The sequence below is a fragment of the Lamprobacter sp. genome, from assembly GCF_034860625.1.
In the GTDB taxonomy this organism is placed as follows: domain Bacteria; phylum Pseudomonadota; class Gammaproteobacteria; order Chromatiales; family Chromatiaceae; genus Lamprobacter.
This window is the reverse complement of record NZ_JAYESN010000017.1, coordinates 1-56757: the sequence shown is the minus strand read 5'-3', so window position 1 is coordinate 56757 and position 56757 is coordinate 1. Positions and strand designations below refer to the sequence as shown.

Annotated in this window: 54 protein-coding genes (1 of these 54 only partly in view); 28 read left to right on the top strand and 26 right to left on the bottom strand. The window is 61.6% G+C overall.

Features of this window, described 5'->3' with window-relative positions:
* Positions 1-305 carry the end of a cupin domain-containing protein gene (locus VBE63_RS06690; protein ID WP_323682231.1) on the top strand. The gene continues 898 nt to the left of window position 1, outside the view, so the window shows 305 of its 1203 coding nt (coding positions 899-1203); the start codon falls outside the window, past its left edge; it ends in the stop codon at positions 303-305.
* 136 nt (positions 306-441) lie between these two features.
* On the opposite strand, the gene VBE63_RS06685 is transcribed toward VBE63_RS06690, so the two are convergent.
* Together VBE63_RS06685 and VBE63_RS06680 are read right to left on the bottom strand one after the other, a co-directional pair.
* Entirely contained in the window at positions 442-789 is a 348-nt protein-coding gene (locus VBE63_RS06685) for an OmpA family protein (protein WP_323682230.1), read from the bottom strand.
* Positions 790-1161: 372 nt separating this feature from the next.
* Positions 1162-1749: an OmpA family protein gene (locus VBE63_RS06680; RefSeq protein WP_323682229.1), complete on the bottom strand. Its 588-nt coding sequence runs from the start codon at positions 1747-1749 to the stop codon at positions 1162-1164.
* 499 nt (positions 1750-2248) lie between these two features.
* Between VBE63_RS06680 and VBE63_RS06675 the strand changes: the two genes are divergently transcribed.
* Complete coding sequence (locus VBE63_RS06675) at positions 2249-2986, top strand: uracil-DNA glycosylase family protein (RefSeq protein WP_323682228.1); 738 nt, start codon at positions 2249-2251, stop codon at positions 2984-2986.
* A gap of 261 nt (positions 2987-3247) precedes the next feature.
* The gene (locus VBE63_RS06670; RefSeq protein WP_323682227.1) at positions 3248-3901 is read left to right on the top strand and encodes a hypothetical protein; all 654 of its coding nucleotides are present in this window, start codon (positions 3248-3250) and stop codon (positions 3899-3901) included.
* A 129-nt stretch (positions 3902-4030) separates the two neighbouring features.
* On the opposite strand, the gene VBE63_RS06665 is transcribed toward VBE63_RS06670, so the two are convergent.
* A complete protein-coding gene (locus VBE63_RS06665; protein WP_323682226.1) occupies positions 4031-4351 on the bottom strand; it encodes a (2Fe-2S) ferredoxin domain-containing protein in 321 nt (106 codons plus the stop codon).
* A 119-nt stretch (positions 4352-4470) separates the two neighbouring features.
* On the opposite strand from VBE63_RS06665, the gene VBE63_RS06660 reads away from it, so the two are divergent.
* Together VBE63_RS06660 and coq7 are read left to right on the top strand one after the other, a co-directional pair.
* On the top strand, positions 4471-5757 hold the full coding sequence (locus VBE63_RS06660; RefSeq protein WP_323682225.1) for a (Fe-S)-binding protein: 1287 nt from the start codon (positions 4471-4473) through the stop codon (positions 5755-5757).
* Positions 5738-6382 (top strand): 2-polyprenyl-3-methyl-6-methoxy-1,4-benzoquinone monooxygenase, encoded by a 645-nt coding sequence (gene coq7, locus VBE63_RS06655; RefSeq protein WP_323682224.1) that lies wholly within the window; start codon positions 5738-5740, stop codon positions 6380-6382. The genes VBE63_RS06660 and coq7 overlap by 20 nt, the downstream gene beginning before the upstream one ends.
* 50 nt (positions 6383-6432) lie before the next feature.
* Here the strand turns inward: coq7 and VBE63_RS06650 are convergent, their stop codons facing one another.
* The 4 genes from VBE63_RS06650 to VBE63_RS06635 form a co-directional block, all read right to left on the bottom strand.
* Positions 6433-7776, bottom strand: a complete 1344-nt coding sequence (locus tag VBE63_RS06650; RefSeq protein ID WP_323682223.1) for an HlyD family type I secretion periplasmic adaptor subunit — start codon at positions 7774-7776, stop codon at positions 6433-6435.
* 80 nt (positions 7777-7856) lie between these two features.
* Entirely contained in the window at positions 7857-9632 is a 1776-nt protein-coding gene (locus tag VBE63_RS06645) for a type I secretion system permease/ATPase (RefSeq protein ID WP_323682222.1), read from the bottom strand.
* A gap of 371 nt (positions 9633-10003) precedes the next feature.
* On the bottom strand, positions 10004-10354 hold the full coding sequence (locus VBE63_RS06640; protein ID WP_323682221.1) for a hypothetical protein: 351 nt from the start codon (positions 10352-10354) through the stop codon (positions 10004-10006).
* A 246-nt stretch (positions 10355-10600) separates the two neighbouring features.
* Positions 10601-11374, bottom strand: a complete 774-nt coding sequence (locus VBE63_RS06635; protein ID WP_323682220.1) for a SapC family protein — start codon at positions 11372-11374, stop codon at positions 10601-10603.
* Positions 11375-12363: 989 nt separating this feature from the next.
* Between VBE63_RS06635 and gatB the strand changes: the two genes are divergently transcribed.
* Positions 12364-13806 (top strand): Asp-tRNA(Asn)/Glu-tRNA(Gln) amidotransferase subunit GatB, encoded by a 1443-nt coding sequence (gene gatB, locus VBE63_RS06630; protein ID WP_323682219.1) that lies wholly within the window; start codon positions 12364-12366, stop codon positions 13804-13806.
* Positions 13807-13924: 118 nt separating this feature from the next.
* Here gatB and VBE63_RS06625 read toward each other — a convergent pair whose 3' ends face one another.
* The 4 genes from VBE63_RS06625 to VBE63_RS06610 form a co-directional block, all read right to left on the bottom strand.
* Entirely contained in the window at positions 13925-15331 is a 1407-nt protein-coding gene (locus VBE63_RS06625) for an NAD(P)(+) transhydrogenase (Re/Si-specific) subunit beta (protein WP_323682218.1), read from the bottom strand.
* A 6-nt stretch (positions 15332-15337) separates the two neighbouring features.
* Complete coding sequence (locus tag VBE63_RS06620; RefSeq protein ID WP_201224218.1) at positions 15338-15628, bottom strand: proton-translocating transhydrogenase family protein; 291 nt, start codon at positions 15626-15628, stop codon at positions 15338-15340.
* A gap of 156 nt (positions 15629-15784) precedes the next feature.
* Positions 15785-16876, bottom strand: coding sequence for a Re/Si-specific NAD(P)(+) transhydrogenase subunit alpha (locus VBE63_RS06615; protein ID WP_323682217.1), 1092 nt, complete (start codon positions 16874-16876; stop codon positions 15785-15787).
* A 99-nt stretch (positions 16877-16975) separates the two neighbouring features.
* The gene (locus VBE63_RS06610; protein WP_323682216.1) at positions 16976-17791 is read right to left on the bottom strand and encodes a pyruvate, water dikinase regulatory protein; all 816 of its coding nucleotides are present in this window, start codon (positions 17789-17791) and stop codon (positions 16976-16978) included.
* 84 nt (positions 17792-17875) lie between these two features.
* Between VBE63_RS06610 and VBE63_RS06605 the strand changes: the two genes are divergently transcribed.
* Entirely contained in the window at positions 17876-18340 is a 465-nt protein-coding gene (locus VBE63_RS06605) for a hypothetical protein (RefSeq protein ID WP_323682215.1), read from the top strand.
* Positions 18341-18364: 24 nt separating this feature from the next.
* On the opposite strand, the gene VBE63_RS06600 is transcribed toward VBE63_RS06605, so the two are convergent.
* Positions 18365-18616 (bottom strand): HypC/HybG/HupF family hydrogenase formation chaperone, encoded by a 252-nt coding sequence (locus VBE63_RS06600; RefSeq protein WP_323682214.1) that lies wholly within the window; start codon positions 18614-18616, stop codon positions 18365-18367.
* A 203-nt stretch (positions 18617-18819) separates the two neighbouring features.
* Here VBE63_RS06600 and VBE63_RS06595 point away from each other — a divergent pair, with 203 nt between their 5' ends.
* The 8 genes from VBE63_RS06595 (at position 18820) to VBE63_RS06560 (ending at position 27115) form a co-directional block, all read left to right on the top strand.
* Complete coding sequence (locus VBE63_RS06595; protein ID WP_323682213.1) at positions 18820-19347, top strand: hydrogenase maturation protease; 528 nt, start codon at positions 18820-18822, stop codon at positions 19345-19347.
* Positions 19348-19504: 157 nt separating this feature from the next.
* Positions 19505-19954, top strand: a complete 450-nt coding sequence (locus VBE63_RS06590) for a hydrogenase expression/formation C-terminal domain-containing protein (RefSeq protein ID WP_323682212.1) — start codon at positions 19505-19507, stop codon at positions 19952-19954.
* A gap of 31 nt (positions 19955-19985) precedes the next feature.
* A complete protein-coding gene (locus tag VBE63_RS06585) occupies positions 19986-21083 on the top strand; it encodes a hydrogenase small subunit (protein ID WP_323682211.1) in 1098 nt (365 codons plus the stop codon).
* A complete protein-coding gene (locus tag VBE63_RS06580; protein WP_323682210.1) occupies positions 21080-21742 on the top strand; it encodes a hypothetical protein in 663 nt (220 codons plus the stop codon). Before VBE63_RS06585 ends, VBE63_RS06580 begins: the two co-directional genes overlap by 4 nt.
* A complete protein-coding gene (locus tag VBE63_RS06575) occupies positions 21739-23085 on the top strand; it encodes a (Fe-S)-binding protein (protein ID WP_323682209.1) in 1347 nt (448 codons plus the stop codon). Before VBE63_RS06580 ends, VBE63_RS06575 begins: the two co-directional genes overlap by 4 nt.
* Positions 23082-24866: a nickel-dependent hydrogenase large subunit gene (locus VBE63_RS06570; protein ID WP_323682208.1), complete on the top strand. Its 1785-nt coding sequence runs from the start codon at positions 23082-23084 to the stop codon at positions 24864-24866. The genes VBE63_RS06575 and VBE63_RS06570 overlap by 4 nt, the downstream gene beginning before the upstream one ends.
* A 371-nt stretch (positions 24867-25237) precedes the next feature.
* Positions 25238-26038 carry a MotA/TolQ/ExbB proton channel family protein gene (locus VBE63_RS06565; RefSeq protein ID WP_323682207.1) on the top strand — a complete coding sequence of 267 codons (801 nt, stop codon included), beginning with the start codon at positions 25238-25240 and terminating at the stop codon, positions 26036-26038.
* 12 nt (positions 26039-26050) lie between these two features.
* Entirely contained in the window at positions 26051-27115 is a 1065-nt protein-coding gene (locus VBE63_RS06560; protein WP_323682206.1) for a flagellar motor protein MotB, read from the top strand.
* Here VBE63_RS06560 and VBE63_RS06555 read toward each other — a convergent pair.
* The 4 genes from VBE63_RS06555 to VBE63_RS06540 all read right to left on the bottom strand — a co-directional run bounded on the left by VBE63_RS06555 (position 27097) and on the right by VBE63_RS06540 (position 30027).
* On the bottom strand, positions 27097-27840 hold the full coding sequence (locus VBE63_RS06555) for a tRNA threonylcarbamoyladenosine dehydratase (RefSeq protein ID WP_323682205.1): 744 nt from the start codon (positions 27838-27840) through the stop codon (positions 27097-27099). The genes VBE63_RS06560 and VBE63_RS06555 overlap by 19 nt on opposite strands.
* Before the next feature lie 10 nt (positions 27841-27850).
* On the bottom strand, positions 27851-28621 hold the full coding sequence (locus VBE63_RS06550) for a TatD family hydrolase (protein WP_323682204.1): 771 nt from the start codon (positions 28619-28621) through the stop codon (positions 27851-27853).
* Positions 28622-28638: 17 nt separating this feature from the next.
* Positions 28639-29388, bottom strand: coding sequence for an NYN domain-containing protein (locus VBE63_RS06545; RefSeq protein ID WP_323682203.1), 750 nt, complete (start codon positions 29386-29388; stop codon positions 28639-28641).
* 111 nt (positions 29389-29499) lie between these two features.
* Entirely contained in the window at positions 29500-30027 is a 528-nt protein-coding gene (locus VBE63_RS06540; RefSeq protein WP_323682202.1) for a DUF2058 domain-containing protein, read from the bottom strand.
* 331 nt (positions 30028-30358) lie between these two features.
* Here VBE63_RS06540 and VBE63_RS06535 point away from each other — a divergent pair, with 331 nt between their 5' ends.
* From VBE63_RS06535 to VBE63_RS06525, 3 genes are all read left to right on the top strand, one after another.
* Positions 30359-30877 carry an OmpH family outer membrane protein gene (locus VBE63_RS06535; protein ID WP_323682201.1) on the top strand — a complete coding sequence of 173 codons (519 nt, stop codon included), beginning with the start codon at positions 30359-30361 and terminating at the stop codon, positions 30875-30877.
* 237 nt (positions 30878-31114) lie between these two features.
* Positions 31115-31351 (top strand): YdcH family protein, encoded by a 237-nt coding sequence (locus VBE63_RS06530; RefSeq protein WP_323682200.1) that lies wholly within the window; start codon positions 31115-31117, stop codon positions 31349-31351.
* A 184-nt stretch (positions 31352-31535) separates the two neighbouring features.
* Positions 31536-33368 carry an ABC transporter transmembrane domain-containing protein gene (locus VBE63_RS06525; protein WP_323682199.1) on the top strand — a complete coding sequence of 611 codons (1833 nt, stop codon included), beginning with the start codon at positions 31536-31538 and terminating at the stop codon, positions 33366-33368.
* Here the strand turns inward: VBE63_RS06525 and VBE63_RS06520 are convergent.
* The 4 genes from VBE63_RS06520 to ppc all read right to left on the bottom strand — a co-directional run bounded on the left by VBE63_RS06520 (position 33350) and on the right by ppc (position 38501).
* Positions 33350-34342, bottom strand: a complete 993-nt coding sequence (locus VBE63_RS06520; protein WP_323682198.1) for an amino acid ABC transporter substrate-binding protein — start codon at positions 34340-34342, stop codon at positions 33350-33352. The genes VBE63_RS06525 and VBE63_RS06520 overlap by 19 nt on opposite strands.
* A complete protein-coding gene (locus tag VBE63_RS06515) occupies positions 34335-34826 on the bottom strand; it encodes a PH domain-containing protein (protein ID WP_323682197.1) in 492 nt (163 codons plus the stop codon). The genes VBE63_RS06520 and VBE63_RS06515 overlap by 8 nt, the downstream gene beginning before the upstream one ends.
* A gap of 262 nt (positions 34827-35088) precedes the next feature.
* Positions 35089-35670, bottom strand: a complete 582-nt coding sequence (locus VBE63_RS06510) for a hypothetical protein (protein ID WP_323682196.1) — start codon at positions 35668-35670, stop codon at positions 35089-35091.
* 35 nt (positions 35671-35705) lie between these two features.
* Positions 35706-38501, bottom strand: a complete 2796-nt coding sequence (gene ppc, locus VBE63_RS06505) for a phosphoenolpyruvate carboxylase (protein WP_323682195.1) — start codon at positions 38499-38501, stop codon at positions 35706-35708.
* Positions 38502-38914: 413 nt separating this feature from the next.
* Between ppc and VBE63_RS06500 the strand changes: the two genes are divergently transcribed.
* Positions 38915-39757: a dienelactone hydrolase family protein gene (locus tag VBE63_RS06500; RefSeq protein WP_323682194.1), complete on the top strand. Its 843-nt coding sequence runs from the start codon at positions 38915-38917 to the stop codon at positions 39755-39757.
* A 122-nt stretch (positions 39758-39879) separates the two neighbouring features.
* Here the strand turns inward: VBE63_RS06500 and pstS (VBE63_RS06495) are convergent, their stop codons facing one another.
* Positions 39880-40998, bottom strand: coding sequence for a phosphate ABC transporter substrate-binding protein PstS (gene pstS, locus VBE63_RS06495; protein ID WP_323682193.1), 1119 nt, complete (start codon positions 40996-40998; stop codon positions 39880-39882).
* 329 nt (positions 40999-41327) lie between these two features.
* On the opposite strand from pstS (VBE63_RS06495), the gene pstS (VBE63_RS06490) reads away from it, so the two are divergent.
* From pstS (VBE63_RS06490) to VBE63_RS06455, 8 genes are all read left to right on the top strand, one after another.
* Complete coding sequence (gene pstS, locus VBE63_RS06490) at positions 41328-42398, top strand: phosphate ABC transporter substrate-binding protein PstS (protein WP_323682192.1); 1071 nt, start codon at positions 41328-41330, stop codon at positions 42396-42398.
* Between the two features lie 191 nt (positions 42399-42589).
* Complete coding sequence (pstC, locus tag VBE63_RS06485; RefSeq protein WP_323682191.1) at positions 42590-43558, top strand: phosphate ABC transporter permease subunit PstC; 969 nt, start codon at positions 42590-42592, stop codon at positions 43556-43558.
* 3 nt (positions 43559-43561) lie between these two features.
* Positions 43562-44470 carry a phosphate ABC transporter permease PstA gene (gene pstA / locus VBE63_RS06480; protein ID WP_323682190.1) on the top strand — a complete coding sequence of 303 codons (909 nt, stop codon included), beginning with the start codon at positions 43562-43564 and terminating at the stop codon, positions 44468-44470.
* Between the two features lie 25 nt (positions 44471-44495).
* Complete coding sequence (gene pstB, locus VBE63_RS06475; protein ID WP_323682189.1) at positions 44496-45326, top strand: phosphate ABC transporter ATP-binding protein PstB; 831 nt, start codon at positions 44496-44498, stop codon at positions 45324-45326.
* A gap of 69 nt (positions 45327-45395) precedes the next feature.
* A complete protein-coding gene (locus tag VBE63_RS06470) occupies positions 45396-46049 on the top strand; it encodes a hypothetical protein (protein WP_323682188.1) in 654 nt (217 codons plus the stop codon).
* A gap of 406 nt (positions 46050-46455) precedes the next feature.
* Positions 46456-46941, top strand: a complete 486-nt coding sequence (gene lspA, locus VBE63_RS06465; protein WP_323682187.1) for a signal peptidase II — start codon at positions 46456-46458, stop codon at positions 46939-46941.
* Positions 46942-47124: 183 nt separating this feature from the next.
* Positions 47125-48030 (top strand): 30S ribosomal protein S6--L-glutamate ligase, encoded by a 906-nt coding sequence (gene rimK / locus VBE63_RS06460; RefSeq protein ID WP_323682186.1) that lies wholly within the window; start codon positions 47125-47127, stop codon positions 48028-48030.
* Positions 48017-49069 (top strand): succinylglutamate desuccinylase/aspartoacylase family protein, encoded by a 1053-nt coding sequence (locus VBE63_RS06455; RefSeq protein WP_323682185.1) that lies wholly within the window; start codon positions 48017-48019, stop codon positions 49067-49069. The genes rimK and VBE63_RS06455 overlap by 14 nt, the downstream gene beginning before the upstream one ends.
* A gap of 12 nt (positions 49070-49081) precedes the next feature.
* Here the strand turns inward: VBE63_RS06455 and VBE63_RS06450 are convergent, their stop codons facing one another.
* Genes VBE63_RS06450 through VBE63_RS06440 form a run of 3 tightly spaced genes read right to left on the bottom strand, consistent with a single transcriptional unit; the run spans position 49082 to position 52665 of the window.
* A complete protein-coding gene (locus VBE63_RS06450; protein ID WP_323682184.1) occupies positions 49082-50008 on the bottom strand; it encodes a hypothetical protein in 927 nt (308 codons plus the stop codon).
* Positions 50009-50012: 4 nt separating this feature from the next.
* On the bottom strand, positions 50013-51623 hold the full coding sequence (gene hisF, locus VBE63_RS06445) for an imidazole glycerol phosphate synthase subunit HisF (RefSeq protein ID WP_323682183.1): 1611 nt from the start codon (positions 51621-51623) through the stop codon (positions 50013-50015).
* 58 nt (positions 51624-51681) lie between these two features.
* On the bottom strand, positions 51682-52665 hold the full coding sequence (locus VBE63_RS06440) for a MerR family transcriptional regulator (RefSeq protein ID WP_323682182.1): 984 nt from the start codon (positions 52663-52665) through the stop codon (positions 51682-51684).
* A gap of 279 nt (positions 52666-52944) precedes the next feature.
* Between VBE63_RS06440 and VBE63_RS06435 the strand changes: the two genes are divergently transcribed.
* Positions 52945-53373 (top strand): hypothetical protein, encoded by a 429-nt coding sequence (locus VBE63_RS06435; protein WP_323682181.1) that lies wholly within the window; start codon positions 52945-52947, stop codon positions 53371-53373.
* Here the strand turns inward: VBE63_RS06435 and lptF are convergent.
* A complete protein-coding gene (lptF, locus tag VBE63_RS06430; RefSeq protein WP_323682180.1) occupies positions 53370-54533 on the bottom strand; it encodes an LPS export ABC transporter permease LptF in 1164 nt (387 codons plus the stop codon). The genes VBE63_RS06435 and lptF overlap by 4 nt on opposite strands.
* 13 nt (positions 54534-54546) lie before the next feature.
* Positions 54547-56757 (bottom strand): alpha-2-macroglobulin family protein (locus VBE63_RS06425; protein ID WP_323682179.1); only part of this gene is annotated, 2211 nt, incomplete at its 5' end.

Sequence of the window (56757 nt, the reverse complement as noted above, 5' to 3'; positions counted from 1 at the left end):
GTGAGCCGCCATGGCCGGAGGCGGAGGTGATCTCTGCCCTAGAGACTGCCCGGTATTTCGAGCGCGATGGTCGCTCGCGCTTGCTCTTCACCGCACCAACGGCTGAGATTGATCAAGCCTCGCTATTCGCCAATGGTCAGCAACACCCCGTGGCCGCAGAGCTGTTGCCGTTGCTAGCGCAGTTGTCGAGCCATCGCAAGCTGGAGTTCGCAGAGGCCGGCGAGTGGCTACTTCATCCCGCTGCCAGGACCTTAGTTACGTCCCTGTTCAACGCAGGCCACTACTTCATGCCAAATGAGCGCTAGCTTCGAGCGGAGATGAGGTGATCCGCATTGGCGAGTACAGCCAAGGAAAGCCGCCCGCTAGAGTCTTTGATGACCCACTCCTGTCGCTGTCTGTCAGGAGCAACTGCTTGCGGCTTGGCTGTAACCCGTCAGCGCTCTAGCGATCGACCTTCGTGATCACAACGCGGCGCTGCTCGACCGAAAATGGACTGTATTGAGGCAGCAGGTCCCGCTTCCCGCGACTCTGGGCAGGAGCGAGCAGTGACGCTGGGTAGCCTTGCGCGATGAAGTAGTCGCGCACGGCATCGGCGCGTCGCATGCCAAGGGCCATGTTGTAAGCGTCTGAGCCTTTAGCATCGGTATGGCCAACGATGGTCACGTACTCTTGAGCGGGCGAGCGCATCACCTTGTCGATGTAGCTGTCGATCGTAGGCAGTACCCACCGGTTCACCACGGTATCTGGAACCACGTATTCATCAAACTCGAACAGGAGTTTGACCGTCAACTGCTCGGGTACCCGCGCAGCACCACACTCAGGGAGACGCGTGCTAGTTGGATCTTCCCAGCAATCCCCAAACTGGGGCTCAGGCCCCCAAAAACTAGAGGATTGAGAGGTTTGAGCAGGTAGCGACTCCCCGGCTGTCCCGCTTGAGAACCCTGCGTAGGTTGAGCTCGCAAAGATCAGCGCGATGCAGAGGGCAAAGGGGGCGATGATTGCAGTGGCAAAGTCCTTCACGGGGGCTCAATCGGTATTGCTAACAATAAACCGGCTAGCGAGGTGCTAGCCGGTTGATCTCGTCTCCACCTAGGGCGGAGTCAGCAGGGACGCTCCGGCGACCGTTTGAGTGAGAGAACGTCTCCTGCTCTGTGCAATCGCTTACTGGTCGATCTTGTTGATCACGACACGGCGCTGCTCGAGTGCGAACGGGCTGTACTGAGGCAGCAGATCGCGCTTGCCGAGGCTTTCTGCGGGGGCCAGCAGTCGCGCGGGATAACCTTCAGCGATGAAGTAGTTACGCACGGCATCGGCGCGGCGCATACCAAGCGCCATGTTGTAGGCGTCGGAGCCCTTGGCATCGGTGTGACCGACGATGGTCACGTACTCTTCGACCGGAGTGCCCTGAATTTTGGTGATGTAGTCGTCGATCTCGGCCAGTACCTGGCGATTCACAACGGTCTCAGGAACCTCGTAACGATCGAACTCGAACAACAGCTGAACGGTGATACTCTCGGGAACGACGATTTCGCGCTCGCAAGGTGGCAGATTGGTCGGACCGTCTGGATAAGCACTCTGCCAGCACTCGCCATAGCTGGTGGCCCAGAGCTGGCCCTCGGGGGCGTTGCGGTCGCCGGCAGCATACCAGTACGACTCTTCGAGACCCTGCGCAACAACGCCGCTGCTCATCAAGAGTGCGGCAGCTGCAGTGCAGGCGAGTGCCGCAGCGCGGAACGATTTTGTGGTCATGAACATCAGTGGCTCCTATCGAAAGTTAGAGGTGCAGACTCGTGAACGGCCTTGGAAATTTCAGCAGATTGCGATGATCTTGCGTCGACGCATCAACTGCTGCCGTGAAACAATGATAGCGCGTTGTCGGTAAAATGAAACAGGAAAAGCGAAAAAACCGCAGTTATGCGTGAACTATACCATAGTAGTGCAGCTTGAACACTAGCTTAGCGCCTGGTTGTGAATCTACAACAACTGTCTCAAAGGCCGCTAAGCTGCGGCTGCTCATGGCCATAATCTTAGCATTCCGCGCTCGGTCTGGTTGGGATAGGGCGCCTGGGGTTACCTTATGGGGTTATCCTAGAAGGGGTGTAACCTGCCGAGCGCGCACTTAAACTTCTGAAAAGCTGGAAATAATTTCTCGCCCGCCACCTAAGACTCTGATTTTTAACTTCGCTAAGCGATTGATTTTGAATAAGTAGCAGGAGGCAGGTTACACCCTCCTACGAGGAGCGATCGCATGAAGCTGCAAGATACTGCGCAAATCCTTGCTGCTGAGGTCTCTGCGCTGACGTTTGCTACCCCTGTCGCGCTGGTTTATCACCCCCTGGTCTATGCCTGGGAAGCGCATTCGGCTTATCTTGAACGCTATGGTCAAGGTTGCCGCTCGGTCATGCTGCTGGGGATGAACCCAGGCCCGTTTGGCATGGCACAGACTGGGGTGCCTTTTGGTGATGTCGAGATGGTGCGCAATTGGTTAGGCATCGAGACCCCGGTCGGACGGCCACCAGTCGAGCATCCAAAACGGCCAATCCTTGGCTTTCAATGTCCGCGCCGCGAGGTCAGCGGTCAGCGTCTTTGGGGCTGGGCGCGGGCGCGTTTCGGCTCCCCAGAGCGCTTCTTTGCACAATGCTTCGTTGTCAACTATTGCCCGCTGGTGTTCATGACCGAGACCGGGCGCAATCTGACCCCTGATGCCTTACCTGCTGATGAGCAAGCCCCCTTGTTTGCGGCCTGCGACCGGGCGCTGCGGTCGACAGTCGATCTGCTCGAGCCCGTGCATGTCATCGGAATCGGTCGTTTCGCCGAGGATCGCGCGCGCGCTGCGTTGGCGGAACGCGATCTTCAGATCGGTCGCATCCTACATCCAAGCCCCGCGAGCCCAGCCGCGAATCGGGATTGGGCGGGCCAAGCCGAGCGAGGCTTGTTGCAACTAGGTATCTCACTGCCAGGCAGGCTGTATAGCCATAGCACCTGATATCCAGACACCTGATTCACGCCAACTGAAAGCTAGCGTTATATCTGAGTCTGGCAATCAGAGCTAATGGCTATAGCTCCGCCTGAGCTGCACCTGCTCCTGCTCCTGCAAGTTCGACTAGAACTAATCTGGCCTTCAAGCAACCTGGGGTACGAGTAGATTTCGAATCGCCAACGGTTGTAGCATGGCTACAGCCCTGATTGGCGCTCTGCATCAGTCACCCTTGGCGCCGCCACCCTCGTGCAAACCGGAGCAAGTTTTATGCAGATGCTGACACCCATCTCCCCTCGTCTGATGATGGCGAGCACAGTCATCGCCACTGCAGCAGTTTCCTCGGCAGTTTCCGTGCCCGCCCTCGCGGACCCGGTTGTCGATCAGATCAATCAGGGCGTTGAGCTTTACCAGAACCAGGACTACGGCGCTGCCATTACGGAGCTGGAGTTCGCGATCGAGGACATTCGCAAGCGCATGTCGCAGGGGCTTGCTGCCACCTTTCCAGATGCGCCAGCCGGTTGGTCGGCTGGAGCGGCGGAAACCTCCTCAGAGAGTGGCGCCGTTGCCCTTTTTGGTGGCGCAATGGGAACGATTCTGGAGCGTCAATATACGCAAGAGGCTGGCAACAGCAGCATGACCGCGACACTGACCATGGACAATCCGATGATCCAGGGGATGGCGACGCTGTTCAATAATCCGGCGCTCCTCGCCGCGCAACCGAATGTTGAGCGCTTGCGTATTGGCCGCGAAACCGGAATGCTGAAGTGGGAGCAAGACCGATCGCGGGCGGAAGCGACGCTGATGCTCGATGGAAGGATCATGATGCAGGTCGTTGGCGAGAACCTCGAGTCGGCCGAAATCGTCGCCGATTTGCTGAAGGCTTGGGACATTCAGGCCGTTCGCGAGCAATCCGCACGCTGATGTCTAGCTGCTGCCCAGCGCGCCGCAGGTCACCAGCATCGACCAGGGATGGTCCGCAGCACCATTTGGCCTCATTGCCACTGACCACAACCGGCTAGCGCTGCTGCTCAGCATCTGGCTGCCCTCTGCCTAGGCCGGGTCTGGCAGACGCAACCGCTCCACCGGCTTTCCCTTCATCAAGTGTGACTGCAGGATTTCCTCGAGATCCTCCTTGTCAACGTAGGTATACCAGACGCCTTCCGGGTACAAGACGGCGACCGGCCCCTCCTCGCAGCGATCTAGGCAGCCAGCCGTGTTGATGCGGACCCCCCCGGGACCCGCGATCCCCAGCTGCTTGCTGCGTTTCTTCAAGAAGTCACGCGACTCCTGAGCGTTACACTGTGCGCAGCACTGGCTGCCATCGGCGCGCTCATTGATGCACATGAACAGATGATGTTTGTAATAGGACACAATCAAAGGCTCCAATCCGCTCAAAGGAAAGCACTCGCGACGCGCGTGCCGATTCTAGAGCCTGCGGCTCCGGCACGGAAATCGCCACAACATGCACTGTACAGAAACGCTCTCCGGCCATGAGTGATGCCGGCCCTTCAGGGGTACCCTCATGGCCGAAGGGTGCTGACGAGTGCGAGATCGAACAGCTTCTGCGGCTCGCTGACCAGTGCGTCAAGTGTGGATATTGCCTGCCCCATTGCCCGACCTTCAAGCTCGCGCAGGATGAGGGTGAATCACCGCGCGGCCGCATCGCGCTGATCCAAGGTTTACTGACCGGGGCCATCAGCGATGGCCCTCGCGTCCAACGGCACCTTGATCAATGTCTCGAATGCCGCGCCTGCGAGCCCGCCTGTCCGTCGCTGGTGCGCTATGGCGCGCTGATGGATGGTGCTCGCGCAGTGCGCGCGCAACACCGCTCCGCAGGGCAACCTGGGCTGCGTCGGCTGCGTCTGGCGCTGCTGACAAGACCCGCCGGACTACGGCTGGTTGCCGGCGTTGGCATCCTCTATCGTTGGCTGCGATTGCCACCAAGGCTGATCGATCGCCTCTCAAAGCGCTGGCCAGCCATTCAGGTGCTCGACCCGTTGGCAAAGTCACTACGATGGCCGCGCAGGCGCCTTCCTTCATCCGCAGGTGAAGTCGCCCTCTTCCGCGGCTGTGTCGCTCAGCTCACGGATCAACCCTTAGAGGCTGCGGCACTACGGCTCCTGACCCGCCTCGGCTACCCACCCCGAGTGCCGAACGAACAGGTCTGCTGCGGCGCCATGCATCGGCACAACGGTTATCCTGCCGAGGCTGATCAACAACTCGCCCTCAATGCGCAAGTCTTCGCCAAGCGCCCGGTGATTGGACTCGCAAGCGCCTGTGTCGCTGAACTGCGAGAGCATGGCCAAGCCGCTGGCCACCTAAACGCCATCGAGATCTGCCGTTTTCTGCTCGATCAACCCTGGCCCGTTGAAGCCCGGCTCAACCCCTTGCCCGTCAAGGTTGCGGTGCACGAGCCCTGCTCGCACCGCAATCAGTTAGGCGATCAGGCTGCTGTGTATCAGCTGTTGCAACGCATCCCTGAGCTTTCCCTGACCCCGTTGCCTGGAAACGAGACTTGCTGTGGAGCTGCGGGCACCTATCTCACTGAACATCCGGAGATTGCACTGGCGTTGGCCGCACCGAAGATTGACGCACTCGAGCGAATGCGGCCTGACTATCTGGTGACCACCAACACCGGATGCGCATTGCACCTAGCGGCACGTATCCGTCATGCCGGCCTCGCAACCCAAGTGCTGCATCCAATCCAGCTCATCGAGCGACAACTCTCCATTCAGCCACAAACAGCAAAGATAGCCTATGAACAGAAGAGACTATAGCCCAATCGATCGCGCCCTGATCGGCATGGATCAAACGCTGCGCACCTTGTTCGGCCGCCCCGCGGTGACCGAGCGCGATCATCCCGGCAAGCGCCTACCGGAGGTGGATCTCACCGAGCAAGAGCGTCGGCATATCGGGCGCTTGATGCGGGTGAACCATACGGGTGAGGTCTGTGCACAGGCGCTTTATCAGGGGCAAGCGCTCACCGCGCGCGATGACGCTGTTCGCGAGCGATTAGAGCGCTCTGCTCAGGAGGAGAACGATCATCTGGCCTGGTGCGAAGAACGGATGCAAGAGCTTGGCGCCCGCAAGAGCGTTCTCAATCCGCTTTGGTATGCCGGCGCGTTCGCAATGGGGACCGCGGCCGGCATCGCAGGGGACAAATGGAGCCTAGGCTTTGTCGTCGAGACCGAGCGGCAAGTCGAAGACCATCTTGATGAGCATATCGCCCAGGTGCCAGCGGATGATCACCGCACCCGAGCTGTACTAGATCAGATGAAGATCGACGAAGCCCACCACGCACAGGTGGCCAAGGTCGCCGGCGGTGCCGAGTTACCGGGGCCCATCAAACTGGCGATGCGCGCCGTCTCTAAGGTGATGACCAAAGGCGCTTACTGGGTCTAACAGGCCGCGCAAGCAGGAACCGCCAATTCCAGCGATCGTGACCGGCTGCACTAATCCTCGCGGAAAGCAACGCTGATCCGGTCGCTGATCGGGCGGATCAGGTACTCGAAGAAGGTGCGCTCGCCGGTCTTGATCATCACCGTGGCCGGCATGCCGGGCAGCAGCGTCTTATCCTCAAGCTGTTCGAGCGATTCCGGCGGCACCTGTACGCGGGCGAGAAAATAATCCTGATCTGTTTTCTGATCGGTCATGCGATCGGCGGATACGGTCAGCACCTGTCCGATTAGGGTCGGCGTGGTACTGGCATTGAAGGCAGTGAAGCGGATATCAGCCTCGAGGCCTGGAAAAACCTGATCGATGTCCGTCGGCGACACGCGCGCCTCGATCAGCAGCGGCTCATCGGTCGGGATCAGGTCGAGCACCTTGTCGCCCGGGCGCAGGACGCCGCCGATGGTATGCGTCTGCAGATCGACCACGGCACCGCTCGCGGGTGAGCGCACTTCGGTACGCTCAAGCCGAGCAGACAGAGCACGCAGGCGCTCCTCGCGGTCGCTGAGCTCGGTCTCGACCTTGCGCAACTGCTCCACCACCTCGCTGACGAAGCGGCGCTTGATCTGCGCGATTTCGAGTTCAGTCTCGACAATCTGCACGCGGGTCGAGGCAATAGTCGAACGGCGCTCGGCCTGCTCGCCGAGCAGCTCGGCCTGTTGACGTTCGGCCTCGCGCAGCCGGCTCTTATCGCCGAGCTGGCGATCGAACAAGCTAGTTAGGGCGTCGATCTCTTCCTGATACAGCTTGGCGCGGCGCTTGTTGGCCTCAAGGACGGCCTCGACACCAGCGATGCGCTCTTGCAGCTGCTCGATGCGCTGCTCGAGGACGCTGATCTCACCCTCGCGCGCCTCACGCCGGGCCTCGAACACGCGTTTTTGGCCGGCCTGAGCCATCAGTAGACGCGGATCATCCATCCCGATACCGCCAAAGAGCCGAACCGGGAACTCGGGCTGCTCTAGCCCATCACGCTCGGCGACCAGGCGCGCCTCCTCGGCCGCCAGAGCAATGAGCTGGCCGCGCTCCATCTCGAGCTGCGCGCGCGTCTCACGATCGTCGAGGCGGACCAGCAATTGATCAGCATCGACCTTATCGCCCTCGCGCACCAGGATGTCAGCGACGATGCCGCCGTCGAGATGTTGCACAGTCTTGCGCGCACCCTCCACGGTGACCACACCTGGGGCCACGGCGGCACTACTGATGGGTGCAAGAGCGGCCCAGATCAGGAAGCCGCCAAGCCCGATCAGCAGGATGAGCAGGCCGAGTAGGCGAGCGCCCCGATCGGTGGTGGGCACGGTTTGCTTTTGCGACTCGGTGACGCGGGTCGAAGGGACGGTGATCTCCAAGGTGACTCATTCTCCCAAGAAGGGCGTTGCAAAGGGGGGATGACGAAGGATGCGCGGGCGACGCGTCTACTACAGAGCGATCAGGCCGAGGGGATCTTTGCTGATGAGGTGACCGCTGGGGGCGCGCTGCCGCCGCCACGCAGGGCATTCAAGGGCGCTTGGCGCGGCACTGACTTTGGTCGCGCAAACTGCGCGAGCACCTCATCACGCCCACCGAAGGCCTTGACCGTGCCCTCGCTGATCACCATCACTTTCTCGATTGCGTGCAGGACATTGGGGCGATGGGTGATCAGCAGCAGGGTGCTGCCGGCCTTTTTCAGCGCCGTGATCGCGCTGACCAGGGCCGCTTCGCCCTGATCATCCAGGTTCGAATTGGGCTCGTCGAGCACCACCAGCACCGGCTGACCGTAGAGCGCGCGTGCGAGCCCGATGCGCTGACGCTGGCCGGCCGAGAGCACCATGCCACCGGCGCCAATTTGGGTGTCGTAGCCCTCGGGCAACTGCAGGATCATCTCGTGTACGCCGGCACGCTGCGCGGCGTTCACCACGGCATTCGGGTCCACCTGACCGAAGCGGGCGATGTTCTCGTTCACCGAGCCCTCGACCAGTTCGACATCCTGCGGCAGATAGCCGATGTAGGGGCCGAGCGCTTCGCGGTTCCAGGTCGAGATATCGGCGCCGTCGAGACGCACATAGCCGCCCATGGTCGGCCACACGCCGAGGATGACGCGCGCCAGGGTCGATTTGCCGGCCGCGCTCGGACCGATGATACCGACGCTCTCGCCGGGGTTGATCTCCAGGCTAATGCGCCGCAACACCGGCACGCGCACTTGCGGAGGGGCGGCGATCACCTCTTCGAGCGTGACACGCCCGCTGGGAGCCGGCAGACTCATGCCGAAGGTCCGCTCCGGGACATCATTGAGCAGCGCGCGCAGTCGCTCGTAGGCGCTGCGCGCGCTGAGAAAGCCGCGCCAGGAGCCGATCAGCATATCCAGCGGTGCGAGCGCGCGGCCCATGAGGATGGAGCCGGCGATCATCATACCGGGGGTGATGATGTTCTGGATCGCCAGAAAGGCGCCGACGCCGAGGATCAGCGACTGCAGCATGATGCGCAGCGCCTTACTGACGTTGGTCAGGGTGCCGGCGCGGTCACTGGCCTGGCTCTGCAGCTGCAAGACTTCGGAGTGGCGACTCAGCCAGCGCCGATGCACATTGCCAAGCATGCCCATGGCCTCGATGGCCTCGCCGTTGCGCAGATTGCCCTCGATGAAGTTGGAATTGGCCACCGCCATGCGGTTGGCTTCGCCGAGCGGGCGCTGGGTGCTCAGTTCGTTGGCGATCGCGAGACCGATCAGGATCACCGCGCCACCGACGGCGACCCAGCCGATGAGCGGATGCAGCAGGAACAGCACCGCCATGTAGACCGGCACCCAGGGCACATCGAAGAAGGCGAACAGCCCACGGCCGGTAAGGAATTGGCGAAGCGTGGTCAGATCGTTGATCGGCTGCGCGCCGGTGCGCCGACCCTGGCGCACGCCGGACTCGAACATGGCCGCGAACAGGCGCCCGTTCATGTGCATATCGAGCCGGCTGCTGACGCGCACCAGGATGCGCGAGCGCACCATCTCGAGGGCGCCCATGATGGCGTAGAGGCCGACCACCAGCAGCGTCAGCATCAACAGCGTCTCGACACTGCTGCTGGCGAGCACGCGGTCGTAGACCTGGAGCATGTAGAGCGCCGGCACCAGCATCAGCAGGTTGATGAACATGCTGAACAGGCCGGCATACAGAAACGAGCCGCGGCTGGCCTTGAGCGCGGCTTTGAGTTCGTCCTGGGGTTTGAGGGGGGTACGCACGGCGTTCTCGTCCCGGTCGCTTTGGGTAATCCCTCATTGTAAGCGCTATACAGACGCGTGGATAGACGCAGTGACGCCCGCATTCATTGCGCACGGGATTAATCCCCAGCGTCGCAACCACTGTGTCTCCCGGGCGTTCTGCTTTGTCAACGCCAGTTCACCAGTGCCGAGGGCTAGCCTGACGCATCAGGATGCGGGCAAGAATACCGGCAAGCGCCTGTAGCACTTAGTAGCTGCCTAAATTCTACTTTCCCGATGATCGCCCTAGAGTGGTGCTCACATCGGGAAGCAGCTGATGGGCAGTTTCTTAATGGTGAGACAGTCTGGCTGAAGGGCGACCAAGGCCGCCCTCCGAGCAGGCCGATCGCCGATCAGTTGATCAAGCTGCAACGCCCAAGGGCATAGTCGACGGCGCAGGAGACCAGCGCCGACACACCTTGCTGATCCAGCAGTCCTTCTTGCCACAACTCGACGCCAAGGCGCCTGACGGTCTCACGCAGATGCTTATCCGGCTGTTCCAAGTAGCCCGCCAGACGATTCTGGATGATATCCGACAAGCGACGTCCATCTGGGGCGAAGTCATTAGGGATACCGCAATCACATCGGCCGAGGAAGACGCGATCGGACGAACTACTGCCACCGCCCGGGGGCAAGGGCTCGCCCACAGAAAGCGAATACTCACCGACAACTGCCGTCGTGTCCACATGTTGCACGGTCAGCACGAGGCCGTTCGGGTCAATATACGGTTTGCATCGGCAAAGGCCATGAGGAATACCCTCGACTTTGGCCGTTTTTCCAAGCCCGTATGCCTTTTATAATCAAGGGCTTGTGTTGTGACAAAAAATTAGCGAGGGGTCTACTTTGGAGGTTCAGGCTTCCCGACCCCCTCTAAATTTTCGCCCTCACGGTTTTTTCAGGCAGTTAGCGCCCTAGCAGGCCGCCAAAATGGCCAAAGTCGAGATACCTACTCACTGATTAAAATCAAATTGCAGGTCCGACTGGCCGCTAAAGAAGTCACCAAGATCCTCGCGTGGAGCTTGGTTCTCGAGCTGACGGGCACGTATTTGCAGCGCCGGCAGCTGATGAGTGCTAATCATCTGCGCATAGGCCAGCGCTAGGGCGCCTTGGCGGTGCAGTTCGGCCAGGGTCTCCGCGCCGAGCTTGGCCAGCGAGGTCTCGTCGGCCCGTTGTAGCCCGTGCAGCGCCTGGCCCTGCTCATCCTCGATCTTCCAAGGGATGAGCAGGCCCGCCCCCTCCAGGGCCGCCACCGCCTGCTCGGTGCGCGCCAGGTGCTGCGCAAGCTGGCCGAGGAACTGAAAGATCTCCTCCACCGCCGGGCTCATACGCTCGCCGTCGAGGAACGCCTGATCCCCGTCCGGCCCCACCCAGGGGCTATCGATATCCACGCAGAGCACGCGCTGGTGCGCCTCGCCCTTCCCCTGCGGCGGTGGCAGCAGCCGGAACGGATGAGCGCGCAGCAAGGCTGGCGTGTAACCCGCCAACCAGGCCTGGCGCGCATCCAGGCAATGATTGACCCCTTCGCGCAGACCGCTCAGCGCACACAGCAGGCGCTTGCCCTGGGCATCGCGCGCGAAAGCCAGCGGCAGATGAGCGGCGGCCGCACTCACCTCCGGCGCCGCGACCGGCGTGAGATGTATGCCGAGTGTGTGCCGATAATCACGAAAACGTTGCCATCGCAGTTCGCCAAACCGCTGAGGACTGAGAGGAAGATAACGGCTCATGAAATGTCTCCGGTGAGCAGACGAGGTGTGCTGCGGCAAATGCTAGAGATAACACACCCTGGCGAAGCATTGATCAATCCGCCCAAAGACTTGGCGCGCATTCGCTTGCTTTAGTGCTCGAGTTATTCTTCAGCCAGGGCCATGCGTAGATCTCAGTACAGATTGTCGTTGATGCACTCGAGCCGGGGTCATGACGAGCATTCATGACAGGTAGAGTCATTGGAAACAGAGCATAGCGAACAGCGATTGGTCTGCATAGGAGCGGCGTCAGCAATGTCTGTTGGCAGTCGGCATCATGTGCTCTCCACAATGAGCGAGGCTCTAGGGTAAGCCGCTTTGTCGGCTCCGGCCGATAGGGATTCTTTACGGAAGTCGCCACTGAGCGCCGTCTGTTCGCCAAGCCGGCCTTGGTTATCATGCAGTACGAGGTTAACAGCCTGCTCGCCATGCGGGTCGATTTGAGCGATAGGGACGATATCAACGGGAACGATGACGCAGAGCTGAGCGTCCTACTTCTTCAAGTCTTCGAGCTTGAGCATTGTGCGCCAGAGTGAGACTGAGGAGGCGTCAACACCCGAAGACGGACCGGTGCTCTGTCGAGCCCGATGCGATCACCATCAAGACGATGACTAACGGGATCGAGTAGCTGATCGGTTCGTCCCAAAATGACGTTATGCGTGTCCACTATCTGTAGTACCCCTGCGTTGACGCGACTACAGTCTAGCCATGCACGTCCTGAGTCGGTGCCGTCGATACTACGCTACAGCGCAACAGAGGCAATTTGATCTGAGGCAAAAAGAAACCGGAGCGTCTCGAGCTTGGCTTTCCATTTATGTGCCTTCCTGTCGCAGACTTTTCGTTCGCTGGCTTTGCTGTCGCGAGCTTCTCAGCCGTCTTGGGCTAGAATGCAGGGTCATCCGCAACCAGACGCCGGCCGCCCCGTTCCCTGGCACGAGCGCGGCAAGCCCCGCAACGAGAACCGAATCCGCATGCAATGGGAACCCGTGATCGGGCTGGAGATCCATACCCAGCTCGCGACTGAATCGAAGATCTTTTCCGGCGCCTCCACCGCCTTTGGTGCCGAGCCGAATACCCAGGCCTGCGCGATCGATCTCGGCCTGCCGGGGGTGCTGCCGGTGCTGAACCTGGGCGCGGTGCAGCGGGCGGTGCAGTTTGGGCGCGCGATCGGTGCTGAGATCGCGCCGCGCTCGGTGTTTGCGCGCAAAAATTACTTCTATCCGGATCTACCCAAGGGCTATCAGATCAGCCAATACGAGCTGCCGATCGTCGGCCGTGGTGAGATCGAGATCCTGCTCGACGACGGCACGCAGCGGACCATCGGCGTGACCCGCGCGCATCTCGAGGAAGACGCGGGTAAGTCGCTGCATGAAACCTTCTCGGGTGCCGGTGGCGGCCTAACTGGGATCGATCTCAACCGCGCCGGCACGCCGCTGCTGGAGATCGTCTCCGAGCCGGATCTGCGCTCGGCCGAAGAGGCCGTCGCCTACGCGCGCAAGATCCATCAACTGGTGCGCTGGATCGGCATCAGCGACGGCAACATGCAGGAGGGCTCGTTCCGAGTCGATGCCAATGTCTCGGTGCATCGTCCGGGCACCCCCTTCGGCACTCGCGCTGAGATCAAAAACATCAACTCGTTCCGATTCCTGCAGCGGGCGATCCTGTTCGAGATCGAGCGCCAGATCGAGCTGCTCGAGGACGGCGGCACGGTGGTCCAGGAGACCCGTCTCTATGATGCCGACAATGATGAGACGCGCTCGATGCGCAGCAAGGAGGAGGCCAACGACTATCGTTATTTCCCCGACCCCGATCTGCTGCCGGTCGAGCTTGACGACGCCTTCATCGCGGCCGCCACCGCGAATCTGCCGGAGCTACCCGATGCGATGCGGCAGCGGTTTAAGGGTACCCATGGCATCAGCGACGCCGATGCCGTCCAACTCACCAGCAGCCGCGCCACGGCGACCTACTTCGAGCAGGTGGTCGATCTGACCGGCGATGCCAAGCTGGCCGCGAACTGGATCAACGGCAGCCTGGCCGCGGCGCTGAACAAGGCGGGTCTCGAGATCAACGACAGCCCGGTCAGCAGCGAGCAGCTCGCCGAGCTGATCAAGCGCATCCAAGACAACACCCTCTCCGGCAAGATCGCCAAGCAGGTGTTCGAGGCGATCTGGGCCGGCGAAGGCGACGCCGATCAGATCATCGAGGCCAAGGGGCTGAAGCAGATCACCGACAGCGGTGCCATTGAGCAGATGATCGACGCGATCATCGCCGCCAACCCGCAGCAGGTGGAGCAATACCGGGCCGGCAAGGAGAAGGTGTTCGGCTTCTTCGTCGGTCAGGTGATGAAGCAGAGCCAGGGCAAGGCTAACCCGCAGCAGGTCAACGACCTACTCAAGGACAAGCTCAAGGGCTGAGCGAAGCGCCAGCAGAAGCTGGCTGGGCCAGTCTCACCAACAGCCTCAAACCCGGTAGCGCCTCGGGAAACCGCCCATACAGGGCGATTCTCGAGAGTGCGCTGGAGCCGGGATCAGCTCAGTGCCCGCCGCCCTTCAGCGACGAGACCATGCCTTCAATCGTATCCTTGGCATCGCCAAAGATGAGCGAGGTGTTGTCCTGATAGAACAGCAGGTTATCAACCCCTGAGTAGCCGGGGCGCATGGAGCGCTTGAGGAAGTAGACCTGCCGCGCCTTGCCGGCATCGAGGATCGGCATGCCGTAGATCGGGCTGGTCTTGTCCTCCTTCGCCGCTGGATTGACGACATCATTGGCACCGACCACCAGCACCACATCGGTGCTCGGGAAGTCCGGGTTGATCTCGTCCATCTCCAGCACCTGATCGTAGGGGATGTCGGCCTCGGCCAGCAGCACGTTCATGTGGCCCGGCATGCGACCGGCGACCGGGTGGATGGCGAACTTCACCTCCACATCCCGTGCCTGCAACAGTTCCATCATCTCCTTCAGCGCATGCTGGGCCTGAGCCACGGCCATGCCGTAACCGGGCACCACGATGACGCGGTTGGCATCCTCCATCCAGTACACCGCATCCTCGACCGAGGCCGATTTAACGCCCTTCTCGGCCGCTACCGCGCCAGCGCCGCCACTCCCGCTGCTATCGGTACCGAAGCCGCCGAAGATCACGTTGATGATGCTGCGGTTCATCGCCCGGCACATGATGAACGAGAGGATGGCGCCGGAGAAACCAACCAGCGCACCGACGATGATCAGCAGATTGTTGTGCAGCGTGAAGCCGGTCGCCGCCGCCGCCCAGCCCGAGTAGCTGTTCAGCATCGAGATGACCACCGGCATATCGGCGCCGCCGATCGGGATGATCAGGGTACCACCGAGGGTAAAGGCCAAAAGTGTCATCAACACCAGCGAGACCCAGCTGCCGGTGCTGGCGAAATGGACCGCCAGCGCAATGGTGGTGATGGCGATCAGCGCGTTCAGCGCATGCTGCCCCAAGAACTTGATCGGCGCCCCGGACATGATCCCTTGCAACTTGGCAAAGGCAATCACCGAGCCGGTAAAGGTGATGGCGCCGATGACGATGCCGGCCGAGAGCTCGCCCATGAGCAGGGCATCCAGCGTGCCGGCCTGAGCGCGATTGATGAAGGTGCCGATGGCGACCAGGACCGCGGCCATACCGACGAAGCTGTGCAGCGCGGCGACCAATTGCGGCATCTCCGTCATCTGGATGCGAATCGCAACGACGATGCCAATCACCGCACCGATGGCGCCGGCAAAACCGATCAACCAATACCCCTGCACCTCGGTGCCGGCCAGGGTGGCACCGATCGCGATCGCCATGCCGAGCATGCCGAACAGGTTGCCGCGACGCGCAGTAGACGGATGGGTCAGCCCCTTGAGGGCAAAGATGAACAGGATCGCCGAGACCAGATAGGCCAGCGCCTGAGTGGTTGGAGAGAGTGGCAGTTCCATCGCTGATTAGCCCCGTTTCTTTTTCTTGAACATCGACAACATGCGATGCGTGACCAAAAAACCACCGAAGACGTTGATGCTGGCAAGCAGCACCGCGAGAAAGCCGAAGAAGGAGGCGGCGATGCCGGCCTCTTCCAGCCCGGTGACCAGCAAGGCGCCGACCAGCACGATGCCGGAGATGGCATTGGTCAGGGCCACCAAGGGCGTATGCAGCGATGGCGTAACGCCCCAGACCACGTAATAGCCGATGAAGCAGGCAAGCACGAAGACATAGAGCGCGAGGATGGATTCAGGCATCCGGGTGGACTCCGTTAAGTAGTAAGTAGCAGGTGCTAAGTGATAGGTGCTGAGTGCTGAATGGCGGCAGCACAGTCCAGCGCGTCGAGACGCTCCTCTCGTTCGGGCTTAACTGCTCAGCATCGGCCTCAGCATCGGCGTTGGTCGAAAGTCCGCTCAGCGGCCGATCAGCATGGCCGCGGTGATCTCATCCTGGGTCAGATCCCTGAGCACCGGACCCTTGTCCGAAGGCTCGACCATGATCTCGATGAGGTTCGAGAGATTCTTGGCATAGAAGGCGCTCGCATCCGCAGGGACCATCGACGGATAGTTGGTATGGCCAACAATGATGACCCCCTGATGATCGATCACTTGATCAGGCTCCGAGAGCTTGCAGTTACCGCCATTCGCGGCGGCAAGGTCGACGATCACCGAGCCGGTCCGCATCCGCTCAACCACCTCGGTGGTGATCAGCTCTGGTGCCGGCCGGCAGGGAATCAGCGCGGTGGTGATGATGACATGGGCCTTGGCCAACTCATCGCCCAGCAACTGCTGCTGGCGGGCCTTGGCCTCGTCTGAGAGCTCCTTCGCATAGCCGCCCTCGCCGGCGCCGCTCTCGCCAAGATCGAGCTCGATCGGCTTGGCACCGAGCGAGGCGATCTGCTCCTTGGTCTCCGGGCGCACATCGTAGGCAAGCACATCGGCGCCGAGCCGACGCGCGGTGGCAATCGCCTGCAGCCCGGCGACACCAGCACCGAGTACCACCAAACGCGCCGGCTTGGCCGATCCGGCCGAGGTCATCATCATCGGGAAGAAGCGCCCATAGTGCGAGGCCGCCTCGATCACCGCCCGGTAGCCAGCAATATTGCTCTGCGACGAGAGTGCGTCCATCGACTGCGCACGCGAGATGCGCGGCATCCGCTCCATCGCCAGTACCTGCACGCCGTTCTCGACCATCCGTGACAAGAGCGGATCATCGCCGCAGCCCTCCACCAGGCTGATGTAGACGCTGCCGGAGCGCAGCGCGCGGGCCTCGTCTTCGGTCGGTCGCCGCACCTTGAGCAGGATGTCAGCCGAGAAGCAGACATCGCGCTTGACCAGTTTCACACCCGCCTCGGCATAGGCCGCATCGGTGTAGTGCGCAGCAACGCCGGCACCGGTCTCGAGCAACACCTCGAAGCCTTTTGCGACAAGCTTCTTGGCGACATCGGGCGTGGTCGCGACTCGCCGTTCGCCGGCGAGCGTCTCTCTTGGAATACCGAGCTTCATACAGTCGCTTCCGGGTAATGTCGATTCAGAGGGTCAGAGCGGGGCTTCGATGAACGCGCGGCATTATCGACGCTCAGCAGTCTGATCTCAATGGCCCCGTCAGTAATGACCGGAATTGCGCAAGCCACGCAGCACCTGCGCCGAGATCTCTTCGATCGATTGACTGGTGGTATCGAGCACCGGCACCCCAAGACGCCCCAGCATCTCATGCGCCAAGCGGATGTCGTTGCGACAGCGCGCCAACGAGGCATAGTCGCTGCCCGGCCGACGCTCCTCGCGGATTAGATGCAGCCGTCGCGCCTCGATCGTGAGGCCGAACACCTTCTCTTTCACGGCACAGACCTCAGGCGGTAGGGCCTCGCGCTCGAAATCGTCCTCGGTCAATGGATGATTGGCCGCACGCAGCCCGTAGTGAATCGCCAAATAAAGGCAGGTCGGCGTCTTGCCAGAGCGCGAGACCCCAACCAGGACCACATCCGCATGGCGGAAGTTGTCCGGCCGCATGCCGTCGTCGTTGCTCATGGCAAAGTTGATCGCCTCGATCCGCTTGGTATACATGCTCGGCTTGGTGATCGCATGGCTGCGTCCAGACTCGCGACTGGGCGAGACCCCGAGCTCCTCGCTCAGCGGCTCGACGAACTGCTCAAATAGCTCCAAGTGAAAGCAGTCACCTTCCCTGAGGATCGCGGCGATGCCGGCATCGAGCATGGTCGAGAACACCAAGGGACGGGCGCCATCGCGCTCAGCCGCCTCGTGCAAGCGCTGCGTTAAGGCACGCGCGCGCGCCTCCGTGTTGATGTAGGGCATATAGACCCGCTCGAAATCGACATTGTCGAATTGCGAGAGGAGACTCTGACCCAGGGTCTCGGCGGTGATACCGGTGCTCTCGGAGACGAAGAAGACGGTTCGCTTCATAGGCTTGTGATTCACGTCAATGCGGTGCAGGTGGTCATGGCAAGATAGTAGGCGACGATAAGAACATTAGGAGACTGACCCCTCATGGCGACCATCAGCAACGACAAAGCGCTCCGTGATCTGCTCGAGCGCCTCTCGGCCGAGCAACAACGCCTGATCGGCTTGCGCTTTGCGCAAAGTCTGGTCCATCTCAGCCGCGATGAGCGCGTCAAGCGGGCCATCGAGACCGGCCTACGCACCGACGTCTCGGCCTCGGAACTCGAAGACGCCTATCGCGGCGCCAAGGCCTGGTCGACCAAAACCTATACCGACTGCGGCAAAGACACCGATTGGCTTGCTCAAGGCGATCATTTCGTGGCCGCCGCCGTAGCCGCTGCGCTGACACCTGATAGCATGCTACCGGACAACAAGACCAACCGTGCCTGGAAGGCTGCCATGCATGCACGGATGGCCAACAACTGCGAACTGGTTGAAGGGGATGGCAATGCCCACCTCGACGAGGTCAAGCGTCAATACGAGATTGCCAGCGAGTTCGCCAGCGCGGATTGATCACGCCAGCCGCGCAGACTGCCGTCAACGCATCTCGCCTCCGACGGCAGTGTCCTCGGCAGCCAACATCTCGTCATACACCGACCAAGCGTCGGCAGCGCGCTCAGCCGAGATCTTCTCGATCGCATGACCCAGGTGAATGACGACGAAATCGCCGACCGCCAGATCCTCTGGGTCGAGCATCAACAGGCTCACCTCCCGCTCGAACCCCTTGGCCTCACAGCGCGCGCCGAAGCCGTTGATCTCAAGAATCTGCATTGGGATACCCATGCACATGGGCGCACCTCGATCATGATGTCGCAATCTCTTGAGGCTAAGCCGCCGGCTAGGGCTATCGCAAGCGACTTTCATCAATGCCCGAGTGGATGAGGCGATTTCACGCAGCCGATGACGATCGGGGCGCTAACCTGCAGGGCGCGTCGCCACCCCGGACGATGAGGCGCTTGTTTCACGATAACCCAGCGACTGGAGACGCCACGATGCCCGGCACCGGTACTTTGATCCTCGGACTTGGCAATATCCTGCTCACCGATGAAGCAGTCGGCGCGGCTGTCTTAAAGGCCCTAGAGCCGATCGCCGCGACCGATCCCGACCTCCACCTCTATGACGGCGGCACCCTCAGCTTTACCCTGGCTGGCCCCATCGGCGATGCGGCTCGGTTGATCGTCGTTGATGCCGCTACGATGGGCGACCCCCCGGGCACCCTGCGCCTGTTCGAAGGCGAGGCCATGGACCGACAGCTGAGCAGGCACGCCAAGAGCGTGCACGAGGTGAGCCTTGCCGACCTCTTCGATATCGCCCGGCTCACCGACACCCTGCCCAGCCAACGCGCCCTGATTGGCATCGAGCCCCAATGGGTCGATTGGGGTGATCAACTGACCCCGGCAGTGGCCGCTGCCGTCCCCAAGGTGGTTGATCAGATCCAGGCCCTTTTGCAGCGATGGCGCAAGCCCTCACCCAAGGCATCAAAGGCCGACGAGCACCAAGACGCCAGACCTCGTTGCTGACAAGCCCAGCCGCGTCGCTCATAAAACGGCCCACCAGGGCCATGAGATTCAGCAGGATTGAATAGGTCATGAGCAGAGTTTCAGCAAAGTGTGCTGCAGGTCAAACACGACAACATAAGCTCTGCCTAACATAAGCACTAACCGATGGAGGGGCCTGATGGCGGAGCTCGCCGGCATTCCAATTCACATCGAGCAGCCCGAAACTGAGCCGCAGCAATACGGCAACGCGCTACCGATCCTCAATGAAATACGCCACGCGCTGGAGCGGTTCGCGCAGAGCGCTGAGCCTACTCGCATCGACCTCGCCGCCATGCCCTTTGGTCCCGGCGACGAAGCGCGGTTGATGGCGCTGCTGGGGCGTGGCGAGGTGGAGGCAACCATCGACGCGCTAGGCCCGACCCGCGTTTGGGAGACTCGCTTCCCCGGGGTCTGGATCCTCGACTATGCCAACGTCGATGGCGAGCGCATCGCGCTGCAGATCGAAGTCGACGAAATCCCGCAAATGCTCCGCACGCAGCGCGCCGACATGACCGATTCATTGGCCGCCCTAGACGCCGCCCTGGCGTCAGTCAACGCGGCCGATCCGGCGGCTGAGTCCCGCCACTGACCGCTGAATTCCAGCAATGGCAGGAGAAACGATGGCCACATCGAAGACCTTGGGCGAGAGCCTGCGCCAGCACGGGGTGTCACGCCGTGGATTCCTGAAATTCTGTGCCGCAACGGCGTCGATGATGGCCCTACCGCCGAGTATGGCCCCAGCGATCGCCAAGGCACTTGAGCAAGCGCGCCGGCCCTCGGTGATCTGGCTCTCGTTCCAAGAATGCACCGGCTGCACCGAGTCGCTGACCCGCAGCTTCTCGCCCACGGTCGAGAATCTGATCTTCGATGTGATCTCGCTGGATTATCATCACACTCTGCAGGCCGCTGCCGGCGATGCTGCCGAACAGGCGCGCGAGCAGGCCATCCATGCCAACGCCGGCGAATATCTGGTGGTGGTGGACGGTTCCTTGCCTGGCCCCAAGGCCAACCCCGGTTACTCGACCATCGCCGGCATCAGCAACTACGACATGCTGATGGAGACCATCGAGGGTGCTGCCGCTGTCGTCGCCGTTGGCACCTGCGCCACCTTTGGCGGGTTGCCGAAGGCTGACCCGAATCCAACCGGCGCCGTCTCGGTACAAGACCTGGTCAAGAACAAGCCCGTGATCAATGTCTCCGGCTGCCCGCCGGTCCCCATGGTTATCACCGGCGTGCTCGCGCAGTTCCTCACCTTTGGCACCCTGCCCGAGCTCGACGAATACGGACGCCCGCGCGCCTTCTTCGGTCAGTCTATCCACGACCGCTGCTACCGCCGCCCGTTTTACGACAAGGGCAAGTTTGCCGAAGCCTTCGATGACGAAGGGGCCAAGGCCGGCTGGTGTCTGTATCGGCTCGGCTGCAAGGGTCCGATGACCTACAACGCCTGTGCAACCATGAAATGGAACGGCGGCGCGAGCTGGCCGGTCGAGGCTGGCTATCCCTGCCTGGGCTGCTCTGAGCCTGACTTCTGGGATGCTGGCGGCTTCTACAAAGCCCTGTCCGTACCAACCGGCTCACCCGGTGACGTCCTGCTCACCGCCGGTGCTGTCGGCGCCGCAGTCGGCGTCGGTGCCGGCTTGATGAGCCGCCATCAGACTCAGCAGGCCGTCAAGCACCATGACAAGGTCACTGCCGATCAACTAGAGGAGACCCTGTGATGACCTCGATGGAGTTCCTGCTTTTCGTCAAGGGTCCACTGTTCAGCGTCGCCATGGCCATCTTCGCGCTTGGCATCCTGATCCGTCTGTTCGAGATCTTCGCGCTAGGCCGCGCCCACAACTACGCGGCAGCCCGCGGTAACGAGATCCTTCCCGGCCTCAAGACCATTTACCGCCGCTTCAACCCAGACCCTGGCACCTTTCAACGCTCAACCTTCGATGTCGTGGCCGGCATCCTCTGGCATGTCGGCTTCGTCATCGCGCTGCTGCTCTTCATCCCGCATATTGAGCTGATCAAGAGCACCTTGGGGGTGAGTTGGCCCGGACTGCCGAATCCTGTGGTCGATGCAGTCACGGCAATCACCCTGCTCGGACTGGTCGCCGTGCTCATCCATCGTTTGACTCAGCCGGTGAAGCGCTTCCTCAGTACGCCTGAAGACTATCTGATCTGGGCGGTGACCTTCCTGCCAGTGCTGACCGGGTACCTGGCCTATCACCGGCTGATCAACCCCTATCCACTGGCGTTGGGCATGCATATCCTGAGTGCCGAGATCTTTCTCATCCTGCTGCCCTTCACCAAGCTCACGCACATCTTCACCGCCTTCATTGCCCGGTACTACAACGGCGCCATCTTCGGCCGTAAGGGGATTCAGTCATGACCCAGGGTGCCCACTCCTTTTCGCTCGAGCGCGGGCTGAATGCCTGGCGCGAGGAGATCGACGCGCCAGTCGCGGCCTTCTTCTCAAGCTGCGTGCACTGCGGCCTTTGCGCCCAAGCCTGCCCCTTCTTCGTCGAGACCGGCGATCCGAAGTACACGCCGATCCATAAGCTCGAGCCGCTGCGGCTGCTCTGGGAGCAAGAGTTCACGCTCTGGGGCAAGCTCAAGAAGACCGTCAAGGATCGCATCGACGCCAAGCTCGGGCGCCAGTCGAAGCCGCTGATCACCGACGCGATGCTCGAGGAATGGGAGCCGCTGCTCTATGACTCCTGCAGCATGTGCGGGCGCTGCTCGATGGTCTGCCCCGTCGGCAACGATATCCATTACATGATTCGCAAGGCGCGCGAGGGCATGGTCGCCTCCGGTCATGCGCCCGAAGGCCTGGTCGCCGCCTCAGTGCGCGCGGTGAATACCGGCAGCCCGATGGGCCTGCAGTGGAAGACGCTGGATGTGCAGATCAAGCACGTCGAGACCGCAACCGGCCTCGAGGTGCCGATTGACCAGCAAGGCGCCGATTATCTGGTGCTGCTGTCGTCGATGGAGATCATCAACTTCCCTGAGTACCTGGAAGCCATCACCAAGATCTTCGACCATGCCGACGTTAGCTGGACCCTGAGCAAGACCTGTTTCGAGGCCACCAACGCCGGCATCCAGATCGGCTCCAAGGACATCGCCGCGACCCTGGTGCAGCGCGTCGTCGACGCCGCCGAACAACTCCAGGTCAAGAACGTCATCAGCCCCGAGTGCGGCCATGCCTACACGGCGATCCGCTGGGAGGGGCCGAACGCGATCAAGCGCGCCTATCCGTTCAAGGTCTACCACATCATCGAGGTGCTGGATCAACTGCGTATCGACGGCCGCATCAAGACCGAGGGCAAGGAGATGGATCGGTTGTCGATGCACGACCCTTGCAACCTCGCGCGCAAGAGTGGCGTGGTGCAGCAACAACGCAGCCTGATGGATCTAGTCGCGGATAATTTCGTCGACCTCAAGGAGCACGGCGAATACCAGTGGTGCTGCGGCGCCGGCGGCGGCGTCAGCTCGAACGAGCGCGCCGAGCCGCTGAAGCTGGCCGCGTTCAAGCGCAAGAAGGCGCAGATCGAGGAGGTCGAGCCGGAGCGCATGGTGACCATGTGCGCCACCTGCCGCACCCAGCTCGAAGAGGGCCTGGAGGAGTTCAACATGGACATCCCCGTGGTCGGGCTGACCGAGATGATCGCCGATCACTTGGTTGAACACGATGTCCAAAAAGAGGTCGAGAAAGAGAAGGCTGAACAATCATGAGCGAGCGCGTCGTCGTCGACCCCATTACCCGTATCGAGGGTCATCTGCGCATCGAGGCGGAGATGAACGGGCAGGAGATTGCCAAAGCCTACTCGTCCGGCACCATGGTGCGCGGGCTCGAGATCATCCTGCGCGGGCGCGACCCACGTGATGCCTGGGCCTATGCGCAGCGCATCTGTGGCGTCTGCACCCTCGTCCATGGAATTGCCTCAGTGCGCGCAGTTGAGGATGCACTGGATTATCCGATCCCGCCCAACGCCCAGCTGATCCGCAATCTGATGATCGGCGCCCAGTACATCCACGACCATGTGATGCACTTCTATCATTTGCATGCACTGGACTGGGTGGACGTGGTCTCGGCGCTCAGCGCCGATCCGTCCGCAACCTCGCAGCTCGCGCAGCAGATCAGCGCCAAGACCGCGGCTGATCTCGGCACCAGTAGTTGGAGCAAGTCCTCGCCGGGCTACTTCAGCGATATCCAGAAGCGGCTCAAGACCTTCGTCGACGGCGGTCAGCTCGGCATCTTTGCCAATGGCTACTGGGGCCATCCGGCCTACAGACTGCCACCGGAAGCCAATCTCATGGCGGTCGCGCACTATCTGGAGGCCCTGGCCTGGCAGCGTGAGGTCGCTAAGCTGCATGCCATCTTCGGCGGCAAGAACCCACATCCGAACTTCATTGTCGGCGGTGTGGGCTCGCCCATCGATCTGAATTCGGATTCAGCCATCAATTCGAAAAAGCTATCCCAGGTCAAGGATCTGATCAAGGGCATGCAGGGCTTCGTCGAGCAGGTCTACATTCCGGATACGCTGGCCATCGCCGGTTTCTACAAGGACTGGGCGCAAAAGGGTGAAGGGCTCGGCAACTTCCTCTGCTACGGCGACCTGCCCTACAGCGGTTCGAGCACCGACAGCAGCGACCTGTCCGATCTTCTGTTCCCGCGCGGCGCCATCCTCAACCGCGATCTCAGCACCATCCACCCGGTGGATCTGCACGCCGAGGACGAGATCCAGGAGTTCATCGCCCATGCCTGGTATGACTACAAGGATGGCAAGCAGGCCGGCCTGCATCCCTACCAAGGTGAGACCAAGCTCAGCTACGACAAGCGCGGCGGCCCCAAGCCGCCGTACCAGCAACTCAATATCGACGATGGCTATTCTTGGCTCAAATCGCCGCGCTGGAATAATCACTCAGTTGAGGTCGGACCGCTCGCGCGCATGCTGTTGCTCTATGCCGACAGCAGCGCTCCAGCGCACGCCCAAGCCAAGGAGCTGGTTGACTATTCACTGACCACCCTGGATCTGCCCGTCGAGGGGCTGTTCTCGACCCTCGGGCGCACCGCAGCGCGGACGCTGGAGTCGAAGATCGTCGCCGATGCGATGCAGACCTGGTACGACGCCCTTGTTGCGAACATCCGCAATGGCGATACCCAGACCTTCAATCCGGCGCTATGGGAGCCTTCAAGCTGGCCGAAGCAGGCCCAGGGCGCCGGCTACATGGAAGCCCCCCGAGGCGCGCTCGGTCATTGGATCCTGATCGAGAACGAGAAGATCGCGAACTATCAGGCCGTGGTCCCCTCAACCTGGAACGCTGGTCCGCGCGACCCTGCTGGCGTGCCGGGCGCCTACGAGGCTGCGCTAGCCGACAACACCCAGCTCCATGACCCAAAGCAGCCGATCGAGATCCTACGCACCATTCACTCGTTCGACCCCTGCATCGCCTGCGCGGTGCACCTCTCGGACCCGAACAGCGGCGAGCAGATCGAGATCAAGGTGAGCTAGGAACGCCAGCTGTCGGCACCCAGCAGGGTAGTGCCCCAATCCATGGGATGACGGTGTGAAATACACTTAAATTATCAGTGAGTTACGAAAACTCATCCTGCACATCGGGGCACTACCGCCAACTGCTGCTAGCAGCCAAGGCTTGCTCGGCTTGGGAAAAAGACAGCTTGGGAGCAGCAGATGCTGACCCTGAGCTTAATCGATGTCAGGCGGATGCAAAAAGCGTATGATCCGTTCTCGTTAAAATCGTCGGCAAGCTATGTCCGATCAAACGCTGGTTCCGCAGCATCGGCCTGACATGTCAGTCGATCAACCGATCGGCCGCCTCTGACGATCACTGTCGCTTACACTATCTTCTTTGAGGCCAGGCAATGGATTTGGCGACTATTATCGGCATGCTCGGCGCGATCATCCTGGTCGCCGTAGCCGTCGGGCTCGGCGCATCACCGATGATCTTTCTCAACCCTATCGGCCTCATCATCGTGGTGGCCGGCAGCTTGATGATCGTGCTCTCGCAGATGAGCTTCGCCGAAGTTCGTTTGGCGATGAAAGCGGTGACACGGGCGTTCAAGTCGACCCTCCCAGACATCATGAGCACCATCGATGAGATGCTCGAGGTGTCGAAGATCGCCCGCAAAAGCGGGCTCCTAGCACTGGAAGATCACGAGGCCAGCTCTACTTTTCTCGCACGCGGTCTGCAGATGCTCGCCGATGGGTATTCGGCGGAGATGCTCAAGGAGGTGCTCGATAAGGAGCGCCTGATGACCCTAGACCGCAATCGGGCCGGCGCCCGCGCCTTCAGCCTCCTCGCCGATGTCTCCCCGGCGATGGGTATGGTCGGCACCCTGATCGGCCTCGTCGATATGCTCGCCAATATGGACGATCCCTCCAAGATCGGACCCGCCATGGCGGTCGCCCTGCTGACCACCTTATACGGGGTGTTGATCGCCCAAATCATCGCCAATCCAATCGCCGAAAAGCTCGAGCTGCGAACCCTGCAGCAGGAACGCTTGCAGTCGCTCTGGACCGATGCCTTGCTCGCGATTCAACAAGGGCGCAACCCAAGGGTCGTCGAGCAGGTCTTGCTCACCTATCTCCCCCAAGACCAGCGCGAGAAACGCCAGGAGCAGCTCGACGCGCAGGAAGCCGGCCAAGAACCTGGAACCGCTTGAGACGCCGAATTCATGTCCAATCAAGGCCGCAAGGGCAGCAAGGTACCCGCCTGGATGGTAACCTTTGCCGACCTGATGACGCTATTGCTGACGTTCTTCGTCTTGCTGCTCTCCTTCGCCGAGATCGATGCTCAGCGCTTTAAGCGGCTCGCTGGTGAACTTCAGAAGGCCTTTGGCGTGCAGCGCGAGATCACGGCGGATGTCATCCCCATGGGCACCAGCCCGGTCTTGCAGCAGTTCTCGCCCGGGACGCCGCAGCCGATCCCCGTCGACCAGATCTACCAACGCCTGACGCCCGAACGCCCAACGCTCGCCGCCGGTGATATCGATTCCCGTGTCGAGGCGCGACTCGACGCCATCGAGCAACAGCTCGCGCAAACCATTAGCGAGGCGGCCCCTGAGGGAAATGTGGCGGTTGAACGGGATGGGCTTGATATCATCCTCCGCATTGATGAGCAAGGCAGCTTTCCTTCCGGCTCGGCACAGATCAGCCCATCGTTCAGACAGCTTCTTGAGATTCTCGCGACTGAGCTCACGGAGATCCCTGGATACATCGCCGTCGACGGTCACACCGACAATGTGCCAATCAGAAGCGCACGCTTCCAAAGCAACTGGGATCTCTCGGCCATGCGTGCCGCAACCGTGACCAATGCATTGCTCGAAAACCCCACCCTCGCCCCAGGGCGTTTCATCGTCCTCGGCCATGCTGACACGCGACCAATCGCACCGAACGATACTGTCGAGCAACGCGCGAAAAATCGCCGCGTCGAGCTCATCATCCGCGCTGGTGAGATGATTGAACGTGAATTGGGCTTAAGAGCCTCGCTCGAAGACCCTTTAGATCAGGCAATGCGAGACGCCATCGAGACCGAAGAGAAGCCGACCGCCCCCGAGGTGTTATTCAATCAGGGACTGGATGCGATCGAGCCCATTGACCTCAAGACCTTTTTCTTTTTCTCACCGGAGCCTGAGCCGCAGCGCCCAGCAGGAGACATCAAGCCTGATGAAGCGCCGATCGAGCATGAGGAACCTGATCAGGAGCCAGTAAACATCCAAGATCAGCTCGGCCTTGGCTGAACGAGCCGTTGAATGACCAGGCCGGCAAGACTGAGGCCAAACAAGCCAGGGAGATAGCTGATGGTGCCGTTCACAGCACGCGGCCGCCCGCGACCACAAGGCTCGGGCGGCAGTGGTGGACGCGGTGGCTCATCCGACCAAACGACAGTAATGCCGCGCTCGTAACCCCGTCTGCGCAATTGCTGACGCACTTTTCGCGCCAATGGGCAGCCACCACTGTCCATCAGATCCCCGACATGCAGGCAGGCTGGGTCAAGCCGGCCGCCGGCGCCCATGCTACTGACGATCGGCACCCCCTGATCCAAGGCCGCACCCAGCAAGGCCAGCTTGCTGCTCAGACTGTCGATCGCATCAATAATCTGATCGAAGCGTCCCTCTGCGAGGCGCAGCGGGAGTTCATCGGCTGTCAGAAAGGCTTGGATCGGCGTCACCTGACAGATTGGATTGATGTCCAGAATACGCTGGCGCATCACCTCAACCTTCGGCTCACCTAGGGTACTCTGTAGGGCACAGAGCTGGCGATTGAGGTTGGATGCGGCAACGGTATCGCCATCGGCCAGGACCAGCTCGCCGACCCCGGCGCGCGCCAGCGCCTCGGCCGCGAATGCGCCGACACCGCCAAGACCGGCAACGAAGACGCGCGCAGCACTTAGCCGCTCGACCCCTTGATCACCGATCAGGATGCGGGTCCGCGACGAGAAGGGATCGTTGGGCAGGATTTGCATGCGCGCGGTCCTAGTCAGCGCTGAGCCGCAGGCATCGACGAGCATTGGCTGTGGTCTGAGCGGCAAGCCTGGCGGCTGATGTCTCACGCACGGCCGCTAGCGCGGTCAAGACCTCGGGGAGGTAGGCAGGACTGTTGCGCTGATACTGATGGGAGGCGACGCTGAGATCAGGCGCATCGGTCTCGAGCACAAGCGCCTCCAATGGCAGATCGGCGGCCAAGCGGCGCAGCCGGCTCGAGCGCTCGAAGGTCAGCATGCCGCCAAAACCAAGGCAAAAGCCCAGCTCGATATAGCGTTGCGCCTGCTGCAAGCTGCCATTAAACGCATGCGCAACGCCACCAATGACCGGCGTCTCCGCCAACAACCCTAGCATCTCCTCATGCGCCTTACGCACATGCAAGAGCACCGGCAGCCGCACCGCTCGGGCAATGGCAAGCTGGGCGCGGCAGAGCGCCAACTGCCCATCGCGATCGGCGTCTTTAGCATGGAAGTCGAGCCCGATCTCGCCAATGGCAACCGGCTTAGCGCTTGCCACAGCCTGCTCTAGCGCGAGCAAGTCGCTCTCTTGATGGCGGTCGAGATAGACCGGATGCAGCCCAAGCGCCGGATAGAGCCCAGCATCGCTCGCACAGAGCCGTAGTAGCTGATCCCAGCCCGCCGCATCCACACCCGGCACGACAATCGACCTCACCCCAGCGGCACGGGCAGCGGCCAAAACCTCGGCGCGATCGGCGTCGAAGGCCTCGACATCAAGGTGGCAATGGGTATCAATCAGGGTCATCAGCTGCTCGCGCCCGCTCAATCGCCCTCGTTCGCGCGCGCCTCGCGGATGTAGTAATGCTTGCTCGGCCCATCACCAATCAACCGCGCCTGCACCTCGAACAGTTTGGTCGCCTTGATCAACTCGCTGAGCTTGGCGTAGCCATAGCTGCGCTGATCGAACTGCGGCGCCCGCTTGTTGATGGTGCTGCCAACGCTGGAGAGCTCGGCCCAGCCGTCGTCATCGGCCCTATCTTCCACCGCTCGCCGCATCAGGGTCACCAGCCGCCCATCCGCGCGCAATTCCTTGGTACCGAGCCGTTTCGGTGACTTGGTGGTTGCATCCTCGCCCTTGAGCAGTTCGGTGAAGATAAACTTATCACAGGCGGCGACGAAGGCGTCTGGGGTCTTCTGCTCGCCGAAACCGTAAACCCGCAGACCTGACTCACGTATCCTTGCCGCCAGTGGGGTGAAGTCACTATCGCTTGAGACCAGACAGAAGCCATCGAAGCCGCCGCTGTGCAGCAGATCCATGGCATCGATGACCATCGCCGCATCGGTCGCGTTCTTGCCCTTGGTGTAGGCGAACTGCTGACGTGGCTGGATGCTATGCCGCAGCAGCACATCCTTCCAACCGCCGAGATTCGGACGGGTCCAATCGCCGTAGATGCGCTTAACCTGCGCCGTGCCGTAGTTCGCGACCTCCTCGAGCAGGCCGTCGATCACGGATGCCTGAGCATTGTCGGCATCGATCAGCACGGCGAGACGCTTCTCAGTGGTTTCCGCCATCCAATGTCGGCTCCAAGGTTAAGGCTCCAAGATGAAAAAGAGCGGGAAAGGACCAGGAATAAGACCGCAAACAGGGCCAAACAACAGCCCCGTTCAGGGCGCCTCCATCCATCACCAGATCAGATCATCAGGCACCTTGTAGTCGGCGTACTCGTCCTCAGCCTCTTCCAGCTCAGGGCGATTCTGCACCAGCACCAAGTCCGGCTCGACGCTCGCGAGACGCTCAGCAACGGCCGCCGGCACCAATTCGTAGAAATCATCATGGCGCACGATGGCGAGGCTGCCAGCAGCCAGGTCGCGATGTTGGGCCGCACTGACGTAGAGCCGCTTTAACGCCTTACCATCGGTGAAATTGTAGGCGGTATCGCCCGCCGAACGCGCGATCCGGTTATCCCGTACCAGCTGCCAGAGCGCAATTTGCTCGGCCTTGCGCTTCGCCTCCTCGTCGCGCTGGCGATTCAGCTCCTGATCACGCTTACGCTTCTCGGCGGCAGCCTGGGCCGCCTGCTCGCGCTGAGCCGCATCCGGGGGCGGGGTGCCAGAACGCTTTTGCTTGCGTTTCTTAGATTTGGTACTCCGGAGCTGCTGTTCGCTCGCGAGTCCGGCCTTCACCAGTTGGTCCTGTAAGGAACCTGCCATGCGCTCCAACCTCCGGCACTGCGGGCACTGCGCCCGTCAGCAGCAAGACAACAATGAAGATGAGAATTGTACCGCCTGCGAACAGTTTCCGCGCCTACCACTCACCCATCAGCCACATCGGGACCTCATGGCGGTACCGAGCGCTCGCGTTCAGGGTCATCTCGGGCCAGCATCACGGCGGACGACAGGGTTGTGATGCGCCAAGCGGTATACAATCAGACGCTACATCGGTGGCCTCCAGTCTGACTGGAAGCCCCGCGGTCAGTCACTCAGTCACTCAGTCAATCCATCCATTCGTCCGGCTCTCAATCAAGCCTTTAGGAGCTCAGCCATGATCCATCGCTTAGTCGTCTTCGCGCTTTTGATTGCAATCCCCTTGGTCCTCTCCACCTCGGCCTTGGCCAGCGAGATCGGTTATGTCGACATGCAGCGGGTCTTGGAGGAAAGCAAGCTCGGCAAGGTGGCCCAGGCCAATCTGCAAGAGCGCTTCGGTGACGAGCAGCGGAGCTTCGCCGAAGAAGAGGCGGCCATTCGCCAGCTGCAACAGACCCTTGAGCGCGACAAACCCCTGATGAGCAGCGCCCAGGTGGAAAAGACAGAGGAAGAGATCCTCAGTCGGATCAAACAGTTTGAACAGGACTTCGCGAAGATCCAACAGCAGCTGGCGCAGGCTCAGCAGCAGGAGGGCCAGAAGATCCTCAAGCCCGCCCGAGATGCGGTGATCAGCGTCGCCAAGAAGCGCAAGATCGACGTCGTCTTCGAGGCGAACCAGGCGGGTATCGTCTATCTCGACGAGGGCGGCGACCTCACTGACGCAGTAATCAAGGCCATGGATGCCAGTACACCATAAGCGAGCGCCCTAAAACGCGGCCAAGCGACGCCAAACTTGATTAAGATTCCTGCAGTTTTGCTAACTCAGATCAGGTTTTTCCGCCCCTGCCGAGGGCAGTTCATGACCGCTGGTTTACAATTCTGAGGACGGCCTTATGCGTGTTGGCAAACGCCCCGCCGCGGCCCGTCCATCAACCGTTCAATACGACATCTGCATCGCCATTGAGGCGCTGCCGTTCCGGAGGTTCAGAAGCCGATGCTTGGAGAAATTCACGATGCGCTGCATGAGTTTCCGGGGCTCGAAGGCAAGATCGACGAGATGCGCACGAGCGACTCTGCCTTTGCCGAGCTCATGGATTCTTATGACACACTGGATGCGAAGGTTCGCAAGCTCGAGGAGCTCGGCACCCCCGTTGCCGACGAGACCATCGAGGACCTGAAAAAGGAACGCTTGCTGCTCAAGGATAAGCTCTACGACCTACTCCGGGACTAACCCCCAGAGCCGCGTCAGCAGACGGGTAGCGTTTTTTTCACGCTTAGATCCCCCCGCACCCTGACCTCGCCCGCCGCGTCCGCAGATGAGCAAACGCTAAAGGCCGCGGCGGCCTTGCTTGATCCGAAGCCCATTGCCTACGCCGAACGCGCCAGGCACCGCCTCGAGCCAGGGATAGCCGCCCATGCGATCCTCTTCATCCTCAGCTGATGCCTTAGATCGGCCACGCAGTCGCCGTTTGCGACCACTACTCCGCTTACTCGGCTTCGGACGCCCCTATCTTGGTCGTCTGCTGCTTGCCGTCGCGGCGCTGCTGTTTGCCGCCGGCGCGCTATTGGCCTTTGGTCAGGTGATTCGCCATGTGGTCGATAGCGGCTTGGCCAATGGCTCGCCAGCCTCACTGAACCACGCCTTGCTGCTGTTCTTAGTGGTCGTGGTGCTGTTAAGCATCGCCGTCGGGCTGCGAAGCTGGCTGCTGAATTGGCTCGGCGAGCGCATCGTCGCCGACGTCCGCCGAGCGGTGTTTGAACGTGCCTTGGCGCTGAATGTCGGCTTCTTTGAGACCACGCGCACCGGCGAGGTCATCTCGCGGCTGACCAGCGACACGGCCCTGCTGCAGACCGTGGTCGGCTCCACCTTCGCCATGGGCCTGCGCAGCGCCCTGCTCACCATCGGCAGCCTGGTCATGTTGGCCATCACTAGCCCGCAGCTCACCAAGCTGGTCCTGCTCGGTGTCCCTTTGGTGCTGCTTCCGGCCTGGTTCCTCGGCCATCGGGTGCGTCGGCTCTCGCGGCTCAGCCAAGACCGGATTGGCGATGTCGGCGCCTATGTCGACGAAAGCCTGCACGGCATTCGCACCGTCCAAGCCTTCTGTCACGAGCCAATCGATCGCGCGCGTTACGGAGCGCGCGTCGAGGAGGCCTTCAATACCGCGATGCAACGCTCACTGGCCAGCGCGCTGCTCAGCACCCTGGTCACCCTGCTGACCTTCGGCGCGATTGGCGTCGTGCTCTGGTTTGGTGGCCGCGAGGTCTTGGCCGGGCGGCTCACCGGAGGCGAACTCTCCGCCTTCCTCTTCTATGCCATCTTAGTCGCCGGCAATGTTGGCGCCCTCTCCGACATCGCCGGACAGTTGTTGCGTGGGGCGGGCGCTGCGGAGCGGTTGATGGAACTACTCGAGACCGAGCCCGCGATCACGCCACCAGCCAACCCCAGGCCACTGCCAACGCCAGTACGCGGCCAGGTCAGTGCCGAGCGCCTGAGCTTTACCTATCCTTCACGGCCCGAGCATCCCGCCCTCGCCGAGATTGACCTTGAGATCGCGCCAGGCGAACAGGTTGCGCTCGTCGGCCCTTCCGGAGCCGGCAAGTCGACGCTCTTCCACCTCCTGCTGCGCTTTTATGATCCGCAGCAGGGGGTACTGCGGCTCGACGGCATCGACCTGCGCGAGATGGAGCCCGCCGACTTCCGCCGCCAGATCGTGATCGTCCCGCAAGACCCGGTGATCTTCGGCGCCGACGCGCTGGAGAACATTCGCTACGGGCTCAAAGCCGATGACGCCGCCGTGGAGGCCGCAGCCCGGGCCGCACACGCCCATGAGTTCATCCAGCGGCTACCCGATGGCTATCAGACCTTCCTCGGCGAGCGCGGTGTGCGCCTGTCTGGCGGCGAGCGCCAGCGCATCGCCATCGCGCGGGCCATCCTGCGCGACCCTGCCGTGTTGCTGCTCGACGAGGCCACCAGTGCCCTCGACGCCGAGAGCGAGCGCCTGGTCCAAGATGCGCTCGAGCACCTGATGCAAGGACGCACCAGCATCGTCATCGCGCACCGCTTGGCAACGGTCCGCAATGCCGACCGTATCCTGGTCTTGGATCAAGGCCGCATCCTCGCCAGCGGTCGACACGAACAGCTCCTTGCCGACGCCGGCCTCTATGCGCGGTTGGCGGCCTTGCAGTTTCAAGCCGTCGAGGGCATCAGCCAGCATCCAGAACGCGGTGTTCAGTCGACAAAGCCGTAGATGAAATAGATGGTTTCGAGCAACCGCGTCGGCGCCGAGTCCTCGCCAAACCAACGCTGGAAGATCTGATCGATCTCGCCGCTGCGATAGACCTCAGCGAGACCCCGATTCACCTCCAGCCTGAAGTCAGCATCGTTACGCGGCAACGCAAACGCATAGGGTTCGACCGAAAAATAGGCATCGACGATGGCAAATGCCTCGGCCTTGCCGGTCTCCGCGACCTGGCCAACCAACACCAAGCGGTCGCCAGCCACCGCGTCCAACTCATCGGCCAACAGGCGCTCACGCCCGTCCTGGGCATCACGGATCGGGACCAGCTCCAGTTCGATCCCGCGTTCGATCAGTGCCGGGCGCAAGCGGCGCTCCGTAGTCGTCTCTGGCACTACACCAACCTTGCGACCAGCGAGATCGTCCAGTCCGCGCAGACCGCGATCACTTTTGACCAGGATGCCGCCAGACTCAACGAAGACGATGTTGGAGAAATCGACCTGACGCTGCCGAGCCAGGCTCATGGTGGTGGTCCCGCATTCGATATCCGCCTCGCCATTGGCAACAGCAGCCACTCGGCGCGGGGTGTTTCCCTCGATCCAGGCGATCTCGAGCGCATCAAGGCCAAGCGACGCTTGCACTGCAGTGACGATATGCCGGCAGAGATCGACGGAATAACCGCGAGGAACGCCTTGGGCATCTTTAAATGAGATCGGATAGGCCGTTGGCGAGTATGCGATGCGGATAGCCTCCGCCGCCTTGATCCGATCCAGCGCGCCTGTGTCTGCACACGCTGTGCGACAGGTGAATAAGATCAGGGCAGCGGCGATGAGTCGCCACATTGACTGCAGTCGCCGCGAGCGGTTTTGCTGGCCCTCCTCGGCTGCCGACTGAACCTGCCTCAATCGCAGGCGGACACCCAAGACGGCATCCAGGCTTGAGGCAGGCAGGGGCGAGGCTGGCGGAAGCGCTGTCAACTCAGTCATCCCCAGCGCTGTATCGCTTGATGTGCTGACGAATCTCTTGCGGGCGGGGCAGCCCGCGAATCGTCAGCTCCGGCGCATCACCTGCCGTAAAGATCTGCAGGTTGCCGGCTCCAACGATACGCTGGAACAGCGACTGTTCGATGCGCACCGTGCGTACGGACGTCATGTTGATCTCGGTGTACTCCTTGCTCAGCAGACCGTGGGTCCAAACCAACTCACGCTCGTAGATCTCGAGCTGATCCATCAGCGTTGTTAGCCACCAGCGCAAGAGCTGGAAGCACCCGATCAGGAGCAGCCCGTAGCCTAGCCAACGGATCTGGAATTCTTCTGGCAATTGCACCGGTTGCGTCGGCTCTGGGAGGAAGGGGATAGCATCGGTCACCGCGATGACCACACCGAGCAGCACCAACATCCAAGCGATAAGGGCACCGAACGGGTGCGAGCGCCAGACTGACGGATTCGCCTTGTAAAGCAGCTCAGACATCGTATGGCTCCTTGGACCAAAAGGGGGACCGATAGCGCTCGAAACGCGAGCATCAGCGTCGTCCGATCCGTTCAGACTGATCAGTGCCGCCAGCTCTTCAGTGACACTGCTGCGGCGCACGCCTTATTGCGGGCTGATAGTATCAGCATAACGCCTCAAAACGGCAATCGACACCCGCTGTGTCGCTGGGAGAAGGTGTTCGATGAACCGCGATTCTGTAGCGAGTTGATGCCTCTCGCTGCCGGCGGTGACGCTAAAGGACTCAGCTACAGAAGGCCCTCAAGCCGGCGAGATCGAGCACGACCCCAGGCCCCTCGTGCTTGGATAGATCCCGATAACGATCGAGGCGGCTTGAGTCAGGGTCGGAACTGTAGCTGAAGCCAATGCAGGACCAAGGGGGTGGTGGCTGCATCCAACTGCCATCAGCGTTCCGCATGTGGCTCCGATCACTGCGAAAGTCTTGCAGATACGCTGCCCTGGGAATCAGCCGAAACAGCGGTTGCAGTGGCGTTGGCCAATCGTCGGCCTGCGGGAAGCTGCGATCCAGCCAGCTACTTGCCGCCACCGGGAGCGAAAGTCTCGAGTCCAGATCCCAGATGCGCCGCTCAGCATCGAGTCCGACGCAATGGTAGTCCCACCAAGCGACGCCATCGGCATCAGCAGCTCGCTGCTCGGCAATCGGGCACAGGCCGCAGGGACTGGCGATGAAGATCACCTGCTCCAGGCACACAGCGGGCGGCGGCTCGGCGCACAGCCACCAGATATTCTCTTCACAATAGAACGGCTGGTAGCGAAGCCGATCGGGCAATGCATCAGCCGACTTGCCGGGCAATTGATCATTCATGGAGGGGGATGCGGGTGCAATGCGCTACTCAGCGCTCAACCGGTGTTGCGCATGCCCGCCGCAATCGCGTTGATCGAGCGCAGCAACGGGTCCAGCCACTCTTTCCGGCTCTCTTCGCTCGGCTCGTTCCGATAGCGCTCGAGCAGGGTGATCTGGATATGATTCAAGGGGTCCAGATAACTATTGCGTCGTGCCAGCGAGAGCTGCAACTCGGGCGTCTCTTCCATCACCGCATGCAGGCCAGCCACATTCAGCACCTGGGTCAGGGTGCGCTGATACTCATCGGCAATCGCCCGATAGATCGCCTCGCCACGCGCCTGATCCGGCATCAACTGCGCGTATTCATGCGCGATTTGCATCTCGGCCTTGAACAGCGACATCTGGGTGTTGCTCAAGATAGCGCGGAAGAACGGCCATTCCTGATACATCCGCTGCAGCTTGGCCAGGCGTTCCAGATCGCCTTGGCGCCATTGCTCGATCGCGCTGCCGATGCCAAACCAGGCTGGCAGGGTATGCCGCGCCTGCGCCCAGCCGAAGACCCAGGGAATCGCGCGGATCGAACTCAGCGAGCGATCGGCCTTCTTCCGATGCGAGGGCCGCGAGCCGATGTTGAGCAGCGCGATCGCATCGACCGGAGTCGCCTCATAGAAATAGTCCAACAGTCCGGGCGTGTCGCAGATCAGACCGCGGTAATGCGCCTCGCCGAGCCGCGCTAGCTCTTCCATGATGCCGAGATAATCCTTGCGCGGCTTGATCGGCGGCTCGATCACGCAACGGCTTGCCTTCATCAGGCCGCTGATGCCCATGGTCAGCTCATAGAGCGCGGTCTCCGGGTTGGCGTAGCGGTAGGACAGCACCTCACCCTGCTCGGTGAACTTGATCTGACCGTGCACGGTGTCTTCCGGCTGCGACAGGATCGCCTCATGGGTCGGGCCGCCCCCACGACCGATGGTGCCGCCGCGACCATGGAACAGCCGGCACTTGACGCCCCGCCCCTCGGCCAGCGCGATGATCTTCTCTTGCGCCTCATACAGGTTCCAGGCCGAGGCCAGGATGCCGCCGTCCTTGCAGGAGTCCGAGTAGCCGAGCATCACCTCCTGCAGATTACCGGAGGCTTTGAGCAATGCCGCATAGGTCGGGTTGTCGAACAACGCCGACATCACCGCGTCGATCTTCGCCAGGTCCTCGATGGTCTCGAACAGCGGCGAGATGCGCAGATGGCAGAACCAACCGTCCGGGGTCTGTCCGGCGAGCCCGGCCAGGCGCGCCAGCAGCATCACCTCCATCACATGACTGGCGCTGTGGGTCATCGAGATCACGTAGGCGCCGAACACCTGCTCGCTGATCTCGGCGCGCATCCGCGCCATCGACTCGAAGACCTCCAGCGTCTCGCGGGTCTCAGGCGTTAGCGTGCCCTTGTCGATGTGGAACGGATGTGGATGGCCGATCGCCTCGGCCAGCGCCAGCAGCTTCTGCTCCTCGCTGAAGGCATGATAGAGCGGTGCGCCGGGCTGGCGCGCGAACAGCTCGATCACCGCCTCGGTGTGGCGCGTCGACTCCTGGCGCACATCCAGATGCACCAGATGGAAGCCAAAGGTCTCGACCAGGCGCAGCAGATCCTTCAACTCGCCATCGGCGGCATTGGCGTCGCCATGGCTGATCAGCGAGTCGCGGATCAGGTAGAGGTCATCGAGCAGCTCGCCCTCGTGCGCGTAGCCTTCGGGCAGGATCTCCGGGCTTTGGTCATCCTCGATGCGCGCTCGCACCCGCGCCAGCGTGGTCTCCAATCGATGCCGAACGATGAACAGCTTGCGCCGATAGGGCTCGTGGAAATAGCGCCGATGGGTCTGGCGCATGGTGTGCAGCCAGTAGTCCTCATCGTCATCCAGGGCGTCCAGAAACGGCGTCGAGGGCTGCACCAGCAGGCTCGAATGGCTGAGGATGCGGGTCAGCCGTCGCACCCGCCTGATGTACTCCTCAAGCACCAACTCGCAGTGCATGCGCACCGCCAGCTCGGTGGTCTCTGGCTTCACATAAGGATTGCCATCGCGATCACCGCCGATCCAAGAGCCGAAGCCAACGAAGCTCGGCACCAGCACACCGCTGTCGCTGCCGTACAGGCGGCGCACCGCCCGCTCTAGATTGCGATAGACCTGCGGCAAGGTCTCGAACAGGGACTCACGAAAGAAGTACAACCCTTGGCGCACCTCATCGGTCACCTGCGGCTTGTGCACCCGCACTTCATCGGTCTTCCAAAGCACCTGAATCTCGCTGAGGATCTGGCCCAGGCGATCCTGTTGCTCTTCTTCATTGAGCTTGTGCCGGTGCAGATCGAGGGCCGCCAGAAAGATGCGTCGATGGGTCTCCAGCGTCGTCCGCCGCTTGGCCTCGGTGGGGTGCGCGGTGAACACCGGCAGATAGGCCAACTCGTTCAATAATCGCTGCAGACCTGCCGCATCAACACCGTCTTCATGGAACTGGCGCAAGCTGTGATCGAACGAGCCGCGCCAGAGCCGACCGCCAGCGCTGACCAGTGAGCGCCGATGCAGATAGGCGTGCACATCCTCGACCAGATGCGCCAGGCTGAAATAGATGGTGTAGGCGCGGATCACCTCCGCGAGGGTCTGCGAGTCGAGCCCGTTGATACGCTTCATCAGCTTCGCGCGTAGCTCAGGGTCGTCCTCATCACGAAGCTTCAGAAAGCCCTCGCGTAAGCGCTCAACCACCACGAGCACGCGTTTACGGCTGTGCTCGCGTAGCACCTCGCCGAGCAAGCTAGCGAAAAGCGCGATGTCGCGCTCGGAACCGGACGGGGGCTGGGTGTCGTTCATCGCGATACGGCTTATTGACGGGGGATCTTATGGACGGGGAGCAGGGAGAGACCGATAGGCGCCTTCAATCGCAAGAGAACCTGAGAGGGGCCAGCGCTGCAATCTGGAGTCTAACCCGGTACCCCTGGGATGGGAAACCGACCCAAGCCGAATTCAGCGATCACAAACCGGCGATCGCCGGCCACTTGCTGAGGATCACCGGCCCCTTGCTGAGCACCCTGACCATCTGCGCCCTGGCCTAAGACGTCGCGCTCATCAGGCCATTTCAGTGTTGCCCCAAGGAGCCCAAAACTCAGCAGGCAAGGACTCAAAGACTTGTCGGCAGATACCCGTTACCTCTATGTTCTTAACGACTCTGTTCTTGATGATTCAGTTCGCAAGCCTTCCGCGCCATCACTACCGAGGACATTTCGATGCCTAAGCTAAGCCTGCCTAACCCTGCCTGCACCCCTGCCTGTACGCTTGCCGACACCCCTGCGTTCTCCTCTGCGCTGGTCTTGGCAGCTTGCCTCGTCGCCGGCACCGCCCAAGCTGAGATTCAATCAAAGCCTATCCGCTATGAAGACGAGGGGGTGCCGCTCACCGGGCATCTGTATTGGGACGACGCGATCGAGGGCAATCGCCCTGGCATCCTGGTGATCCATGAGTGGTGGGGACTCAACGATTACGCCAAGCAACGCGCACGCATGCTCGCCGAGTTGGGCTACATTGCCTTCGCAGCCGATATGTACGGCAAGGATCAAGTCACCGATCAGCCGGCACAGGCCCAGGAGTGGATGCAAGAAGTGACCGTCGATCCCGAGCTCTGGCGCCAGCGCGCTAATGCCGGACTGGCGCAATTGAAGGCCGCCGCAGATGTCGATGCAGACCAGATGGCCGCGATCGGCTACTGCTTCGGCGGTGGCACCGTCCTACAAATGGCTTACGGCGGCGCCGATCTCGCGGGCATCGTCAGCTTTCACGGCTCGTTTCCCGCCGCTCCTGAAGAGAGTATTGGCAAGATCAAGCCCGAAATCCTGATCCTGCACGGTCAGGCCGATAGCTTTGTCGCACCAGAGGTTGTCAGCAACTTCCAAGACAAGCTCGAAGAGGCCGGCGCCAATTGGGAGATGGACATCTATGGCGGCGCGCGCCACGGCTTCACCAATCCCAACGCCGGCGACTATGGCCTCGAGAACCTGCAGCATGATCCGCAGGCCGATGCGCGCTCTTGGCAGCGGATGCAGAGCTTCTTCGATGAGATCTTTTCCGACTAACGCGTTTGCCGACTATCGCCTTTTCGGAAAACCCGAGACCGAGTTGCCAATGTGATCAGGATATCCCTTTTGGCAGCTCGGGGTTGCTTTCGCACGAGAGATCCCATCTTGAGCTCTCTGCTTTAATCTGCGTCATCTGCGGTTAACAGGCTCTTTTTAGGACCACCCACGCGATCTTCCAGAACATTGAGCGCCGCTTGGACCATGTTCTCGGGCAGCGGTACATAGCCAAGCGCCTCGGCGTCTTGCTGACCATCGGTTAGTATCCAGCGCAGGAGAGCTTTCACCTCTGCGGTTTTGCTTTGGGTGTCGTAAGCTGTGCTTGCCAGTGCCCATGTGTAGGTGACAATCGGGTAGGAGCGCGCGCCCTTTGGATCGGGGATGGTGCGCGTCAGATCACTGGGCGGCGTATCGGTGCCGTCGGCCAATCCACGGCGCCCAGTCTCGACACTGGGTAGTACGAAACCGCCAGCCTCGTTTTCCAGCCAGGCGATCGACAGCCCAAGGCGCTGGGCAAACCCAGCCTCGACATAACCGATCGAGCCTTGGGTGATCTTGATCCGCTGCGCAACACCTTCGTTACCCGTGGCCTCCATGGCGCCTCCCGGCCAGTCGATGCGCTTGCCGACGCCAGGGCCGTTTGCCCAGTCGTCACTGATCGCGGCCAAGTGATGCGTGAAGGCAAAGGTCGTACCGCTAGAGTCACGGCGCCCGACAACCTGGATCAGCCGAGGCGGCAGCTTCATGCCAGGATTGGCGGCGGCAATCCGGGGATCATCCCAACGGAAGGCCTGGCCGAGGAAGATTTCGGTGTAAACATCGCGCGGCAGATTCAGCGGGCCCGGATAGTCTGGCAGGTTGTAGGCGATGGCGATCATGCCCCCGGTTACGGGTAATTGGACAAATTCACCCTCGGCCTGCTCAACCTCATCGGCATTTAAGGGTGCATCGGTGGTCCCAATATCAGCGCTGCCAGCGAGAAAACGCTCAATACCGGCACCGCTGCCGATCGAGTCATAGCTAAGACTGAGTGCGGTATGCTCGGCGCCGTAGACACTAAACCATTGATTGAAGATTGGCGCGGCAAATGAAGAGCCTGCAGCCAGGATGGTATTGTCTGGCACAGGTTGAGCCGGCTCAGTCGCTGTCACGCTCTGCTCGGCTTCGCACCCGCCTAGCATGATAGAGAGACTGACAATGACCGACAGACTAAAGGTTGCCAATGGGGTGGATCGATGCATGGATATCTCCGGAATACAGTCAGATCTCTGCAGATTTTTCTAGTCTACCGACTGAAGTCGTTTCTCCGGATGACGAAATCATGACCGAATCATGATGGCTTTGGATGCTGCAGCCTGTTCTTGTGCATTTTGGACACAGACTGTCAGCTGTTCGCGGCCTAGCCTGAGCGATGCCCGTCAACCTTTAGCGATGACGTCACAAAAAATTCATCATAGGAAGACTCCATACAGGCAAACTGGAGTGGCACGGAATCTCGGCGCAGAGCCGAGCTTTATGACCGTCATGCTTCAATCCCCAGTTTTGGGTCATTTGTCTTTAGGAGTCATTCATGACGCTTCAGCATGTTCTACGAACCATTGCACTGGCTGGCTGTCTCTCGATGCTTGCCTTTTCGCCCGCACTTAGCGCTAACACCAGCGTTAATGGCTCTGGTGCAAGTTTCCCGTTCCCACTCTATGCCAAGTGGGCAAAGGACTTTAGCCGTCAGAACAAGGGCATGCGTGTCCAGTACCAGGCCGTGGGCAGCGGCGCGGGCATTCGCGCCTTCATTGAGGAGACCGTCGATTTCGCGGCGAGCGATGCGGCCATGAATGACGAGGAGATCAGCAAGGTTCCCACCGATAAGGGCGTTGTTCTCCTACCGATGACGGCAGGTGAGGTGGTGCTCTCCTACAACCTCCCAGGAGACCCCGAACTGAAGCTACCGCGCGACGTTTTTATCGACATCTTTTTGGGCAAACTCGACGCCTGGTCAGACGAACGCATTGCTGCGGCTAACCCCGGTGTCAAGCTCCCAGACGACAAGATCACCGTGGTACGCCGCTCCGATTCTTCAGGCACCACCTATGTGTTCACCGGGCACCTCGCCGCGATCAGCGATGAGTTCAAGAACGAGGTTGGTCAAGGCAAGAGCGTGAACTGGCCGAAGAGCTTCGTGGGCGCACCCAAGAACGATGGTGTAACGGCGATGATCAAGCAGACCCCAGGGGCGATCGGCTACATCGAGTACGGCTATGCTGAGGCCACCCGTCAGCCGATGGCGACCCTAGAGAACAAGGCCGGCAACTTCGTCAAGCCAGGCAAAGACAGCGGCAAGGCCGCACTCGCCAGCGCTGAGTTCCCAGCCACTGATCTGCCGGGTTATCCGGGTACGCCAGACCTGCGCGTTTGGGTTGATGATCCTGGGGCTGAGCAAGCCTACCCTATCGCGACCTTTACCTGGATGCTGATGTACCAGCATCAGGATGAGGAAAAGGCCGAGGTGCTGCGCAAGTTCATCGAATATGGTCTCAACGAAGGCCAACAAGACGCGACCAAGATGGGCTTTATCCCCCTGCCGGAGAACGTCAAGGCCAAGGTTGAAGAGGCCATGAAGCTAGTCGGCAGCGAGAAGCCATAGCATCCTAAGCCTTCAGGCTCCTCCGACCCAGCACTAGCGTCACCGATTCTGAGGCAGGCGCTTCATCATCTCGGGTAGCAACGCGTCATGCACCTGCGCTCGACGCTAGCTGCTGGGTACTGCAGTTCATCCGCTTTCTTCCTTATGACACATCGCCACCATCGGCGATCCTTAAGAACGGCACATTGGCTATGGCTTCCAATCCTTTCGCTCATGTGGTCACCAAGGTTAGCGGGCCACCGTCCGCCGTTGACTATGGGACCGACAAACTGCTTCGAGGTGTGGTTTGGGGTGCCGCTGCGGTCATCCTGTTGCTGACGGCCTACATCATCGTTGAACTGGGTCGACAGGCCTTCCCGGCAATGCTCGAGTTTGGCCCGGCATTTCTCTACAGCACTACCTGGGATGTTCAGGCGAAGCAATTCGGCATCCTGCCCGAGATCTGGGGGACGCTTTACAGCTCGCTGCTCGCCCTGTGCCTTGGCGGCATCCTGGGCGTGGCGATTGCCATCTTCCTGACCCAAGACTTTCTTGCCCCCCGCCTCTCGAGCGTCTTCCGCACCATCGTCGAGATGCTGGCCGCGATCCCATCGGTGGTGTATGGCCTCTGGGGCATCTATGTGCTGATTCCGCTGATCCGGCCTGGAGCCAACTGGCTTCATGACAGCCTCGGCTGGTTCCCCCTCTTCGGCACCTCGCTGAGTGGTCCGGGTATGGCGCCCGCAGCCTTGGTACTCGCGGTGATGATCCTGCCAACAGTGGCGGCGATCTCGGTCGATGCCTTTAGGCGGGTGCCTTACAAGGTCAAGGAGGCAGCCTATGGCATGGGTACTACACGTTGGGAAGCGATCCTAAAAGTGATGCTGCCGAGCGCATCAAGCGGCATTCTCGCCGCGCTGGTGCTTGGCTTTGGGCGCGCCCTTGGCGAGACCATGGCGCTGGCCATGCTCATCGGCAACTCCAATCAGATCAGCCTCTCGCTGTTTGCTCCGGCCAATACCTTGGCGTCACTGCTGGCCTCCAGCTTCCCGGAAGCCGGGCCGATCGAGGTCCAGGCGTTGATGTACGCAGCGCTGGCGTTGCTCGGCATCACCCTGTTGGTGAACATCCTCGGCCTCTGGATCATGAAGGCTGCTACGCGTAAGTTCGAGGGGAGATAGGCCATGACAGGCAACATCAGTGAGGCCATCCTAGAGCAGGATCTGGCGACCATGCCGCAGCTCAAGGGCTCGATGCTCGAGGGCCGTGGCCTAAAGAGCCGTATCTACACCTTCATCACCTGGCTACTCGCCGTTCTGGCGGCCTTGCCGCTATTCTCGGTGCTCTTCATGTTGATCGCCAAGGGTGGCGCGCGCATCAATTGGGAGACCCTGACCGAACTCCCGCCATCGGCTTTTGAATTTGGCGGCGGTATCGGTCCGGCGATCGTTGGCACCGCAGTCATGGTCGGCATCGGCGCGGCCATCAGTATCCCGATCGGCATTCTGGCCGCCATCTATCTGGCTGAGATCGATCCGCACAGCAAGCTGGCGCATACCTCGCGCTTTCTGGCCAAGGTGCTCACTGGCTTCCCGTCGATCCTTGCCGGCGTCTTCGTTTACGCCACCCTGGTGGTGGCGATGAAGAGCTATTCGGCCTGGGCCGGTGGAATTGCGTTGGCGGTGCTGATGCTACCGACGGTGATCCTGACCGCCGAGGAGGCCCTGAAGCAGGTACCGCAGAGGATGAAGGACGCCGCCTACGGCATGGGCTGCACCCGTGCGCAAGTGATTAGCAAGGTCACCCTGCCGACCGGCATCCCGGGCGTGATCACCGGGGTGCTGTTGGCGGTGGCTGGAGCAGCCGGCGAGTCGGCACCCTTGCTCTTCACGGCCCTGTTCAGCACCTACTACATCAACGGTTGGGAGGGCTTAGGCGAGCCCACCTCGTCACTCTCGATCCTCATCTACAACTTCTCGGGCATGCCCTACGACAACCAGATCGAGCTGGCCTGGACCGCCTCACTGGTGCTGGTCATGATCATTTTGGTGTTTAACATCCTGGCCCGCGTGCTCGGTCGCCAGAAGTACTGATTCCGCTCAACGAGGTCATTCAGAGATGAACGCGACTGCAGACGCCGTCACCAGCCCAGCTGCTGCCTGGTCGGTCGATCCCCAAAATACGGTCATGGACTGCCGCCTAGAGAAGATCTTCTATGGCGACTTCCTGGCCGTACGCAACAGCATCGTGCCGATCGAGAAGAACAAGATCACAGGATTTATTGGTCCATCAGGCTGCGGCAAGAGCACCGTTTTGCGCAGCCTGAACCGGATGAATGACTTGATTCCAGTGTTCCGCTTTGAAGGCAGCGTCACCTATCACGGTCAGGATATCTACGACAAATCGATCGATCCCGTATTGGTGCGGCGCTACATCGGCATGGTGTTCCAGCAACCGAACCCGTTCTCGATGAGCATCTACGATAACGTCGCCTTCGGCCTGCGCCTGAATCGCTTCAAGGGCGATATGGGCGAGCGAGTCGAAAAGGCCCTGCGCAGCGCCGCGCTCTGGACCGAGGTGAAAGACAAGCTCAAGAACAGCGGGCTCTCGCTCTCCGGGGGGCAGCAACAGCGCCTGTGCATCGCCCGCGCGGTGGCGACCGAACCGGACGTACTCTTGATGGACGAGCCCTGCTCAGCCCTTGATCCGATTGCGACGCGCCAAGTGGAGGAACTGATGCTCGAGCTCAAGGAGAACTACTCGCTGGCATTGGTCACGCATAACATGCAGCAGGCGACCCGTGTCGCCGATACCACGGCCTTCTTCTCGGTGGACATCTCTCAAGGCGGCCGAACCGGCTATCTGGTCGAGATGGGCGACACCCGGCAAGTGTTCGAAGATCCACAGGCGCAGTTGACCAAGGAATACGTGTCCGGCGAGTTCAGTTGACGCAGGCTCGCTTGTCTGCTGTGCCGCAAGACCTGCCAGTTCTGCTAGTCCTAGGAGAATGGACGATCCATGCCAAAGGCGAAACGGCTGAACCTAGATGCCATCGAGGCCTCGCTGCGGGCAGTACAATCGGATTTTGGGCGCATCAACGCGACGCTCGATACGCCTCGAGACCCCCTCAGCGATGAGGTGCTTGATCGGTTGTTGCTCGGCTACCAGTTGATCGATGCCTACATTGCCGATGGGGTAGACCTGTTCGCTCTCGGCAATTCGCCGTTATTGCTGGAGCTCAATATCCGCGTGCTCTGTGGTCATGATGTCGCGCTGCGCGCGGACTGCGCCTCGCAGATCAAAGCGACGCGGCAGCACTTCTACGCTAAGACCGACGGTGGGGTCGAGTCGTTCGTGAACTGGGTCAAGGGCCTGAACGGGACCCCAGTAAAACGCCGGGCAGCCAGTGCCTACATTCACATTCTGAGCCAACCACAGCTCTTTATGGAGGGTAATCACCGCACCGGAGCGCTGGTGATGAGTTGGATACTCGCGCATGCAGGAAAGCCGCCCTTCGTGCTCTCGGTGCACAACGCGAAGGCTTATTTTGACCCCTCTGCCCTCGTCAAGAGCTCACGCAAGCGCACGCTGCGCATGTTGCTGGAACGGCCAAAACTGGTGAAGCGATTCGCCGATCTTCTGCAGGATGAGGCAGGGCGGATGGCCCTCTGAAGGCAACGCGCTTCCGCGCTCTCCACACCCATCGGGGCTGACCCCTTAATTGCGGGCGCGTCGCGCCATGGCTCAAGCCCATATCAGGCGCTACAGCGCTCGCCCCAGCACCAAGGGACGAGAAACGATAAAGACGGGGTTATGCGGGCCAATCCCCCAAGTTCTGATATTGTCTAGTCCGATCTGCTAGTCCAACATCCTAGTCCGATATCCCAGTCGGCCTCGCAAAGATCTCGCATTTAGGCCGCTCGGAAGGAATAGACTTCGGGCCGCAATCGAGGCTAAGACCAAGCAAAAATCTTAGCTTCCTAACCGTTTCAGGCCTCGATGTTCATATCCTGTCCTGTCGCTTCCTACTTCTTGGCCCCTGCACCGGGACCCTTCGTCAAAAATCCACTTGCCCCCGATGAAACACTGGCTCTGGCTCTCCCTTGTCGTCATCCTCTTGGACCAAGCGACGAAATGGCTGGTCCTGGGCACCCTCAGCCCCTATCAAGTGCTCGAGGTGCTGCCCAACCTCAATCTAACCCTCATGTTCAATCGCGGCGCGGCATTCAGCTTCCTCGCTGACGCCGGTGGCTGGCAACGCTGGCTATTCGCTGGCTTCGCGCTGCTGGTCACCCTGGCGCTCGCCATCTGGCTGACGCGGCTGTCGCGCGGCGAGCGTTTGCTGGCCGCCGGTTTGGCCTTGATCATCGGGGGTGCCGTTGGCAATCTGATCGATCGCGTTGCCTTTGGCCATGTGGTGGACTTCATCCAGGTCTACCTGCCACTGATCCCACTAAACTTGTTCAATCCTTGGCCTGCCTTTAATGTTGCCGATAGCGCGATCAGTATCGGCGTCGTGCTCCTGTTGATCGAAACCCTGCGCAGCGGAAACCCGCAGCGCTGACAACCCAGAGCAAGCCTTGGCGGATGCACAAGAGCCCATGCCAATGCGATGTCGCCATCGCACCCGAGTCGCCCTTGCGTGTCTGCTCCCACATCATACAGATGCCTCGTCTAAAACACTGTCGAGCGCTGGCCAGTACGACAGGGCTCGGCCGCCAGACCCTCGATCCACCATGGAGATGAGATGAAGATCGCCATCCTGTCGCGCAATCCGAAACTGTACTCGACGCGTCGACTCGCCGAGGCGGCGCGCGAGCGAGGCCATGAGGCGCGCGTCATCGACGTGCTGCGCTGCTATATGAACATCACCTCGCATGCGCCCTCGATCCACTACAAGGGCGAAACGCTCACCGGCTTCGACGCGGTAATCCCGCGCATTGGCGCCTCGGTGACCTTCTACGGCACCGCCGTGCTGCGCCAGTTCGAGATGATGAATGTCTACCCCTTGAACGAATCGGTCGCGATCAGTCGCGCGCGCGATAAGCTGCGCTCGTTACAGCTGCTCTCGCGTCGCGGCATCGGCCTGCCGATCACCGGCTTCGCCCATACCCCTGACGATATCGAAGATCTGATCAAGATGGTCGGCGGCGCCCCGCTAGTCATCAAGCTCTTAGAAGGTACACAGGGTATCGGCGTCGTGCTGGCCGAGACGCGCCAGGCCGCCGAGAGCGTGATCGAGGCTTTTCTCGGCCTCAAGGCCAACATCCTAGTGCAGGAGTACATCCGCGAGGCCAAGGGCGCCGACATCCGCTGCTTCATCATCGGCGAGAAGGTCGTCGCCGCCATGCGCCGCCAAGCCAAGCCCGGCGAGTTCCGCTCCAATCTCCATCGCGGTGGTAGCGCCGACCTGATCCGTATCACGCCAGAGGAGCGCTCGACGGCGGTGCGTGCGGCAAGAATCATGGGCCTGAACGTCGCTGGCGTCGACATCCTGCGCTCCAATCACGGCCCGGTGGTGATGGAAGTCAACTCATCGCCGGGTCTCGAAGGCATCGAGTCCGCCACCGGCAAGGACATCGCCGGTCAGATGATCGCCTTTATCGAGAAGGATGCCGTTGCCGGCAAGACCCGCACGCGTGGCAAGGGCTAGTCGTAGCCAAAGCGGCATCCGCATCGGCGGGCAGCTAGTGCGCGCCGGTGAGCGCGCGCGCGTCGACCTGCCGCTGCCGATCCTGTTCACCCAGAACCCGGTGGTGCTGCCGGTGCATGTGCTGCACGGCCGGCGCCCAGGCCCACGGCTGTTCGTCACCGCGGCCGTGCATGGCGACGAGATCAATGGCATCGCCATCATCCGCCGGCTCTTGACCAGCACCGCATTGCGCTCGCTGCGCGGCACCCTGCTGGCGGTGCCGGTGGTCAATGTCTACGGCTTCGTGCGCCATTCCCGATACCTGCCGGATCGGCGTGATCTGAACCGCAGCTTCCCCGGCTCCGAGAGCGGATCGCTCGCCGGCCGACTCGCGGCGACGCTGATGAACGAGATTGTCATCGACAGCGATCTCGGCATCGATCTGCACACCGGCGCCGCGCATCGCGAAAACCTGCCGCAGATCCGCGCGCAGGTTGACGAGATCGGCGTCTCGGACCTGGCAAGAGCCTTTGGCGCGCCGGTCATCCTCGACGCCGATCTGCGCGATGGCTCACTGCGCGCCGCCGCTGCCGCGCTTGATGTGCCGGTGCTGCTCTATGAGGCCGGCGAGGCGTTGCGCTTTGATGAGTTGTCGATCCGCGCTGGCGTGCGCGGCGTCCTCGGCGTAATGCGCGAGCTGGGGATGATCCGCGACAGCGCCCGCCGTCCAGGCTCAGCGCACCCGCCGATGATTGCTCGCTCCAGCATCTGGGCGCGTGCCCACACCAGCGGCATGTTGCGCTTTGCCCGTCCGCTCGGCGCCTGGGTCGAGAAAGGCGAACAACTGGCGACCGTCGCCGATCCTTTCGGCAATGGCGAGGAACCGGTGACCGCGCCCGCCGCTGGTATCGTCATCGGCCGCATGAATCTGCCGCTGATCACCGAGGGCGAGGCGCTGTTTCATATCGCCCGCTTCAAGACCGATGCCGTCGCCGACGCGGTGGAGCATTTTCAGACCTTGCTCGAGCCCGATGACTCGCTGGAGGAGCCGATCGACTGACGCGCATCGGGGTTAGAAGCCGGGAACGACCTTGGTCGCCAGCCCAGTCTCCAGGGCTTCACTAAGCGAGATCCAATACATCTTGTTGTTTGGCACGGCGGCCGCCGCCAGCGCGATGCTGTCATCGATCCCCATCTCACGCAGATAGAGTGCTGCACTGACCACCGACAGCTGACCACCCTCATGACTGCTGAGATGCGCCGGCACCTTGCTCTGATGGATGCCCAGGCGCACATCGGCGGTCACATAGCGCTCGACGCCACCGGCTAACACATCCACACAGGCCGAGGTACAGAGCTCATTGACGCCGACCGGCAGGCCGTTCTCGCGCAGCCAGCGTCCAAGCCGCCGCGCCTCATAGAGCGAGCCGCCTGGGCTGTTGATGACCAAGCCAACGGCCCGCTCGGCACGCAGCCGCGCGATGACCTTGTCCGCGAAGCCATCGTTGATCTCACCATCGACCAGGAGCCAGGTTCGATCAACAGCACCTTGATCATCGAAACGCACCAACCCGGAGGAGGTCCCAGTCAGACTAGCCAAGTGGTCACAGGCACCGCGGGCAAGCTCAATCATCTCATCGCGCTGCGAGGGCCGAGCCGCCGCGATCCGGGCCAGGTAGTTAGCCCGTTCGATCATCTGCTCGACCTCGAATCCATAGCGATCGAGCGCAGCAATCACCACCGCATCGGTCGCGGAGCGATCCGCGTTTTGCACGACACGCAGCAGATGACAGGCGGCGATCTCGCTCAGGAGCTCGTCGGCATCAATCCCCTTTGGCAGCGGCTGTCGATCACCCGCCGGAATCGCGCAGCCGGCGAGCAGTAGCATCAGGCAACAGGCTAACCAAAGTACAGCCCAGTCGGCAGACCAAGGCCAGTGAACGAAGCGCAACGCCGAGACCCGCGAACAGTCCAGGCCCTGAGCCTGACGACTGCGCACGCCCCTAGTGCCTGACCGGGATGCCATTGGCTCGCAGCTGCGCCTTGACCGCTGCGATCGGCACCTCGCGGCGATGGAAGATCCCCGCCGCGAGTGCCGCCTCAGCCTCGGTGCGCTCGAAGACCTCCGAGAAGTGCGCGGGCTGACCGGCGCCACTCGAGGCGATCACCGGGATGCTCACTGCGGAGCGCACCGCATCGATCAGCTCCAAGTCGAACCCGCTCCCGGTGCCATCGCGGTCGATTGAGTTGAGCAGGATCTCGCCAGCGCCGAGCTGCTCGCACACCTGCGCGAGCTCGATCGCATCGACCTCTCGGCCTTCGCGACCGCCCTTGACGGTGCACTGGAACCAACAGTAACGCTCGCCGTTCGGACCTGGAGCCGTGGTCTCGATCACCTTGCGCTCGGTCTCGTCCGGCGACTGCACATAGACCCGCCGTGGATCAACCGAGATCACCACGGCCTGATTACCGTACTGCTGAGCAATCTGCTCGATCGCACTGCTGCCGTCGCCTCCCCCTGATGCCCGCACGGCCTCGACCGTATCCACCGCATCCGAACCGATCGAGATCTTATCCGCGCCGGAGCGGAAGTACTCCCCCGCCACATCGAGCGCCGTGTAGCTGTGCCCTTCGGCGTCCGTGAAGGCTCGGATACCGCCGCCGATGGTCAAGGGCACAAAGACGTTCTCGGAGGTCCGTCGCAGCACCTCGAGCATCGGCTGATCCGAGAGCGGAAAGTCGCGAAACGCCGTGATGTTGAGAAAGGTGATCTCATCGGCGCCCTCCTCATAGTAGCGACGAGCAAGCTCGACCGGCTTGCCAAGATTGCGCACCTCGCCACCGGACTCGCGGACATCGTACTGATCGCCCTTGGTGACGACGAGATCGCCGGCATCGTTGCTGCGCACATCCAGACAGGCAATGACCCGCTTCGCGAGCTGAGTAGGCGCCGCGGTGTCTTGATCGCGCGGCGCCGCGCGCGAGTCTAACCGCAGCGGTTGATCGAGTGCGCCACGCAGGAACCGCCCCAGCACCTCAAGCCCGGCCTGGCCGCTCTTTTCTGGATGGAATTGCATCGCCGCGACTCGTCCACGCTGTACCGCGCTGACGAAGGTCCCGCCATAGTCGGTCTCGGCCAACACCCAGCTTGCATTCTCCGCATTGGCTTCAGCCTGGTAGGAATGCACGAAGTAAAAGCGCTGCTGCTCCAAACCCGCGAGCAAGGCGCTGTCGCGCTGCAGCCGCAGTCCGTTCCAGCCCATGTGCGGCACCGCGAGGCGGCTCTCTGGGAAACGACGGACCCGCCCCGGGATCAGCCCCAGCCCTGGGATGCCCGGCGACTCCTCGCTGCCCTCGAAGAGACTTTGCAAGCCTAAACAGATGCCGAGAAAGGGTCGATCCGCCGCCAGATAGTCCTGTAGCGGCTTGCGGTAGCCAAGGGCATCGAGCCGCTGCATGGCCGTGCCAAAGGCGCCAACACCTGGAAAGATCAGGTATTCGGCGGCGAGGATGTCGGCTGGCCGGCGGATATCGGTCAGCTCGAAACCGAGCTTTGCGATGGCGTTGCGCAGGCTGCGCACATTTCCGGCGCCGTAGTCGAGGAGCGAGATCATGAGGATAAAACTGCCAAGCCAATCATGCGAAGGCGAAGTTTAGCAGCAGGCGGCCCGCTCAGATATCGATCCCCTCAGCCTCGACTACCCGCGCCAGTGCCGCCTCCATCGTGGCGCGAGCACGCGCCGTCGCGGCATGCAGGAAGGCATGGAGTGCGGCATCCTCAGCGTTGCGGTTCTCACATTCGCGGCTGTACTGCTCGAATGCAACCAGACTCGAGACCAGCTGCACCAGATGATGGGGACATTCGCAACGGACTGTGGGGGAAGAGGTCGCAATACGGGCCAAGCTCGCGTTGTCGTAGAGCCGGCGCGGGATTGGCGAGGCCAAATCCACCCCCTCGAGCAACACCTCAGGCGACGGCGACTGCTCGCTGCCATGCAAGGCCGCACACCAACGTGCCAGCTCGGCGACATCCACCGGCGCGCGCTTAGCCAGGATACGCTGGGCCTCGAGTCGCTCGACTGCCGCCCGCGGCGCAAAGCCATAGACCACGAGCCCTTGCGAGGCGCCGGATTCACTTAGCAGTTCAGTGATCTGCGCGATCCGGTCGAGTTGGATGGTTGGGCGCTCGAGCACGAGCAGATCGATCTTTAAGTCGCCAGCGGCATGGCGAAAGCGATGCTCGTCTTCAAAACTACCGACCAGCTCGACACCGTCGCCGAACGCGGCACCGCTTTCGCGCTGTCGGGCCAGTAAGGTAGGTAAGGTTGACCCCAGCACGGCCACGCGGCAGGGCGGCAGATCAGTCTCGGGGATTGGGGCCAGATTCAGCCCGCGCGAGCGTTCATGAAGCTGCGGCAGCGTAAGCGGCGCAACATGACTGATCGCATCACCGTTGTCGACTAACCGTTTGATCAGTGTTAAGCGGCCAACGTCTTCCGCCGAATACAGGCGAGTGCCTGCAGCTGATCGGATTGGCTCGACGACCGAGTATCGTCGTTCCCAGACACGCAGGGTATCGGGTGGAATACCCGTCAGACGCGCGACGGCCCCGATCCGATAGGTCTGAGCGGACAATGGATGTTCGGATTCTGTCAAGGCCAAGCCCTCTTTGAACAAGTTTTGTCTATATATAAACAGAATTTCATCATTGACAGCAGCATCACTAACGCCTAACTTCAGTTCAAAGCTTGTTCAATCAACCATTCCGACTTGATGGAGCAGGCTTCAGTAAGCTGTGACGACAGTCACGCTGGTCTTTGGGGACATGGTGTCGACGCTTCCCTCGACCAAGTTTTGTTCATGCCTATCTCGACAATACTCCGAACGAGCGACCTCCAAGGCTCGCCATCAACCACCCGGAACAGGAGATGCCTAGTGTTCTCATCCATGATCGCGACCCACCGCCTGCGCGGAGCCCAATGCATCCTTGCCATGGCTGGCGTTGTCCTGGCATCGACCAGCATCGCTGGTGTCCACCAAGGCGATGCCCACCAAAGCGCCTGCCTAAATACGCCCATGACTGCCAGTCAAACCGCCACTCAAGAGGTCACTCGACAGGTGCGGCTGCAGGGGGGACCAGGCCCTGGGCTGCTCGCCCTGGTGCGCTCTATCGCTCCTGTCCGGCCTGACTTACTGACCTCGGCACACCGGCCGCAGCACCTCGACCAGGCGACCCTGAATGATCAGGGGCCGCTCAGTGATCAAGCGCTGCGCGAGCGCATCGCCCGCTACCAACTGTCACCGACCCGCAAGCAACGGCATGCCGCACTGCCAAGCAACAGTGGCGCGCACTGCCCAGACTAAATCCAAGACCTGTTCCAGAACCGATCTCGCAGCTGCCGCAGCCAGAATGATCCGGGCGCCAGGCTGAGATAGACCATGAGTAAGATGGCGGCCTGGTACCAAAGCATCCCCATCCAGGCCGGCGTGATCCCGCTCTCAAGCCAGTTCTCGGCGAGACGCTGAAGATTGAAGAAGGCGAAGTAGGCTAGGAAGGCAAGCAGCATCCGACCCGTACCGCGTTGCCTTGGCGAAAGACTGGTGAGCGGAATCGCGATCAACGCGAGCACATAGATGGCAACCGGCGCTGAGAGCCGATGGCCAAGCTCAGCCCGGTCTAGCAACGAATCCGAACCGATCAGCTCACGGGTCGGTCGAGCAGCGCGTCGGCGGCGCTCGATATCGAGCTCGCGGTCTGGCCCAAGAAAGTAGGTGTAACGATCAAACTCGGCGAAGTCGTAGTCGGCTGTGCCTGGGATACCATCATAACGGCGCCCTTGTTCGAGCAGGATGCGCTGCTCACCGCTGCTGGCGTCACGCTGGTAGAGACCGCGCTCGCTGATGACCAAGCGCGGCCGTTCAGCGCGCCGATCCTGAATGAAGACCCCCTGAAAGCGATTCTGGTCATCGATGCTGGCGGCATAAAAGGTGATGTTGCCGTCGTCCTGTTGATAGAAGCGCCCGGCGCGCAGGCCCGCGACCTGCGTGGAAGGCTCTCCCTTGGCGCTTTCGATGATCTGCAGTTGCAGTGAAGCATAAGGTTGACCAAAGAGGGCAAACCAGCCGGTGATCACTGACAGTGGGAGCGCAAACAACAAAAACGCTCGATACAGTCGTATGGGGCCGAAACCGCAAGCACCGAAGGCGATGAGCTCGCTGTCGCGAGCAAGCCGGCCGAGGGTGACTAGGGCGGCGATAAAAAAAGCCGGCGGCAGCAGGCTGGACGTGTCGCGCAAGATCTGCAGACCCAGGTAGCGCAGCACGCCAGTATTGCTGAGCGCGCCAAGATTGACGTCCTCCAGGGTGCCCAGCAGGAGAATACTGACCATCACCATGAGCAGGGTCAGAATGATGGCCGAGAAAATCTTGGTGATCTCGGTGAGGAGATAGCGATCGGCAACGCTTAGCACGATGGGGTTGTGTTCGATCTGGCGCTGATGCTGCTCTGTGTGGAAGACGCCCAAGTGGCTGTCCGGGTCATTCGGGGCCCCCGATGATCATGGTGCCGGAGCCGGTGCGAGCCCTCAGGCTGGGCTGATACATGGCGTCGACTTCGGCGGCTGGATGCACGAAGGTGCCGGGAGAGATGGCGCGGAGGATGTAGGCAAGTTGGAAGCTTGAGGGATCGTTGCGCTGGTGTTCGACAGCGGCGACGAAGCGGTCGCTGCCAAAGGCGACATGGGCCGGCTCGGTGACCAGGTTGAGCCAGGGTAGGCCTTCGATGGAGCCAGAACGCAGCAGATGCGGGTTGTCGATCTCGAGGCCAGCGGGCAGCGGATCGTTGATGATGAGGCGGGCGGCGCGGCGTTGGTCGGCGCTGACCGTGATCAGGGCAACGAGTCGATCGCCTTGCCTCAACTGAGCCGGATCGACGCGGCGACCCTCGAGGTCATAGTAGCTGCGCTCGATGCTGTAGCCATTGCCGCCAGCCGGCGCTGGCACTGCGGGGATACCGGTGCGGCTGAGCATCGCGGTAAGCGGGCGATCGCCAGCGTTGGCAATCGCCAGCGCGGGTCCGGCGTCGGCCTCCGCATCGGTTGCCTGGGCGGGCTCAGAACCCAGGTCGGTGAACCGACCACGGCGAAAGAAGGCGCCATCCTGGGGTCGGCCGTTGACACTGAGGCGGGGCTTGGCGGCGCCTTCCATCAGGGCATGGGCAGCGAGGAGCATCCAGGCTTGGTCTTGGGTGCTGGGATAATCCGTGTCGGCCCAGAGGCGCTCGAGCTGGCTGCCGAGGGCGCTGATGTCGATGGCGTTGCCGCCGGCCTCGGCGGCGAGGCTGAGCAGGGCGGCGCCGTCGCGCAGGTGAGAGCCGAAATCGGCGCGCCAGCTCGTGCTGGCGGGCTGCTGCTCCCAGAGCGTCTGGGCTGAGCGGAGTGCGGTGGCTGAGCGCTCGGTCTCGCCGAAGAGCGCGAGGGCGGCGCCGAGCTGGGCGCGTGCCATGGGTGTGGCGAAGGCGTCGAGCTTGGTCTCGAGGTAGTAGCGCAGATCGCCGACTGGAATGCGGGCGTTGCGGGCCAGCACATAGAGGGCGTAGGCAATGCCTTCGCCGCCGTCGTTGAAGTCCGAGGCATAGCTGAGCTGGTTGCTCAGGTTGTCGAGTGCGTTGTTGAAGGCTGTGGACTGGACCTGATGCCCTTGTTCGCGAGCACGGGTCAGGAAGTCGGTGACATAGGCGTCGAGCCAGAGGTCGCCCGGGCCCGGCTGCCAGAGCCCGAAACCTCCGGTCGAGGACTGATGGGCGAGGATCTCGGCAATCGCTTTTCGGATACGGGCGGGCACACCGGCATCGCCGGTGTCAGCAGGCAGGCTAGCGCTGGCATCGGCATCGCCTGCGTCAGTAGGCAAGCTAGCGCTGGCGCTGGCACCGTCGGCGTCAGTAGGCAGGCTAGCGCTGGCATCGGCATCAGGTCTAAGCGCAGATTGGAGCGCAGCGCCGTCTGCGGTGAGGCCAGCGCTGGAGGCGATCTGATCCAGGTAGAGCAGCGGCAGTGCGCGGCTGGTCAGCTGTTCGACGCAGCCGAACGGATATTGGTCCAGCGTCCAGAGCAGGCCGGCCACATCGAGTGCGCCGGCACCGCTGATCGACAACGACCAGGAGGCGCTGCCGGGCAGCAGGCCGCTGTCCGCGGACAAGAGGGTCTGGAACTGCAATGGTGGCGCCCCGGGCTCAAGCGCGATGGACTGAGTGCGCGCCACCGCGGGCTCGAGGTTACGAACGCCGAACAGCAGCTGTTTCGTCAGCTCTTCGCCGGTGGAGGTGACCAGGCGGATCAGGAGCTCGTTGTCGCTCGGGGCCGGGGCTTCGCGACGGGCCTCGAGCGCAAAGCTGAGTTGAGCACGACCCTGCTCGGGGATCTCGAGCAGCATCGGCGTGCCGTCGTTCTCGACCCGCAAGGCATGGCCATTGCTGGTCAGCGAGACCTCGATCGGCCCTGCCGGACCCTCGACATGGGCCAGCTCGAGCAGGATGCGCGAACGGTCACCAGGCGCGAGGAAGCGCGGCATCGCGGCGCTGATGACGATCGGATCACGCACCAGCACATCGGCAGCGGCCTGGCCGATGCCGGTAGCGGACCAGGCCATGGCCATCAGCCGCACCTGGCCATTGAAGTCGGGCAGATCGAAGCTGGCCTCGGCGCGCCCATCGGCGCCCAGCCGCAGCGGCTCGGTCTGGAAGGCGACCAG

Bases quoted from the DNA above. Each gene is read 5' to 3' on its own strand.
- VBE63_RS06680 (WP_323682229.1), bottom strand. From the start codon at position 1,749: ATGACCACAAAATCGTTCCGCGCTGCGGCACTCGCCTGCACTGCAGCT.
- VBE63_RS06675 (WP_323682228.1), top strand. From the start codon at position 2,249: ATGAAGCTGCAAGATACTGCGCAAATCCTTGCTGCTGAGGTCTCTGCG.
- VBE63_RS06670 (WP_323682227.1), top strand. From the start codon at position 3,248: ATGCAGATGCTGACACCCATCTCCCCTCGTCTGATGATGGCGAGCACA.
- VBE63_RS06660 (WP_323682225.1), top strand. From the start codon at position 4,471: ATGAGTGATGCCGGCCCTTCAGGGGTACCCTCATGGCCGAAGGGTGCT.
- coq7 (WP_323682224.1), top strand. From the start codon at position 5,738: ATGAACAGAAGAGACTATAGCCCAATCGATCGCGCCCTGATCGGCATG.
- VBE63_RS06635 (WP_323682220.1), bottom strand. From the start codon at position 11,374: ATGAGCCGTTATCTTCCTCTCAGTCCTCAGCGGTTTGGCGAACTGCGA.
- gatB (WP_323682219.1), top strand. From the start codon at position 12,364: ATGCAATGGGAACCCGTGATCGGGCTGGAGATCCATACCCAGCTCGCG.
- VBE63_RS06625 (WP_323682218.1), bottom strand. From the start codon at position 15,331: ATGGAACTGCCACTCTCTCCAACCACTCAGGCGCTGGCCTATCTGGTC.
- VBE63_RS06620 (WP_201224218.1), bottom strand. From the start codon at position 15,628: ATGCCTGAATCCATCCTCGCGCTCTATGTCTTCGTGCTTGCCTGCTTC.
- VBE63_RS06615 (WP_323682217.1), bottom strand. From the start codon at position 16,876: ATGAAGCTCGGTATTCCAAGAGAGACGCTCGCCGGCGAACGGCGAGTC.
- VBE63_RS06610 (WP_323682216.1), bottom strand. From the start codon at position 17,791: ATGAAGCGAACCGTCTTCTTCGTCTCCGAGAGCACCGGTATCACCGCC.
- VBE63_RS06605 (WP_323682215.1), top strand. From the start codon at position 17,876: ATGGCGACCATCAGCAACGACAAAGCGCTCCGTGATCTGCTCGAGCGC.
- VBE63_RS06600 (WP_323682214.1), bottom strand. From the start codon at position 18,616: ATGTGCATGGGTATCCCAATGCAGATTCTTGAGATCAACGGCTTCGGC.
- VBE63_RS06595 (WP_323682213.1), top strand. From the start codon at position 18,820: ATGCCCGGCACCGGTACTTTGATCCTCGGACTTGGCAATATCCTGCTC.
- VBE63_RS06590 (WP_323682212.1), top strand. From the start codon at position 19,505: ATGGCGGAGCTCGCCGGCATTCCAATTCACATCGAGCAGCCCGAAACT.
- VBE63_RS06585 (WP_323682211.1), top strand. From the start codon at position 19,986: ATGGCCACATCGAAGACCTTGGGCGAGAGCCTGCGCCAGCACGGGGTG.
- VBE63_RS06575 (WP_323682209.1), top strand. From the start codon at position 21,739: ATGACCCAGGGTGCCCACTCCTTTTCGCTCGAGCGCGGGCTGAATGCC.
- VBE63_RS06570 (WP_323682208.1), top strand. From the start codon at position 23,082: ATGAGCGAGCGCGTCGTCGTCGACCCCATTACCCGTATCGAGGGTCAT.
- VBE63_RS06565 (WP_323682207.1), top strand. From the start codon at position 25,238: ATGGATTTGGCGACTATTATCGGCATGCTCGGCGCGATCATCCTGGTC.
- VBE63_RS06560 (WP_323682206.1), top strand. From the start codon at position 26,051: ATGTCCAATCAAGGCCGCAAGGGCAGCAAGGTACCCGCCTGGATGGTA.
- VBE63_RS06555 (WP_323682205.1), bottom strand. From the start codon at position 27,840: ATGCAAATCCTGCCCAACGATCCCTTCTCGTCGCGGACCCGCATCCTG.
- VBE63_RS06550 (WP_323682204.1), bottom strand. From the start codon at position 28,621: ATGACCCTGATTGATACCCATTGCCACCTTGATGTCGAGGCCTTCGAC.
- VBE63_RS06545 (WP_323682203.1), bottom strand. From the start codon at position 29,388: ATGGCGGAAACCACTGAGAAGCGTCTCGCCGTGCTGATCGATGCCGAC.
- VBE63_RS06540 (WP_323682202.1), bottom strand. From the start codon at position 30,027: ATGGCAGGTTCCTTACAGGACCAACTGGTGAAGGCCGGACTCGCGAGC.
- VBE63_RS06535 (WP_323682201.1), top strand. From the start codon at position 30,359: ATGATCCATCGCTTAGTCGTCTTCGCGCTTTTGATTGCAATCCCCTTG.
- VBE63_RS06530 (WP_323682200.1), top strand. From the start codon at position 31,115: ATGCTTGGAGAAATTCACGATGCGCTGCATGAGTTTCCGGGGCTCGAA.
- VBE63_RS06525 (WP_323682199.1), top strand. From the start codon at position 31,536: ATGCGATCCTCTTCATCCTCAGCTGATGCCTTAGATCGGCCACGCAGT.
- VBE63_RS06520 (WP_323682198.1), bottom strand. From the start codon at position 34,342: ATGACTGAGTTGACAGCGCTTCCGCCAGCCTCGCCCCTGCCTGCCTCA.
- VBE63_RS06515 (WP_323682197.1), bottom strand. From the start codon at position 34,826: ATGTCTGAGCTGCTTTACAAGGCGAATCCGTCAGTCTGGCGCTCGCAC.
- VBE63_RS06510 (WP_323682196.1), bottom strand. From the start codon at position 35,670: ATGAATGATCAATTGCCCGGCAAGTCGGCTGATGCATTGCCCGATCGG.
- ppc (WP_323682195.1), bottom strand. From the start codon at position 38,501: ATGAACGACACCCAGCCCCCGTCCGGTTCCGAGCGCGACATCGCGCTT.
- VBE63_RS06500 (WP_323682194.1), top strand. From the start codon at position 38,915: ATGCCTAAGCTAAGCCTGCCTAACCCTGCCTGCACCCCTGCCTGTACG.
- pstS (WP_323682193.1), bottom strand. From the start codon at position 40,998: ATGCATCGATCCACCCCATTGGCAACCTTTAGTCTGTCGGTCATTGTC.
- pstS (WP_323682192.1), top strand. From the start codon at position 41,328: ATGACGCTTCAGCATGTTCTACGAACCATTGCACTGGCTGGCTGTCTC.
- pstC (WP_323682191.1), top strand. From the start codon at position 42,590: ATGGCTTCCAATCCTTTCGCTCATGTGGTCACCAAGGTTAGCGGGCCA.
- pstA (WP_323682190.1), top strand. From the start codon at position 43,562: ATGACAGGCAACATCAGTGAGGCCATCCTAGAGCAGGATCTGGCGACC.
- pstB (WP_323682189.1), top strand. From the start codon at position 44,496: ATGAACGCGACTGCAGACGCCGTCACCAGCCCAGCTGCTGCCTGGTCG.
- VBE63_RS06470 (WP_323682188.1), top strand. From the start codon at position 45,396: ATGCCAAAGGCGAAACGGCTGAACCTAGATGCCATCGAGGCCTCGCTG.
- lspA (WP_323682187.1), top strand. From the start codon at position 46,456: ATGAAACACTGGCTCTGGCTCTCCCTTGTCGTCATCCTCTTGGACCAA.
- rimK (WP_323682186.1), top strand. From the start codon at position 47,125: ATGAAGATCGCCATCCTGTCGCGCAATCCGAAACTGTACTCGACGCGT.
- hisF (WP_323682183.1), bottom strand. From the start codon at position 51,623: ATGATCTCGCTCCTCGACTACGGCGCCGGAAATGTGCGCAGCCTGCGC.